We start from the raw sequence: 57,671 nt of genomic DNA on the forward strand, positions 1-57,671 counted from the left end.
ACCCACCGATGAACGACTCTCACACCGAGTGGATCAGTTCTCGGGGTCCGGCCACGACGACAGACCCTTCGAGTGCTTCGCGGCGAGATCCAGGCAACGGAGTCGGCCCTGCAATCTGGCACACGGCCCGGCCACCCGTCGCACCTGTGGCGGCGCCCATGACAACTGCAGCATCGTCCGGCGACGTCACCAGCAGCGCGCGTCCTTCGCCCGGTGGGCCGGCAAGTCGCCGAGGATCAGCGACCACACCCGAGCAGACCGTCCTCCACCTGGCGCGCCGTCGTGATCGCGCACTCGGAGCTGAGCTCAGATCGCTTGTCAGCAGATGTGCGAAGTCGAGCGGGTCTATTCGGGCAACACTCGCAGCCGTTCCAACGGCTGACCCGTGACGTTGGCGATCAGGTCGAAGTCCTTGTCGACCTGCAGGACGGTCAGATCGGCGAGTTCTGCGATGGCAGCGATGATCAGATCGGGAATGGAGGGCGCGCGGTGCTTGCCCTTTGCCGCCAGCGCCAGCTGGACCTCGAGGGCGCGGTCTTCGACGGCGGGCGTCAGGTACTCGACCGGCATCGAGCAGATAGGCGGCGTCCGGAACAGCGATCGCGCCTGAGCGGCCGTCCGGGCCGAGTAGCCGACCTCGAGCCGCGTCACCGTGCTGATCCGCACGAGCCCGCGTTCGATGCGGTTCGCCCACTCTCCAGCGTCTGGCGAGTCGGCGAGCCGGACGAGGGCGGACTTGTCGATCAGCCAGTCGGTCACCGCCACGCGGTGCCCATCACCTCGGGGTCGGCAAGATCGGCGACTTTGGTCGCGAACGCGCGCAGCTGCGCGACGGACACCGGCTTAGTCGTGGTCGCGGCGTCGGCCGCCAATCGTCGTCGGATGTACTCGACGCGGGAAAGTCCGAGCTTGCTGGCCCGGGCGTCAACACCGGCGAGCACATCATCCGGGACATCGCGAATAAGGACGTCGGCCACGCGATCCCCTGTTCGATTCCGCTCGAATGTTCCTGCCAGGCTACCACGTTCGATATCAGGCGATATCACACGGCGTGGTTGACGCGCGTCCCCACGCGTGCAAATCTACAACCACATGGTTGTACGAGACGAACTGAGCGAAGCCGAGGTCGACCGGATCTTCCGGGCCCTGGCGGATGCCACGCGCCGCGACATCGTGCGACGCACCCTGGCTGGCGAGGCGACGGTCTCGGAGTTGGCCGCCTCCTACGAGATGTCCTTCGCCGCGGTGCAAAAGCACGTCGCTGTGCTCGAGGGAGCTGGTCTGGTGGTGAAGCGCCCGCACGGCAGGGAACGGATCGTCCGCGGCAATCCCGACATGATCCGGCGCGCCCAAATGCTGCTGGATCACTACGAACAGATCTGGCGCGCGCGCATCGATCGACTCGACGCGCTGCTTGCCGAGGACACCTGAGCGCGACAACAGACACGAACCGACAAAGGAGCTGCTGATGCCCGTCACATCCGTCACCAAGAACGCCGCATCCCTCACGATGACCGTCGTCGCCGAATTCGACGCTCCGGTCCGCCGCCTCTGGGACGCCTACCTCGACCCGCGCCAGCTCGAACGGTTCTGGGGACCGCCCGCCTATCCCGCAGTGTTCACCCGGCACGACGGCTGCGTCGGCGGCCGCAGCGAGTACACGATGACCGGACCGGAAGGCGACGTCGTCCACGACGCGTGGGAATGGGTCGCCGTCGACGAACTGAAGGGCTTCGAGATACGCGACGCCCGTCATTCCCCCCGGCTACGCCAACCAGCAGCTGACCCCGAAGTCGCCGACCGAAACACCAAGTCACGGCGACGGAATCGAGCGAATGGTCTTCGCCTTCGAGGCCACACCGAATGGCTCACGGGTGACGACGACGACGCACTTCGACTCCCCCGCCGGCCTCGAGCGGATGCTCGCCATGGGCATGGAGCAAGGTATGACCGAGGCGATGGGGCAGATGGACGCCGTCCTCGCCGATCTCGCGTCGTTCGCCGCCGGCGACAGCACGACGACGCAGCTCCTCAGCGACACCCAGGTCCGCATCAGTCGGATCATCCGAGGCGGTCTCGAAGCGGTGTGGCGGGCGCACCACGAGCCGGCGCTGCTGCCGCAGTGGCTGCTCGGGCCCGACGGCTGGACCATGCCGGTCTGCGAGGTCGCCACCGAAGTCGGCCACCGCTACCGATACGAATGGGCGCAGACCGACACCGATCGGCGGTTCGGCTTCACCGGGATGCTGCTGGAATCCCTTCCTCCGCACCGGTCCGTGACCACCGAGACCATGATCGGCGCCGAGGGCCCGTCAAGCACCAACGAACTCACCCTCACCGCGGTCGAGAAGGGCACCCTGCTGTCCATCCTCATCACCTTCCCGGACGCCGAGATCCGCGACAACGTTCTGGCCACCGGCATGACCGACGGCATGGAGACCTCCTACGCCCGCCTCGAATCACTGATCAGCTGGGGTCCGCCCGGCGGCGTTCGGAACAGCGACCGCGCCTGAGCGGTCGTCCGAGCCGAGTAAGCCGACCTCCAACGGATGACCGCTCGGCGTCGGTCTCGGACCCCGATCGTGGGACGATCTGGTGATGGATGGATCAGCACGAAACGAGTCTGCGGGGCGCGGTGGCGACGCGGCACGCGGCTGACTCCATGAATGGCGTCGAGAGACAGTTTGCCGCGTGACGCACCTGGCCGATTGGCTCGCGAGCCGCACCAGTCGCGCTGACGACTGGCCCCTCGAACGGGTACTTGCGGCGAAGGGCGCGCACCGGGTCACCGTCGTGATCCCCGCGCGTGACGAAGCCAGCACCGTCGCCGACATCGTCGGCACGATCCACCGTCATCTGGTTGTCGACGCGTCGCTCGTGGACGAGCTGGTCGTGATCGATTCCGACTCTACCGACGACACGGCCGTGATCGCGGCGGACGCCGGCGCGACGGTGCACACCGCTAGCAAGATACGTCCCGATCTCGGCAACCACGCAGGAAAGGGCGAAGCACTCTGGAAATCCCAATTTGTGACCAGCGGGTCCGTAGTCGTCTTCGTCGACGCTGACCTCACCAGTTGGGGCACGCACTTCGTGACCGGTCTCCTCGGGCCGCTGCTTACGGATCCCGCGGTGGTCCTGGTGAAAGGGTTTTACGATCGGACCCTCGACGACGGGTCCGGCAATCACACGCCACAGGGCGGCCGCGTGACGGAGCTGGTGGCCCGTCCGCTGATAGCCGCGTTGCGCCCGCAGCTGGCACGAGTCGTCCAGCCACTTGCCGGCGAGTGGGCAATCCGACGGGACGCTTTCGCCGGTCTGTGGATTCCGGTTGGGTACGGCGTCGAGATGTCCACGCTTCTCGACGTGCACGCCCGGCACGGCGTGGATGCCGTGGCGCAGGTCGATCTCGGCGAGCGGGCGCACAGCCACCAATCGGTGCACGACCTCGGTCTGATGGCGAGCGAGATTCTGGGGGTCACGCTGCGCCGCTCGGGTATGTGGTTGCGCGAGGAACAATTGTTGTGGCAGTTCGACCGCCAGCACACGCCTGCGTGGCGCGCTCGCGAGGTGCCCACAGCGGAGCGGCCCCCGCTCATCACGAGCGGCTATAGCTAGCCGATGCCTCGAATCGCCGCAAAGCCCTCCGCAACACCCTCCTGTTGCCCACATCGGCCCGCACCACCGCCAACTACCGCACGATGTACACCGACGCCGTGCAGGACATATTCGCCTGGGACGCCGGTCAACCCCTCCGCATGCTCACCAGGTGCGGATCGTTGAAACGGCTGACGATCACCCGCTGACCGTGCCGGCCGGTGGCCCTTCGCCAGCCTGATCACCCGATTCAAAATGCGACCTCAAGGGTCTCGACAATCGCTTTCTCAACGTCTACGTTGACGCTGACAAAAGGCGCTTGCCGGAGAACACGTGCACATGTCACCGCGGCGCCGTCGTCGGCCCAACGAGGGGCCACTTCACAGAGGGAGCAGCATGATCAAGACTTATCTGCCCGCCGTGGCAGCATTAGCGGCATTGACCGCACTAACCGGGTGCAGCTCCTCCGGTTCGCACTCTGGCTCGACCACGTCATCTAGCCCGTCGACACATGCGACATCGTCGGCAACCGCCTCCCCGGCGGTGGCACAAGCCTTGGCTGCCAAGAAACAGGCTGCGACCTTTCCGACGACGATTCCGGTAACAGCTCCTCTGCCGTCAGCGCCCCCGAAGGGCAAGACGATCGTCTACCTCCAGTGCGAGCAGCAGGAATGTCCGCTGGAAGGCAACGGCATCAAGGCCGCGACGCAGGCGATCGGCTGGAACTTCAAGGTGGTGAACTTCCAGGCGGCCAACCCGGCGACGCTCGTGGCAGCACTGAAGACAGCCCTGCAGTACCACCCGGTCGGCGTCTTTTTCGCCGGCGCGCCGCAAGCGACGTGGGCCAGTGAGCAGTCGGCCTATGCGGCCGCGGGCTCGTTCATCACCGAGAGCTTCGACAGCACCGCTCCCACGGGCAAGGGTGTGCTGCCTGGTCGCAGCTATGCGCCGGACAACACCCACATCGGCCAGTTGCTCGCTGACGAACAGATCGCCGACGCCGGTGGCGCGCCGGGAAACTCCATCCTCGTCAACGTTCCCGACTACGCCGTGTTTCAAGCGACGGGCAAGGCGTACACATCGGAGATCACCTCTGTCTGCTCCAGCTGTCACGTCATCGACGTCGACGTGACGCTGCCGCAACTGCTCGGTGGCCAACTCAACTCTGCGATCGTCTCTGCGGCCAAGCGGGCGAGCGACGTCAAGTACATCGTGTCGGTAAACGGCTCCTTCACGGCGCAGCTGCCGCAAGCGCTGTCCGCAGCCGGATTGGCCGGAAAGTACAAGATCATTAGCGGTCAAGGGACATCGGCGGACCAGCACAATGTCTTGACTGGCACGCAACTGGCCACGATCAACAGTCCGCTCACTGAAAGTGGATGGCAGGACGTCGACATGGCGATCCGCAAGGTCATGAACCTGCCGATCCCCCAGGGTGATCACGAGGTGGCAGTGGCGCTGCTCGACAAGAGCAACATCGGCACGCCGAAGGATTCCTACGACCTCCCAGCGGATTACGCGACTCAATTCAAGAAGCTCTGGCAGGTCGGCTGACGCCGAGTGGTGCCGTTCAGCGGTCGCGGCCGCTGAACGGCACCACCCGGCGACGGCGAGCCCCGATGAGGGCTGATCGTCTTTTCGGCAAACGGGCGTGAGGCGATGTCGACAAGCAGGCACCCGATCTATGTCAGACGAGATCGGGCGCCCGTGGTACCGGTGAGGGTCTGGGCGGGGCTGCTCGAGTCTCGCTGTTCACAGCACGGATCGGCGCCCGTGTGCCTGTGGTGTTCTCTCGCGACCAGCGACTCGCCGTTCGCGCCCGGACTCGTGCTACGGCGACGTGTCGTCGGGGTGAGCGTCAGGGCTGGGCTCGGTCCAGAAGGTCGCTAGCTGCACGGCCGCGCCGCCCACACCGAGCAGAGCCGAAGCCGCGGCGCGAAGCAGGGGTGTGCCCGTGTCGTCCAGCCCGAGCAACCGATCGATGCTGAACCGTCCGGGGCCGATCGCCGATAGCGCAATGCTGGACGCAGCTAGCAGGCCCACATGTTCCCAACCCTCGTTCATGGTGAAGAACCCGTTCGGCCGGTGAACGGTACGGTAAGCGACGGCCATCGTTCCCACGACAGCCGAGGACGAAAGCGGCGTAGCCGCTCCGGCGACGATCGCCGTGCCAGCAGCAACTTCGACTCCCGCGCTGAGCTGCGCCTGCAGACGTGGTTGACGGAACCCGATGGATCCGAACCACCCGGCCGTGCCGTCGAGCGTGCGCCCGTGACGCACGCCGTGCGCGATCATCGTGCCGCCCACCATTCCGCGCAGTAGCAACGCGGCAATGCTGTCCCCCGTGCCACGCCGATCCGTCCGTGTCCTAGGTCCCACGACGCTCCCTGTCCCTTTGAATGGCCTTCGCGTACCTGTCATGTGAGCGCCCGCGTGGCCGCGATCCGCCGGACTCGACCTGGTACATCGGCGACACGGTGGCGACGCTCCACGGTGCAGTGCTCGGGCGAGGTCGAGGTCGAGGTCGAGGTCGAGGTCGAGGTCGAGGTCGAGGTCGAGGCGTGTCCTGCGACATGGTTACCCGAGGTAGTTACCCGAGTCGTTGACCTTGAGGACCTTTACCTGGCTCCATTCGTAGAAGCCCTCCACCCCCATCTCGCGGCCGATTCCTGACCGCTTATAACCGCCGAACGGCTGGCCGAGCACGCCCCCGGTGGAGTTCATCGTGAAGCTGCCCACCCGCAGGCGGCGCCCGACCCGGCCGGCCAACTCGGTGTCGTGGGTAAAGATGGCGCCGGTGAGGCCGTACGCGGAGTCGTTCGCGATGCCGATCGCGTCCTCGATGTCGGTGTAGGGAATTACCGTGAACACCGGTCCGAACACCTCCTCCTGCGCAACCTTCATCTTGTTGTGCACGTTCGTGAGCAAGGTGGGCTCGAAGTACCAACCCTTGTGCAGATCCTCCGGGCGTTTGCCTCCGTAGGCGATGGTGGCGCCCTCGGCCACCGCCGACGCGACGAACTGCTCGCAGCGATCACGAGTGCGCTTCACCGCCACGGGTCCGAAGTCGCTCGTCGGGTCGAGGGCATGACCGATCTTGAGCTGGGAGAACACGTGGGTCAGCGCCCCGACGACCTCGTCGTAGCGCTTCTGGGACACGAGCAGCCTGGTCAGCGCCACGCACACCTGGCCTTGGAAGGGCAACAAGCCGGGCAGGAGCGCCGGGAGCAGCTCGGGCAGCGCAATGTCATCCGCCACGATGCCGGCCGATTTTCCACCGAGCTCCAGGGTGGTCTTGACCAGTCGCTCAGCGCTGCTGCGCATGATCTGGGCACCGACTGCCGTGCCACCGGTGAAGCTGACCATGTCGATGCCGGGATGTGAAACGAGGTGCGCGCTGGCCTGCGGTCCTGCTGCAAGGACGCTGAGGACCCCGCGCGGCAGGGCGGCCTCTTCGGCCGCAGCCGCGATGTGGTAGCCGACGATGCGGGTTTCGACCGGCAGTTTGAGCACCACCGCGTTGCCACTGAGCAGCGCGGGCAACACCTTCATGCCGAGGTAGGCCAGCGGCCCGTTGTAGGTCAGGATCGCGACCACGACGCCGAAGGGTTCGCGGATGACGGTTACCGGTCCGGCGAATCCGGTGCGCTCCTCACTGAAGGGCAATGTCTCGGCGAAGGTGAAGGAGTCCTCGAAGACGGTCGGCGCGACGATGCCGTTGATGGCGTCGCGAAAGGCAGCGGTCGGGCCGCACTCCGCCCCCCATGCCAAGCTGATCTCGGGCACCCGGCTTATCAGCGCGTTGGTGAAGCGACGCAGATGGGCGACACGCTCAGCCATCGACAGCGACGCCCAGGGCCCGTCGTCGAACGCCCGTCGCGCGGCAGCAACGGCGCTGTCCACGTCAGCCGGCGATACGTCTGGGAGATTGGCGATGACGCGCTCGTCGCTCGGATTGACGACATCGACGCGACGGTCGGTGGACGGCGCGACCCACACACCTCCGATGAAGAGCTCGTCGCTGTGCGGGATCCGCAGATCCAGGTCGATCTGGAGTTCGGTCATCATCCCTGCCCTTCGGGGTGTCAAGGCTCGTCCTGGCGGCGACGCTAACCACCGCGGCGTAGGCCGTCAACAGAGGCGTTGCAGAGCTTGGCGGCGAGGGTAACGTTCGCTTCCGACTGCCGCGGAATCCGAGTAGTGATTACTCGTGACGCCACGTTGGCGCCTTGGTGTCCTCCAGGTGGCGCATCAGTCCGCGCGGCGACAGCGGCCCTGCTCGTCGTCGACGTGGTCCCCTGCGCCGCCACACTCAGCGAGAGGCGTCTTGATGACAGCGGACTACGCGGACTACGACCACCACGCGCTCGGAGCGACCTACGAGTCGATCTACGAGACGTGGCGCGAGCTGCTCGGGAAGTGTCCGATCGGGCACAGCAAGGCCCATGACGGGATGTGGGTGGTCACGGGATACGAAGAGTCCGTCGGCATACTGCGCAAGCCCTCCGCTTTTTCTTCCTATCCCGCGAGCTTTCCCTCCTTCCCGCAGCCGAACAAGATGATGCCTGTGGAGCTGGATCCGCCGGATCACCAGCGCTACCGCTCAATGGTGGCCGAGCCGTTCTCGCCCAAGCGTGCGCTCAGCTATGAGAAACCCCTCCGCAAGATCGTCAACAGACTCATCGACGACTTCATCGAGGACGGGCACTGCGACGTGTTCGAAACGATCGGGGCGCCGCTGCCCGCGATGTTGGCGACGATCTTCCTCGGGGTGCCGCTCGATGACGCCACACGGATGGCGGGCTGGATCCACACTCTCGTGCACGAGACTGCCTCCCGCCCGGAGGCCGCTGGCGAGGCGGTCATGAGCATCTACGGCTACTTCGGCGGTCTGCTCGCCGAACGTGCCGGAGGCGACGGCGACGAACTGATCTCGATCATCGCCCGCGCCGAGGTCGACGGTCAGAAGCTCACCCAGGAAGAGTTGCTGGGGTTCTCGCTGTTCCTTCTCCTCGCGAGCATCGACACGAGTCAGAAAGTGATCGGCTCGATGTTCTGGCGAATGGCGAACGACCCGGATCTCGTCGCGCGGCTCGTGGCCGACCCGAGCGCGGTGCCTGCAGCAGTGGAGGAGTTCCTGCGTCTGTACTCGCCGGTGATCGCGACCCGCAAGGTCGTCGAGGACACCGAGGTCGCCGGCGCCGAGCTCAAGGCAGGCGACCAGGTGCTGCTGCTGCTCGGCGCCGCCGGCCGTGACGCGCGTACATTCCCCGATCCCGAGGTGTTCAGCCTAGGGCGCGAGAACAGCGCCAAACACCTCGCCTTCGGCGACTACATCCACAAGTGTCTCGGCATCCACATCGTGCGCGTCGAGCTGCGCGTGCTGCTCGAGGAATTTTTGCGGCGCATCCCGAAGTTCGAGGCACAGCCCGGCGCCGAGTCGCTGTGGTCCAACGGCCAGGTGCAAGGCGTGGTCAAGGCGCCGATCCGGTTCCCCGCGGGCGCGAGGGAGATCCCACCAGGGTGAGTGCACCGTCGGGTGGCGGTCGCGACGGGCGTCGGGCTCACTCCCCAGAGCTCGTCCCACCATTGTCAACTTTGACGTTGACGGGAGTGGTGAACTGCTGGCACACTCGTCAACGCCCGCACAGGAGGATCCGATGACAGTGACTCCGAGCGACTCGAGTGTCATAACCATTGCGCCCGAGAGCTACCGCAGCGTGCTGGGGCAGTACCCCACCGGCGTCTGTGTCGTGACCGCGGACTCCCCCGACGACGGACCCAGCGGCATGGTGGTCGGGTCGTTCACGTCGGTCTCCCTGGACCCGCCGCTGATCGCGTTCTACCCGGCCAAGTCCTCCACCAGCTGGCCGAAGATCGAAGCGGCCGGGTCGTTCTGCGTCAACATCCTGGCCGCCGACCAGGAGGAGATCTGTCGCATCTTCTCCGCCAAGACCGCGGACAAATTCGTCGGCGTCCGCCACCATCCGACACCGGAGACAGGGTCGCCGATCATCGACGACGTCGTCGCCTGGATCGACTGCGACATCGAGCTCGTTCAGGACGCCGGCGATCACGTGTTGGTTCTGGGACGCGTTCGACAGCTCGACATCGAGGCGCCTCGCCTGCCACTGCTGTTCTTCCAGGGCGGCTACGGCCGCTTCTCTCCGCATTCGCTCGCGACCGCGGATCCGACTGGCTCGATGACCACTCCGCTGTGGCAGGTCGACCTCATCCGCCCGCTGCTCGAGCGGCTGGCCGAGGGAGAATCCTGCCGTTGCCTCGTCGGCGCCCTCGTCGGCGACGACGTCTTCATCGTCGCGAGCGCCGGCCAGGCCCAGGACGACGAGGTCAACACGGCATCTCTCGTCGGACAGCGCCTGCCCTACCTTCCACCGAGCGGATCGGTATTCGCGGCCTGGGCTTCAGAAGCCGAGCAGGAGCACTGGCTGCAGCAGTCGGACGCAGCGTCGCGAGACCACCACAGAGCCGCTCTCGGCGTGGTTCGCCAGCGTGGGTACTCCCTCGGTTTGATCTCCTCCGCTCAGCGTGAGTTCGCGAGCACCCTGCAGGCGATGGCGCAGCGACCGGGCAACTCGTTTCACACGTCGCTCTTCGGGCTCATCCCCCAACTGTCCTACGATCCGCTCGCGCTCGACGCAGATGTCGTCACCCAGGTCCGGCAGATCTCCGCGCCAGTCTTCGCTGCCGACGCATCAGTCGCGCTGGCGCTGACCGTGTTCGGTTATCTGGCCCCCGAAAGGGGCGCGGAGAAGCTGATCTCGGTGCTGCTCGACACGGCGGCCGAAGCAACGCGCCGCATCGGTGGAGTGGCGCCCGGCGACCTCCAGCCCGCCTGAGCCAACCGTGCTCCACGCGCACCGGCATCCGCCTGGACGGCGATCAATCACGAACGAAGGAGTTCCCGATGACCGACCGCACCTACCGTGTCACCGAGATTGTCGGCACGTCCACCGACGGACTCGACCAGGCGATCAAGAACGGAGTTGCGCGAGCGGTCAAGACGCTGCGCAACGTCGACTGGTTCGAGGTCACCGAGATCCGCGGGCAGGTGCTCGACAACGAGATCGAGCACGTCCAGGTCGGCATCAAGGTCGGATTCAGGCTCGAGGACACTGACTGACCAGCGCCCGGTAATGTCTCGTCGGTGGCACAGAGTGGTATTGAGGCGCGCCGCCAGGCAGCGATACGCGAGGGCAGCGCGACCTATCTCGCACGCCGCGCCGAGATCGTGCGCGTGGCAGCCGACATCTTCCGCGAACACGGGGTCGAATCGGCGACGCTGCAGGACGTCGCAAAGGTCCTCGGCACCGATCGGGCGTCGTTGTACTACTACGTGGCCAGCAAAGAAGAACTCATCCAGGAGATCGTGCGAGATGCGATCGCCAGTTCGCTCAAAGCGGCCGAGACGATCAAGCGCAGCCGCGCGAGCACCCGCGATAAGATCCAAGCCTTGATCGAATCCATGGTCAACGCATATGTCGACAACTACCCCCACATGAGCATCTACACCGAGGATCTCGGTCGCATCGCCAGGCAGGACAGCGAATGGGCCGTCGATGTGACCGCCCGCGCGCGGACCTTCGATGCCGTTGTGCGTTCGGTGCTGGCCAAAGGTAGCCGGGACGGCACGCTTCGCGCGGACATACCCGTCGACCTCGCCGCACTCGCTCTGTTCGGAATGATCAACTGGATGCATCGTTGGTACAGCCCTAACCACAACCAGGACGTGAACGCGCTCGCCGAGACTTTCACCAAAATCTTCCTCGACGGGTGCGGCGCCCAGCCCGCCGCCACTCGGGTCAACGGACGGCGGCGCACAAGCACCACGTGAGCGAGGACCACCCGAGGAGGAGCCAAGTGTTCAGCTTCGAGAGTGTCTCGCCCCGAACTACCCCGGCTGTTCTGGCCGCTGTCGCGGCTGATTCGCCCGAGCGCGAGTTCATCGTCGCTGATGACGGCGTACTCACCTACGAAGCAGCATTGCGGGCTTGCACATCGATCGCCGCGAGACTGCGGAGCGCGGGGATGGAGCGCGGCGATCGGATCGGCGTGCTGTTGCCCAACGGAGTGCGGTGGACCGCTGCGCTGCTCGGCGCCCACGCCGCGGGGCTGTGCGCCGTGCCGCTCAACACCTGGTTCCGCCCGAAGGAGCTGATCGGCGTCACCCGCCGAGCCGGCCTGCGAGCGATCATTGCCGACGCGGACATCGCCGAGGACAACCGGGCCGCTATGGACTTCATGGTTGGTGTCGGGAGATACGTCGGCACCTTCCGCTGGACCCGCGGAGATGCAGCGCCGGTCGGACTCCCTCCGGCTGGCGAGCCGGCCGGGGCCGAACCGATCTCGGTCGATGAGTCCGACCACGCCCTACTGCTATTCACCAGTGGCAGCTCGGCCGAGCCGAAAGCCGTCCCGCTCACGCACGGCGCGGTCGTGCGCAATGCGCACGCTGTCGGCGTCCGGCAGGGCGTGATTCCCGGCGACCGATTCTGGCTCGCGTCCCCGATGTTCTTCGTGTTCGGCTGCGCGAATGCGTTGCCCAACGCGCTCACGCACGCTGCGACCCTATGCGTCCAAGAGCGCTTCGACCCCCTGCTGGCATTGAACTTCATCGAGCGCAACCGATGCACGGTGTACTACGCCGTGGCGCCGATAACACGCGCGCTCGCCGCCTGTCCCGACCTGAAAAATCACGACATCTCCTCGCTGCGTACCGGCACCGCAAACGCCACGCCGGAAGACCTTCGCTTAGCCATCGAGGTCCTCGGTGTGAGCGAGGTCTGCAACGCCTACGGCCTGACGGAGGGCCTGGGCCATACGACGATCACGAGCCACCTCGACCCGCCCCAGGTCCGCATCACGACACAGGGCCGCGCGCTCCCGACACAACAACTGCGGATTGTTGGAGTGGACGGCTCTCCTGTGCGAGACGGTCAGGCGGGCGAGATCCAGATCCGCGGCGCCATTATGGAGGGCTACCTCGACGCTACCGATGCCCACGCCACTGCGTTCGATCAGGACGGATGGTTTCGCACCCGCGACATCGGGGTGATCGACGAAGACGGACGGCTGCACTACTTGGGTCGCAGCTCGGAGATGATGAAGGTAAAGGGCATCAACGTCTCTCCGGCTGAGGTCGAGCTCGCGCTCGTCGAGCATCATCTGGTTGACGAGGCGTACGTGTTCGGGTTGCCGACGCCCGATGGTGATGAGGCCGTCGGCTGTGCGCTGGTGACAACGTCGCGCGGTGCGCAGCGTGCAGGTCTGGCCGCCGATGTCGCGAGCTGGGCTCGCGACCAGATGTCGAGCTATAAGATCCCCGCCCGAATCTGGGTCATGGATTCAGCGGACCTACCGCTCACACCCACGGGCAAGGTGTCAAAGCGCCTGCTCAAAGACCAGCTGTCGAAGGACCGCCTGTAGGTCACGTGCGGCCGGCGAGGCTGGGAAGACAGCGGGTCTGTTCTTCTCGTCGGCGATCAACGCCGATGCCTACCGCGCGCGCCCCGCTCGATCGAGCGCCGGCGCAACGGTGCGGGCTACAGCTGTGCGAGGTTGGCTCTCGCGGTCTGCACCGCGGTGGGCGGAATTCGGCGGCGGTGTCAACGCTCGCTCGCGCAACGAGTCCGGCATCCCCGCTGCGGGCACCAGCTCCAGCACGAGCAGACCGAGCACCAACGCGAGCACAACCGAGACCGCGGCCATCGCATAGACCAAGCCCTGGGAACGATGGCCGGCGTGGAGCGCGCTGACCTCCGGAAACTGGGTGCCGATGAGTGCGGCGCTGGTCAGCGCAGGTCCGAGGACGATCGCCATCCACTGCCGCGCCGGTGGCAGCGACCGGCTCAGCCGCGCGGCGCCGACGCCGACGGTGACGCAGATTGCCGCGTTGCTCATCGAGATCCAGGTCGGGAACCCATGCACCGAGAACGGCTGACCGCCGTAGTACCGGTAGACGCCGAGCGAGATCAGGCTGACCTCGGTGACCATTGCAAAGATCCACACCGCCACGAGGTAACCGACCATCTGTAACCGGGTCGCGTGACGCTCGATCAGCCACCAGCCGAGCAGTCCAAGACCGCCGTAGAACGGGACGTAAGAGCACAGGGCCCATGCCGGGATGCTCCGGTCCCAGGTGCTGATCACACCGTGCTGGCCGGGCGTGTAATACCAGAGCTCGCCAGCCGTGTTGAACACCACCTCGACGCCGCTGGCGAGCAGGGTGGCGGCGAGCACGACGTAAGCCATCGGTGTGTGCCACCTGCGCCGAATGCATTCGGCCACCACGAGCAGCGCGAGGATCGCGATGGCCACGACGATCTCGAGAAGAAGCTGGCTGGTCGTGTTCACGTGGTGGCCCGCAATGTCCGGCGCCGGGAGGTTATTTGCCATGACTAGACCAGCACTCCTCGCAGCAGCTCGCGGTTATGCCCCAGGACATCCGGTGGGGGAAGGGCAGGGCGCCGTACGAGGTCGAACAGCCACCGGGCTGTGAGCTGGATCATTGCATCAACTCAGGCGTTGAAGCGCACGAGTAGTCACTACTCGGATTCCTCAACGGGCTAGATGTTCAGATCTGCGGCTTTCGCACAAACGCAAGGGCGCAGCCGTAAGCCGTCGAGGCGCGATTTCTCCCGCGCGCCGTAGAGTCGGTTTGGAGCGCGTCGCGGACGAAGCCTGCGGGTGGCCGCTCGACTGCCGCAGCACGGAGGGCGACTCGTGACGGTGATCAGCGCACGTTCCTCGCTTCGGGGCGAATGGCCGTTCGTCGGCCGCGACATCGAGTTGGCCCATGTGCGCGATCTGCTGAACGATCCTGACTGCGCGGGCGTGGTGATCGCTGCTCCGTCGGGTGTCGGCAAGACCCGGATGGCTCAGGAGTGTCTCGAGCTCGCTCGGATCGCAGGGCACGCGGTGGCGCGAGCCACTGCAACATCGGCCGCTGCGGCCATCCCGCTGGCGGCCCTAGGCCATCTGTTGTCCGACGTTGGGAACGGCACTCGCGCACATGATCGCGCCGAGCTGTTGCGTCGAGCCCGGATGTCGCTGCTGGCCCGGACGGACGGCGCGCGGCTCGCGCTTCTCGTCGACGACGCCCACCTGCTCGACGACCTGACGGCAACGTTGCTGCACCAGTTGATCGAGGCTCGCGAAGCATTCGTGATCATGACGCTGAGGGAGCGCGAGCCCGCGCCGGAGGCGCTCGTGACGGCGTGGAAGGACGGCCTGATCGAGCGGATGGAGCTCGGCGAGCTCGGTGACGACGCCGTCGAGCGGCTGCTCACTGCTGTGCTCGGTCAGGTGGACCCGGACGCCGTGGCAGTGCTCACCGCAAAGGCTCAACAGAACGTCTTGTTCCTCCGCGAACTCGTTCTCGGAGCACTGACCGACTCCGCGCTAGTGCTCACCGACGGTGTATGGCGGCTTCGACGCCCTCTCACCCCGTCCGCCCGGCTCGTCGAGCTGATCGAGACGACACTGCGCGGCCTGAGCGACGACGCGCGCAGCGTGGTGGAGATCGTTGCGATGGGCGAGCCGATGAACGCGGACGAACTCTCCGACGTCGTCGACCTCGCACTGGCTGAGGCCTTGGAGAAACAGGGCATCGTGTCCTGCAGATCCAACGGAGTCCACATCGAAGTCCAACTGGCGCACCCGCTCTACGGCCAGACGATTCTGTCCCGGTTGCCGGTGCTGCGGATGCGGTCGATCGCGCGCATGCTCGCCGAGCGCATCGAGCGGAGCACGCCACACAGCACCGCCGACCTGCTGCGGATCGGTCGGCTGCGCCTGCTCAGCGGTGATGGTGACCCGCAGATCCTGCTGGACGCCGCAATCGCAGCTCGATGGAACTACGCGTTCTCCTTCGCCGAGCTGCTCGTCCAGGCGGCGGCGCAGGCCTGCGCCGGTTTTGACGCCGATTTGCTCGCGGCCGAACTCGCCGGGCTGCAGGGCCGATCGAGCGAGGCGGAGGAGATGCTGCTGGCGTTGCCCCATACCGGCACGGATCGAGAACTCGCCCGGGTGGCCATCGCGCGGATGGACAACTTCCTCATCGCCGGTCGTGCCGAGGAACATCTTCAGGCCGCGATGGAGGCCGGGGCCGCCATCGCGGATCCGTTCTGGCGGTCCCAGATGCAGGCGCGGTCCTCGCCGGCGCTCGTCATGAGCCGCGGGCCACGAGCAACGTGGCAGGCAGTGCGCGAACTCGTCGACCAGCGTCCCGGGCCGGCGCTGGTGTGGACCGCGCTCACCGGCGCCCACGCGCTATGTCGAATGGGGCAGGTCAACGCCGCGATGCAGCTCACCGAACGTGGGCTCGCAGCTCAACTCGAACTCGACGAACCGATCCAGTGGTATCCGTGGTTCCACCTGTTCAACCGTTGCGAGATCCTCGTCGTTGCGGGCCGACTCAAAGAGTCCGAGCAGCTCGCCCGAGAGCAGCACGAGATCGCGGTTGACGAGCACTCGGCCGAGGCCCAGGCGTCGTTCGCCTCACAACTCGCCGCAGTGCTGACGCTCCGCGGGCGGGTGGAAGCCGCCGCACGCTACGCCCGCGAGTCGTTCGTCGTCTTCGAGGACCTCGGCCGACCGATGTTCATGCGGCAGAGCCTGCATCGCCTGGCCGCCGCTCTGGCGTTCGGCGGGCACGTTGGACATGCGCGGGAGGCCCTCGCGAACATCGCACACATCAGCGAGCCGGCACCGATGTATGACGCGGTCGAACTCGCCCACACACAGGCGTGGGTGCTCGGCTCGGACGGCCACATTCGGGCCGCCCGCGAACGCCTCGTCGAGGTCGTCCAGCTGGCAGAGGACATCGGTGACGTCGTCGGCGCGGCCACTGCGCTGCACAGCGTTGCGCGGCTCGGCGGTGCGGCGCAGGCGCTCGATCAGCTGTGCGAGCTCGCGACCGCGATCGAAGGCGCGTTCAACGTGGCGCGGCTGCAGCACGTGCGCGGACTCGTCGGCGGCGATCCCGTCCTCCTCGGCGAGGCCGCCGCAGCCTTTGCGGCCATCGGCGCCGATCTGCTCGCCGTGGAGGCGTACACCGACGCGGCGGTCCGATGGGACGACATGGGCGAGCAGCGTCATGCTGCCGCCGCCGGACAGCACGCACGGCGGCTCTTGGCGCTGTGCGAAGGCGCCAGGACGCCGCGATTGCGGTCGATGGAAAGCCGCTTGCGACTGACCGCCGCCGAGTTCGAGGCTGCAGAACTCGCAGCGCGCGGACATTCGAACAAGGCGATCGCCGACGAGCTCGTGCTGTCGGTGCGCAGCGTGGAAAACCGCCTGCAGCGCGCATACGAGAAGCTCGGGATCACCAGCCGTGAACATCTGGCCAACGCGCTGGAGTTCTGACGCCGAGCCCGCTCCGAGCCGACCCGGCGATGGCCCCGTCGTGCGAAGGGTGTCTCCGCGCGAGCAGCCATGTGACTAGTGCCGCGTCGCCTTGATCGCGGCCAGTGAGGGCGCTACATTCGAATCAACGCTTGAGTTGACTGGCTCCGTCGGAGCTGTGTACCCGAGAAGAGGATCATGGCTCTCACCGAGACCTCCACCGCCGGCAGCGTCGGTGCATCCGAGGCCGCTGCAGTTGACACCGCTCCGGCATCCACACACGAGCTCGCCGGCGTGGCTGCCGTGAATCGGGCGGTCGCCGCTCTGGCCGAGGGTCGCATGGTCGTGGTCGCCGACGACGAACAGCGGGAGAACGAGTGCGACCTCGTCGTCTCGGCCGAGCACATGACCGTGGAACAGATGGCGTTCATGGTCCGGCACGGCACCGGCATCGTGTGTGTTCCGATGGAGGGCGAGCGACTGGACCGGCTCGGGCTGGGACCGATGTGCCCGACCAACACCGAGGCACACCACACAGCGTTCACCGTGTCGGTCGATCACGTCAGCACCACGACCGGGGTCTCAGCCGCCGATCGGCTCGCCACTGTGCACGCGCTGGCCGATACATCCACTCTTGCCGGCGACCTGCGGCGGCCGGGGCACATTTTCCCGCTGCGCTACTGCGAGGGCGGGACCGCTCGTCGTGCCGGACACACCGAGGCATCGATCGACCTGTTGAAGATGGCCGGGATGGCTCCGGTCTCGGTCATCTGTGAACTCGTGGCCGATGACGGCACTATGGTGCGCCCGGAGGATCTCGCCGCATTCGCCGCCGAGCACAACCTGCCGATTGTGACCGTCGCGGACATCGTGCGCTACCGCCGCCCGACCGAGCACCTCGTGGTCGAGACCGGAACCGCCATGCTTCCGACCGAGTTCGGGACGTTCCGCACCACGGCGTTCCGCTCGCTGCTGGACGGCCAGGAGCACGTGGCTGCCGTCTACGGAGACGTGTCGGCGACCGCGGCCGACGATCCGGGGGTCCTCGTCCGTGTCCACAGCGAGTGCCTGACCGGCGACGCGCTCAGCTCGCTCAAGTGCGACTGCGGCACGCAGCTCAAGCAGGCGATGAAGCTCATCGCCGCCGAGGGCCGCGGCATCGTCGTATATCTGCGCGGGCACGAGGGTCGCGGCATCGGTCTCGGCCACAAGCTGCGCGCCTACGCGCTGCAGGAGACCGGCCGTGACACGGTGGATGCGAACACCGATCTGGGCCTACCGGTGGACAGCCGTCAGTACGGTGTGGGGGCGTCGATTATCGCTGCCCTCGGCGCCCGCCGCATCCGGCTGATCACGAACAACCCGGCCAAGTACGGCGGCCTACAGGGCTTCGACCTCGACATCGTCGACCGCGTGCGGATCCCCCCGGTCGTCACGCCGGAGAACCTCCACTACCTGCGAACCAAGCGGGACCGCATGGGTCACGACATCCGTCTGACTGGTTCCTGAGTCGCCCTGTCGTGCACAGCTGCCCCATGCGCTGAGATCGAGGCATCTGCCGGGCAGATCACCAGGCCGACAGCAACGGCTTGTGGACGTCACCCCGGGGGAACCACTCTTTGGTCGGCTCCTGCAGCAGGGTCGAAAGGGGCGTGCCGATGTCGTCGGCGGTCCTTCGTAGTGCCGCACCGTCGAGGTGGAACGTCTCGATCGCGTTCGCGCCGAGCATCTGGCGAGCGTGCTCCGGCGGCACGTGTGCAGCGCCCAGGGTGGCCTGCATGTACTCGGTCGTGCCGGGGCCGGCGCCCCAGGTGCCCTCGTGATGGGGATAGTCCGAGCCGATGAGCATCTTGTGCACGCCGATCTCCTCGCGTGCGGCGGCCTCGGCGCGGGACAGCAGCGAGGAGCCCATGTGGATCTGCCGCTCGAAGTAGAAGGAAGGCCGCTCCTTCACGATCTCGCGCACATCTCGCCGAAGGTAACTCTGACCCCATGAGTAGTCCCAGCCGCGCACCGCACCGATCACCCAGCCCGAGCCCTGCTCGGTGAGCACGAGGTGAAGGTTCGGGTGCCGCTCGAGCACGCCGCCCCAGAGGGCGTGGCCGAGGATCTGCTGGGTGAAGAAGAAGACCTGCGCGGTGAGGATCGGCGCCGCGCACGCCGGGTGCGGGACCGCCTGCAGCGTAGCCGCCGAGATGCGGTCGGTGATCGAGGAGATCGCGGTGTGCGTGCACGCCGGCAGCGCCGTCTCCTCCAGCGCGCTCCACACCGGGTCGTAGTCCTTGTGGAACAGCGGCTTGTCCTCGCTGAAGGACGGCAGGACCACGCCGACGAGCCCGTTCTCCTTGGCCCAGTAGATCTCCTTGATGGTGTCGTCGATGTCGGCGAAGCTCATCACGGCGAGGCCGCCAAGGCGCCCGGACGAGGTGCTGCAGAAGTCGACCAGCCAGCGGTTGTAGGCCTTATTGGCGGCCTCGATCTGTTCTGGCGTGCGGCGATAGCCGAGGATCGCGGCCACCAGCGGCGGGTGCAGCTCCCATGGCAACCCGAAGTCCGGAAAGATGATCTCGCCGGAGATACCCTCGTGATCGAGTTCTTTCAGCCGGCGCTCGGGGTCGTACTGACCAGCCAGACGTCCCGGTTCGACGACCATCTCAATCCAATCTGCGATCAGATCCGGGTCGATGCGCTGCGCGAGACTGCGGGGATCGATAGTCGTCATCCCTTTTTCGTCGAACACCGTGCAGAACTCCTCGAACTCCGGTCGGAGCTTCGGGTCGATGTACGGGGCGTAGTCGCGCATGAGAGCGGTGGCGTGGCCGTCCGACGAGACCAGCAGCGCCCGCTCGGCCGAGGCGTCATTCACCTGGGTCATGTTGATTCCTCGCAGTCGTGGACGGGACAGACGTGTGAACTCACGCTAGCTCTGCCACTCATCGCAGTCAACGCACGAGTTGATGTTGAACCCCGACGAGACGAATAAGACCGCTGATGGGCTAGATTGCCACCTCGCCAACACCATTGCTGAAGGTCAGCCGCGTGCCATAAGGCGCGCTCAGTTGCGCCAGACGCTCGAATACGTCGTCGCTCCTGTCGCCCGAGAGGCGGATCGGGAACCCGCCGGAACCGCGAGTGGTGGCGCTCCAGGACATCGGGTGCAGACGCAGGCGCGTCACGCGGTGGCTGGCAGAGTCGACCTCGCAGTCGGGAAGAACGAAGCCCGGCTCATGGGCGTTGCCCTCCAACGGGCTCAACACGCGTTTGCCGCTCCGCTCGCCACCGAGCGCCGTGTCCCGTGCGCCGTAGGCATCGAGCAGGTTTGCGTCGAAGGACCGGAGGTGCTCGGGGTTGCCCCATCGGTCGTAGAAGTCCTGCGGTTGCGTCTCGCGCCGGCCGAGCCGGAACAACGGTCCCGGGTCGTAGAGGATCGGCACGCCGTCGCGAACCTCAATCCCGCGCATCGGCGCGTGCGAGCCTTGGACCAGCACAATGGCCGCCCCGGCATCGGCGGCCTTGCGCGCGAACTCGTGCGCGAATGCGGGCGTGCTGGACATCCGACCGTCGTGTCCGTCCCACTCCTGCACGTGCAGATGGGCGATGACAAGGTCAGCGACGGCGGCCGCGTAGCGAATCGCGTTGAGGTTCCCTGCGAGATCGACGGCATCGCACGCCGTGTCCGGGTGTGTCATCCCCTCGACCGTGCGGAACCGACGGATCGAGTTGTGCAGGCCGGGAGGGTGCACGACGAACTCGTCGCCCTCGCCGACGACCCAAAGGCCCAACTTGCCGGCAACGTTGGTGATCGAGTCCGCGGTGGCCCGATCGACGAGGTGCACATAACGCTGGGGGTTCACGCCTGGACGGCCAGCCGCATCGGTGCGCGTCGCCCCTGCGCGCGCAAATGGTGGGAAGGACGCGGTCGCTGACACCAGCGCGACCCGTCCGACCTCGGTGTCGGCGAAGGCCGGCGCTCGCGCCGCCGCGAGGTCGTGCCCGCTGCCGGCGTGCGCCAGGCCGGCAGCGTCAAGCGCTGCGAGCGTGCTGCGCAGTCCGCCGTAGGAGTAGTCCAGCGAGTGGTTGGACGCTGTGGAGACGAGGTCGACACCCAGGGTTCGCAGCTCCTGCGCGACGTAGGTCGGGCCGCGCATCCAGCTCAACGCGCCTTCGGCGGCGCCGAACACGTCGGCGCCGCCGAAGTCGTGCAGCGGGATTTCCAGATGTGCGTGGGCGACATCGGCGCCGCGCACGATGTCCAACGCGGCTACCACCTCCGGCTCGCGGCACACGGAGACGCGCGAGTTCATGATCACGTCGCCGGTGACGACGAGCCGGTAGGCGGAGGGCACCTACTTGGTGAAGTTGCCGCAGTCGACCAGGAGAGTGGTGCCGGTGGTGTATCGCGACTCGTCCGAGGCCAGGAACAGCACGGCGTTGGCTACGTCTTCCGGCAGCGCATCTGGCGTCGGCAGCAGGTGCAGCCCCTCAAAACGCGGCGCCACCTGCTCCCACGTGGGGTTCTCCAGATCCGGCGCGAACAGGTCGTAGGTGGTCTGGTTGTGGATCAGGTCGGTTCGGATGTTGCTCGGATTCACCGTGTTCACCCGGATTGACAGCGGGCCGAGCTCGATCGCGGCAGTGCGCATCAGCCCGACGACGCCGTGCTTTGCAGCGACGTAGGGACTGCACATGCCGTAGGCCTTCAGCCCCGCCACCGAACTGGTCAGAATGATCGAACCGCCGCGACCTTGCCGCTTCAGGATCGGCACCGTCGCCCGGATCGTGTTCCACACACCGATCAGGTTGATGTCGACGATCTCCTTGAACGCTGCCGGGTCGAACTCCTCGATCAGCCCGTAGGACCACATCCCGGCGTTCGCGACGACGATGTCGAGGCCGCCCAGCTGGGCGACGCCGGCCTTGAGCCCGGCGTTGAGCGCGTCGTGATCACGGACGTCGGCGATGAAGCTGTGCACCTTGCGACCGGTCTTCTCGATAAGACGCACGGTCTCCTCGAGGTCGTCTGGCGTTGCTGGTTTCGCGACCGAAGTCGCGATCGGAGCACAGAGGTCCATCACGATCACGTCTGCGCCCTCCTCCGCGAGCCGCACGGCCTCTGCACGACCCTGCCCTCGGGCCGCCCCTGTCACGAATGCGATCTTGTTATCAACACGTCCCACTGCCGGTCATCTCCTATGTCGTTGAGCTGTGTGGTGCGGGCTCCGTACCGAGCGCTGCTACGCCGGCGAGGAGATCGCTTTGGCCTGAAGGAACTCGCGGAAACCCTCGACTCCGCGTTCGCGACCGAGGCCGCTTGCGCCGTAGCCGCCGAACGGGGTGTCCGGGGCGACCCAGAACGACGGCCCGATCGCCACACCACCGGAGCGGATCGCGTTCGCGATGCGTCGGCCGCGGTCGGGATCGGTGGTCTGAACGAATCCGCCGAGCCCGTACCGGGTGGAGTTCGCAATCCGGATCGCCTCGTCGTCGTCGCCGTCGTAGCGCAGGATGGTCAGCACAGGACCGAACACCTCGGTCTGCGCGATCTCGCTGTCCACGGCGGCGCCGGCCACGACCGTGGGCTGATACCAGTAGCCCTTCGCAAAGTCCGGGTGCGCCGCATTCCCGCCCGTCACCACCGTGGCGCCAGCCGAACGCGCACGGTCGACCAGTCCGGCAATCCGCTCGACCTGGCCGCGACGGATGATCGGACCGACGACGGTCGACGGGTCATTCGGATCACCCCAGGGCAGCGCCTCGCAGATTGCGGTGGCCCGCTCGACCACTTCGTCGTAGCGGGCCGCGTGCACCACCATGCGGGTGGGAAGCAGGCAACCCTGGCCGCTGTTGTACATGCACATTCCGACGCTGTAGGGGAGTGCGGTGTCCAGGTCGGCGTCGTCGAGGATGAGGTTGGCCGACTTGCCCCCGAGTTCGAGCACGACTTTGCGGAAACCGACCGCTGCGCGCGACGCGATCCGCTGGCCGACCGCTGTCGAACCGGTGAAGTGGAACATGCTGACCCGGGGGTCACCGGTGAGCCCGTCGCCGCCGACCTCGTTGTCGTTGGTCGTGATCAAGTTGAACACGCCAGGGGGAATGTCGGTGTACTTCGCTACTGCCTCAGCGACGATCACCGCCTCCAGAGGCGTGTCCGGGGCCGGCTTGAGCACCACCGTGTTGCCGGCCGCCAGCGCCGGCACGGTCTTGCCGACATTCATCGAGGTGGGGGCGTTCCACGGGGTGATCGCCCCGACAACTCCGCGCGCCTCCTGCCGCACGAGCCGTCGGCTGCTCATGCCCAGCATCGTGTGCACGGGGAGCTCGACCTCCCAGTCGAAGCTGTCCATCAACTCGACGTGATAGGCCACCTCTTCCAAGGTCGACTCGATGAGATCGGCCTGGCTCGACGGGATGCCGGCCTCGAGCGTCGCAAACGCCGCCAGCTCGGACGAGACCTTGCGCAGACCCTCCTCGAGCTGCTCGATGCAGTGCTTGCGGAACTGGACGTCGGTGGACCAGCCGGACTCGTCGAATGCGGTGCGCGCCGCACCCACCGCCGCGGACACATCGTCGGCCGCAGCGTTCGCGGCCGTGCCGATCACCGACTCGTCGAACGGGCTGAGGACGTCGAAGCGCGCACCACCGGTCGCGTCGCGCCACTGTCCATTGATATAGAGCTGTCCGGCGCGCGGGGCGCTCATCAGCCGACCTGCCACAGCTTCTTGAACTGGGCGGCATAGTCCGACGGGATGTCGTAGGAGTCCTGCGGCGTACCGATGTTGGACTTGGTGAGCACCGCGATCGGGACGACGTGGTCGCCGGCGGGGATCGGCAGGTTCATCACCTTGCGGATCGCCATATCCATGTCCTGCCAGCCACCCATCGTCAACGGGCTGTTGACCGTCGCCAGCGCCGTGCCGCTGAGGACGTTCTTCTGGTCGCCGGACTCACCCTGTCCGCTAATGATCTTGTACTTGCCGGTGAGTCCCGCGGCAGCGAGCGCCTGCGGCAGCTGAGCCACGAACGCGCCATTGACCGACACGATGTACTTGACGTTGGCTGCCCGCTTCGCCGCGGATACGACGGCGGAGTTCAGTTGACCGCCGAGCAGCTGCGGCAACGTGAGGTTGACGTCGGTGATCTTGCAGGACGGGCACGCCGCGGAAATCGTGCTGTGATAAGCCTTGCCGGTGGCGACGAACACCGCGTAGTCGGGGACGTTGACCAGCAGCGAGTTGGCCGGGACGCCGTTCGCGTCCTGGAGCTGGATGCCTGCAAGCAGCGTGCCGATGTGCGTCGAGTCGGCGGTGTACCCGCGGCCGGGCTCCTGGCCCTCTCCGGTGGGCGCCGTCGCGTCGAAGTTCTCGGTGATGAAGGCTTTCGCCTTCGCGTAGTCGGACTGCTCGCTCTTCCACACCGCCTGCGGCGCACCGGAGAAGAAGACACCGACCGGCTTGTACTGCAGCGCGGTCTTCAGTGCGGCGACCAGCGTGGCCGGATCCGCGGCCTTGAAGTTGAGCGTCTTCACCGTCCAGCCGATCGCCTTTGCAGCGGCGTTCAGACCGTCGCCCTCGTGGCCACACTCCTCCTGTTCGCATTGCAGGAAGACGACGGTTTTGCCCTTAGGTGGCGCCGACGGCAGCGGGTCGGTGACCGGTATGCTCGTGCTGAACGTCTCCGCAGCCTTGGCCGCGGCGATCGCCTTGGCTGCGGCGGCATTGCCAGACACGGACACGGTGCTCGAACTGGTCGGGCCGGACGTCTGCGGCGATCCCCCCGACTGCGGCGATCCCCCCGACGAACTGCAGGCAGAGACCGTCATGAGGGCAGCCGCGACGGCAGCACTTGTAGCGGTCAGGACTCTTGCGTTCACGTGCACTCCTTGGAAGAGGTCGGGTCCTTGGCAGAGTTCGGACTGTTCGGGACTTCGTCGCCGTCAATCCGGCAGGATGAGCTGGGCATTGCTACGGAAGAACTTGTCGACGATCTCCTCGCCGAGCGGGCTGATCTGGTCGAACAGCTTCTGCTTGGACTCCTTGCCGCCCTCGACATGCGGGTAATCGGTGGCATAGCAATACGAGTCGGCAATCTGTGGATAGCGCGCGAAGTCTTGAGCGACGGGCTCGAAGTCGTTGAAGGGGGTCACCCGCACGTTCCGGTTGATGTACTGCGACGGCGCCATCGAGATGTGGTGCTTGAGCCGGTTGTGGTAGACGTCGCGGGCCCACATGTCGAGGTTGTCCGCAGCAGGCCCGAGCCAGGAGGAACCCTGCTCGATCATCCCCAGACGTAGATTGGGGAACCGTTCGAACACGCCGCCGAGAACGAGCACCGTGAGAAAGTGCCCGGCGGTGATGTGCAGTGTCGCGAAGGAGTAGGGCTCCAGCCCGAGCTCGATGCTCTGGGTCTTGCCGAGCGCGAATGCCGGCACGTTCCGCTTCCACTGCCCGCTTGCGAACAGGCCCTGCTCGTTGCCGACGTGCGTCACCAGCGGCACATCATGGCTTTCCAACAGTTCCCAGAACTGATCCATGGACGGGTCAGCGGGGCTCACGCCGGCCGGCGGGACGCCATGCGGGATGTTCACCGCACGAATGCCCTTGCCGATCAGCGTCTCGGTCTGCTCGAGGAGGTCATCGACCGTGCCGTTGTCCATGACATAGGCGACGCACCGGGTGCGGTCGGAATTCTTCGTCGTGGCAGCGGCCCAGTTGTTGTACTCGGTCAGGCCCGCGTCGCCGAGATCCTGGATCTCGCCGATGCTGCCCTTCATGCCGAGGAAGTTCTTGACCTGGAACTCGTTGCCGATCTTCGCCATGCTGGCGAAGATCGCGAACGACGGGAACACCAATTGACGGGCCACACCCATCTCGTCCATCACGTCGAGCCGTCGAGCGAAGTCGAAGGCACCCGGGGCCGACGTGCCCTTGAGATTCCACACCGAGTCGTGATCGATCGTCGTCAGATCGCCGGCGAGATCAGGTGCGTAGAAGTCGTTGCCGATCTGCAACTTCATCGCGTCTGTGATCTGGTCGGCGATCTCTCCTGCGGCGGGCCCGAAGGTCGAACCCCAGAAGTGCAGCGGGGCCATCTCGTGGCTGTCCACGTCGAAGACGCGGTTCATCACTGTCGAGTTCGGCAATCTCATGCGGGTTCCTCTCGGGAATGATTCGAGCTCTCGGCTTGTGTGCGACGGATAGCGCCGGCTCAACCGGCGACGTTCGACCTGACGTCGGGCAGCGGTAGTGGGAACCGGGACGTGAGCGAACCGTCCGCGGTGAGGTTCTGACCACTGACGTAGGACGCGTACGGCGAGGCGAGGAACACCACTGCGTTGGCAATCTCCTCCGGACGCCCCGGGCGACCGGCGGGGATCCGTTCCGCAAGCCCGCCGCCATCGGGATAGTTCGCCTGCTGGGCCTCAGTGGCGATCACCCCGCACGACAGCACGTTCATCCGGATGCCCTTGTCGCCGTACTCGACCGACACCGATTTGGCGAGATTCGTCAGCGCAGCCTTCGCAGCGCCATAGGCGGCGCCGTAGGGGCTCGCGACGTTTCCGGAGATCGAACCGATGCTCACGATCGATCCGCCGGAGCCCTGGTCGAGGAAGACGCGGATGGCTTCGCGGGCAAAGCGCACGACGTAGGTGAGGTTCAGATCCATGATGAGGTTCCACTGGTCGTCGGTGACCTCGGCCAGCGGCGCCCACTTCGCGAACAGCGAGTACCCGCCGACGACGGTGACCAGCGTGTCCAGTCCGCCAAGCCACTCGACCGCTTCGGCGACGATCCGCTCGACGACGGCCTGGTCGCGCACGTCGCCGACCAGTCCCAACGCTGCCCCGCCCTGCGCCTCGACGTCGACTACCGCTTCGGCGACGCGCGCCGGGTCGATGTCGACCAGAGCAACCCGGGCTCCCGCCGCGGCGATCCCTCGTCCGATCGCGCGGCCATTGCCCATGCCACCGCCGCCGACGACGATCGCGCGGCCACCGTTCAACAACTGGCCCACCTGCATCGTTGCGAGCTCCGTCCAGTTCGTGTGCGGTTGAAGGTTGGCCGTCAATTCGGCACGAGCTGCTGGTCGGGGCTGCCTCGCTGGTCGCCGTCCTTGAGGCGCTCCTGCACCGCCGCCGCCTGAATCCGCTTGGCCTTAATCCGTGGTGAGAGAGTCGCGAAGCTCACCGCGATCACCAGCGCCGTGCCGTTGAACATGTCGCCGAGCCACTGCACGCCTGTCACGTACTGCAAGCCCTGGATTCCGGTGGCCAGGACGTAGACGGCGATCAGCGTGCCGAGGATGTTGAATCGGCCGGGCTTGATCTGCGTGGACCCGAGGAATGCCGCCGCGTAAGCCGGGAGCAGCAGTGCCGCGCCGAAGGTGAGCGATGGGCCCGAGAGCGAGCAGTAGAGGACGCCCGCTACTCCGCTGAGAGTCGAGGAGATGATCAGTGAGATCCACGTCCACTTGTCAACGTTGACGCCGGACAGGCGCGCCGCCTCCGGGTTGGCGCCGGACGCGTAGATCTGGCGGCCCATCGGGGTGTGGTCGAGCAGCCACCAGAAGAACAATGCGATGACCAGCAGGTAGACGATGATGACCTGGAATCCGCCCAGGAATTGGGTCTGGGTTAGCTTGACCCACAGACTCGAGTCCGGCGGGAGCGGCTGGGTCTGGTTAGAGACGATCGTCTGGAACGCGCCGATGATGGTGGCCGTGCCCAGGGTCGCGATGAACGCGCCGACGTGCAGCTTCACGACGACGAATCCGTTGATGACGCCGATGACGAACGACACTCCGACAGCGACCGCGATGGAGGCCCAGACACCGAAGCCGTGCCGCTCCTGCATCACCGCGGCGATGACCGCCGACAGGTTGACCACCGCCCCGACCGAGAGATCGAAGACCCCGGCGGCCAATGGCACGATCACCGCGATGCCCACGATCGCGGCGATCGCCTGGGACGAGGCGATGGTGTGCACGGTCGATGCGGTGAGGAACAGTTTCGGAGTCCAGATGCCGAAGACGAAGATGAAGATCGCCCCGAGGTAGAGCGCGCTGAATCGGTCCAGACCAAGACGGCCGATCATGCGCCGACATCCGTGCCGTTGGTTCCGAACGTCGTGTGCGACAGATTGAGCACTGTTTTCTCCTTACCGCTGAGCAGTCCGGCGATCCGGCCCTCACGCATCACCATGATTCGATGGCAAATCCCGATGAGCTCCTCGGTGTCCGACGAGCTGACGACCACGCACGCGCCGGCTTCGGCAGCCGTGAGGATCTGCTCGTGCAGCTCGGCCTTGGTGGCGATGTCGACACCCTGTGTCGGCTCGTCGAGCAGCAGCACCTTCGGCTCGGTGCGCATCCATTTGCCGAACAGGATCTTCTGCTGATTGCCCCCGCTGAATGCGGACAACAGGCGCTCGACATCGTCAGCGGGACGGACATGCAGACGCTCGAACCACGCCCTGGACTCCGCTCGTTCCTTCCGGCCCGACAGCGCGGGCCAGCGCCAGTGCTTGCGGAGGTTCGCGAGCATCAGGTTCTCGCGAGCACTGAGTCCGACCAGTCCGCCGGACACCTTGCGGTCCGGCGGCAGGTAGGCCACGCCCGCCGCGATCGACTGGTCGGGCCGACCGGGGCTGAGAGCCTTCCCGTCGACGGCGACCGTGCCGACCGGTCGCGGAAGGCCGCCGAAGATCGTCGAAAGGATGACCTCTCGACCGGATCCGGTGATGCCGGCGATGCCGACTACCTCGCCACGCCGGACTTCCAGGTCAATCGAGCTGAGGTTCGGTGTGGTCAGGTTCTCGACGGTGAGGACGGCTGGGGCGTCGGCCGCAGGCTGCGCACGACTGGCGACATCCACCTCGTCCAGAGCGCTGCCGACGAGCAGCTCGACGAGGCTGCGGCGATCGAGTTCGGACACCTTGCAAGTTGCGACGTTGTGGCCGTCACGCAAAACGGTGGCCGTGTGCGCAACTTCCAGGACCTCCTCGATCCGGTGGCTCACGTAGATCACGGCGACGCCAGCGCGGGCGACCAGGCGAACCAGGTCGAGCAGCTGCGCCACCTCTTTCTGGGGCAGCCGGGCGGTCGGCTCATCGAGCACCAGCAGGCGCGGCTCGCTCCCGTTCTGGCGTCGTAACGCCCGGGCAACCGCGACCGACGTCTGCTCGGCAGGGGTCAGCGTCGACACCAAGCGCCGCGGGTCGACGTCCAGCTCGACCCGCGCGAGGTCCGCCTGCGCCGATCGGCGAGCTGCGCGGCCATTGATGGTGCCGAGGACGGTGGTGTACGCGCCGCCGATGTGCAGGTTGTCCACGATCGTCTGCGCGTCAATGAGTCCGAGGTCCTGATGGACGAACCGGCAACCCAGAGCATGCGAGGACGCCGACGAGCCGAGGGTGAGCCGCTGCCCGGCGACGAATACCTCGCCGGTCTCCGGCCGGTGGTAGCCGGACAGGCACTTGATCACCGTGGACTTGCCGGAGCCGTTCTCGCCCAGCAGCGCGTGGATCTCGCCGGGCGCGATGTCGAGGTCAAGGGGCCACAGCGCCTGGGTGGGTCCGAAGGCCTTGCTCACGCCCCGGATGGACAGGGCCGGTGCGACGGTCGGCGCGACCACCGGGTCGCCGACGACGGCGGACTCGCTCACCGCCAGATCGGCGGCGACCTCGGCCGTCTTGCCTTGTGCCACGTTCGACCGTCCTCGGTAGTGGTGCTTCATCGGTTGCTCGGTGCAGGTATTTGGTGGGCTGCCCTGTGACGGTGGCGCTGTCAGAAACGTGCCGCGTGCGGGCCGTCCGGCATCACCTGCGGCACCCGCACGGCGGAGTGTTGCACTTCACTTCGACGCCAGTCAACCTCAACGTTGATACAGATTTGGTAACGACAAGGTCACGGTCGACCCCGCAGGCTGGTCGGCGACGCTATGCCGCCCGACGCTAATCAACTCCTATGTTGACGCAAGCCCGGGTCTCGGTTGTATGTTCCAACCGCTACGACTGGAAGGGGGGCACCGCATGGCGATCCTCGCGGGAAAGGTCGCGATCGTCACCGGCGCCGGTATCGGCATCGGACGTTGCGAGGCCGTGTCGCTCGGTGCGGCGGGCGCTGCCGTGGTCGTCAACGACATCGATTCGGCAGCTGCCCGGGAGGTGACCGCGGAGATAGTCGAAGCCGGCGGCCGTGCGATCGCCGACGCCGCCGACATGTCGCTGTGGACGTCCGGCGGGATCCTTGTGCAGCGCGCGGTCGCCGAGTTCGGCCAGCTCGACATCGTCGTGGCCAACGCCGGCGTCGTGTCCAGATCACCGATCGCCGACGTCACCGAGCGCGACCTCGACGCGCAGATCGGCGTGCTGTTCAAGGGCACCTACGCGCTTGTCCGGCACTGTGCTGCGCACTGGCGCGCCGAGCACGAGGCCGGTCGGGTCATCCACCGCACGATCATCGCGACGTCCTCCAGCGCAGGCGTGCCAGGCGGCGTCGAGGAATTCTCGGTCTACGGCTCACTCAAGGCCGGCGTTGCGACCCTGGCACTCGGGGCGGCGCTGGAATTGCGCAGGTATGGGGTCACCGTCAATGCGATCCTTCCCCACGCGGCGACTCGGATGGACGCCCAAGCGAAGGGAACCGAGCCACCACCTCGGTTCGACGCGTCGAACCCCGACCCCATGAACCCGCAACACGTCGCGAACGTGGTCACGTATCTCGCGTCCGAACGCGCTGCCTGGCTGAGCGGTCAAGTCTTCGAGATCACCGGCACCAACGTGCGACGCTGGGTGCCGTGGAGCTCGGCTGCCGAGATCGACAGCGACGATCAGTGGAGCGTTGAAGCGCTGGACACCGCCTTGGCTGCATCCGTGTACCGCACCCTGCCCGGCGGCCGGGTTATCCCGAGCAACTGACTGAGAGAAACGACGTGCCAGATTCACACCGTCGCCCTGGATCGCCGAATGCCGAGCCGAGCGCGAATACCGAGACCGGGCAAATGCCCGGTCTGCGGGAGCTAGCCGACCGGATCGAGATCGTCGATCTCTGCCAACGACCGCATTGGGCCTACGACCACGACAGCTGGGACGACTTGGACGAGGTGTTCACCGATCCGCTGTCGATGCCGACCCTCGCACAGGCGTCCGAGCCGGGATTCGATCCGAGCGACTATCTCGGGCGTTTCCTGGTGACGCGAGACGAGGTCAAGGCAGGCATGAAAATGTTCAAGACCGGTCTGCTCACCCAACACCTGGTGGCCGGGCACCATGTCGACCTGCGCGGCGACGCCGCCGTGTGCCGGGCACACTCGGTCAACATCCACTTCCCGGCGGACCGCGTGACGGACGAGACGCTGTTGGCGCACGGAAACGAGTATCGCTTCGATTGCATCCGCACCCCGGTTGGATGGCGCATCCGTGGTTGGGTGCCGATGCTGCGGTGGAGCTACGGCAACGAGACCTCCCACGACGTCGCTGCAAAGCAGCAGGGTTGGCTCGATACCCGCAGCTAACCGCTCACCGGCCGGGCGCTCAGTTCGTCAGCGCGATGATGTCGGCGACCGAGTGGTCCTCCAGCTCGAGTACGACGTCCACCAGTTGATCGGCCGTGTCGTCGCCTAGCGACCGGACGGTGTTCTTGAACATCGCGACGCGCTCGTCGAGCGTGTACGTGGTGTCTTCCAGGGTGGACACCACCTCGGTGATCCGACGCCCGTCGCGCAGTGTGACGATGACGGTCTGGTCGGCGAAGCCCCGCACGCTCTCGCCCTCCAGCACGGTCAAGGTGACCCGTTGGCGCGCCGCGACATAGCGTGGGTCGCGGGCGGCCTCGTCGTCGAAGGCGTGGGTGTAAGGCAGATCGGGGATCCCGCCCACGAGCAGCCCGGCGACGCCGTGGCGGATGCTGAACTTCGCCTGCTCGCCGCTGATCGGTTCGCGGAACGGCGCGATGCGATCGGCCCACGGCGGTACCCGCAGTTCGATGTGCGCGATGTCATCCGGACCGATGTCGTTCTCGCGCATGATCTTGATGGTGCCGTAGATGGTCTGATGGGTGAGCCCGCACGAGCCGTACCGCTTGGGTGCGATTCCGGCGGTGAGCGTGAACAGCTCACCCCCGATTCCTTCGGTCAGCTTGGCCTCGTCGTAGGGACGCTTGCCGTCGAGGCCGGCGTACTGCATACCCCAGGAGTGGGCGCCGTCGAGGAAGTCGACGCAGCTGGTGAATCCCCGCTCGGCCATCTGCGCGGCGAGCACACCGCTTCGCGTGGGAACGCCCGCCTCGTGCACGTGCGCCATCGAGCCGCAGCCACGGGTGCTGCCGTTGCCGAGCGGCAGGGCGGTGCCGAGCCCGTTCTGGAGCTGATCCACCGACAGGCCGAGCAACTTGCCCCCGGTGACGGCCGCGGCGGCCGGCCCGACCAGTGAGATGCCCATGAAACCTCGGTCGCACGCGCCGATGCCGGCCATGCCGAGGTGGCCCTGCATCTCGATGCCGGCGACGACGGCGGCGATGTAGTCGCGCCCGGAGGAGTGCTTGAAGTCGCCGACGCTGATGCCCGCCGCGAGTGGCGGCACCAGACCCGAACCAGGGATGGTGCCATAGGACTCGAGCTCGTCGGCGTGGGCCAGGGAGCCGTTGACATAGGCGGCCTCGGCGACCGAGGTCTTGAAACCTCCGCCAACGATCTGCGCCTGCCCGATCGCGCCGAGTTCGCGGGCGTACTCGACCAGCATGCGACTCACCGGCTGAGCGTGCGCGAGCACCATGTGCCCGACCGCCTCCAGGGTGAAGATCTTCACCAGCTCGGTGGCCTCCCGCGGGAGGTCGTCATAGGTGATCCCGACCAGGTACTCACAGAGTGTGCGGGTGATTCTGCCCGTTTCGACGTCCGCCACAGCAGTCATGCCAGTCCTTTGCAAATGTCGTCCGGAGCCCGCCTGGGGCCGCGGAAGCAGTCCTCACGACGGTAGTCGTGGGCTCGACTCGCGTCAACGCCGGCGTTGGCTGTGGTTCCGGCGAGTTCCAACACCCGCGTTGACGGTGGGGCGAGCGCACTCATACTGTGGCGGGCATGTCAGACAAGTCGGGGGCGTCCGGGGTGCTCGAGGGCCTGCGCGTCGTCGAGATCGCTGACGAACAGGCCGCCCACGTGGGGCTTGAGCTTGCCGGCCTCGGTGCCCAGGTCGTGAAGGTGGAGCCTCCTGGCGGCAGCGTCACCCGTCGCATCGGACCGTTCCTTGACGGCAAGCCCGACCGGGAGAAATCGCTGTTCTTTTGGCAGCACAACCGTGGCAAGCGATCTGTCACCGTCGACCCGACGTCGGCCGCGGACGGGGAACTGTTGATCTCGCTGGTCGAGCGGACGGACGTGCTCCTGCTCTCCGGCGCCGACGCGACTCTGCTCGAGGCGATTCCCGGCATGACGACGCACGAGCTGCTGCGGGCTTATCCGCGACTGGTGATCGCCCGGATGACGCCCTTCGGCGACGACGGGCCGTGGGCCGGCTACCGCAGCAACGATCTCGTGCACCTCGCGCTCGGCGGACCGACGATGAACTGCGGTTACGATCCGCAACCCGATGGCTTCTACGACCTGCCGCCGATCGCCCCGGCTCAGTGGCAGTCCTACGTCATCGCCGGCGAACAGCTGCTCATCGGGATTCTGGCGGCCGTCCACCACCGCAACCGCACCGGCGATGGACAGTACCTGTCGTGCGCCGTGCATGAAGCCGTCGCGAAGAGCACTGAACTCGACCTGATGAACTGGGTGATGCGCCGCAGCCCATTGCACCGGCAGACCTGCCGGCACGCCGCGGAGAGGGTCTCGGCGGTCGTCACCGTCGCGCAGACCAAGGACGGCCGGTACCTGATCACCACACCGTTGGGCGCGAAGAACGAGGCGCAGATCATCGAATACCTTGCCAGTCAGGGGGTCGTCGGTGATCTCGGCGCCGGCGACGACGACGCAGGCAAGCGGGCCATCCCAGGCAGCTCCGCCCAGAGCGAACGCGGGGCACGAGTGCTCGAGCTCGTCGAGCGCTTCGTGCGCAAGCACAGCTACGACAACCTGCCGTGGCTGGACATGCAGGCCGCCGGGATCGTCTGCTCGCCGATCCGCAAGCCGCACGAGAACGTGCTCGACCCGCACTGGCAGGCACGCGGCACGTTCGCCGAGGTCGAGCATCCCGAAACCGGCGGCGTCTACACCTACGCAGTCAGCAAGTGGATCTCGACCGGTCCGGACTTCGTGGTCGGACGGCGCGCACCGCTGCTCGGCGAGGACAACGACACCGTCCGCGCCGAGCTGGCCGCGCCCGCACCGACGCCCCGGGCGGCGGCCGCTCCACGTGCTCCGACCGCGCCGCCGGACGTGCGGTCCGCGCACGGCAAGCCGATGCCGCTGGCTGGCGTCCGCATCTTCGACTTCAGCTGGTTCCTCGCCTCCGCCGGCGGCACGCGCTTCCTCGCCGCGCTCGGCGCCGAGGTGATCAAGGTCGAGTGGAAAGCCAATCCCGACACCCGGATGGCTGCGATGGCGCCCGTCGGCGGCCGGGAAGCCCGGGAGGCGGCCAGCGCACCGTTGCCCGGTGTCACCGACCCGGACATGGGCGGTCAGTTCAACAACAAGAATCCTGGCAAGCGCGGGCTCTCGCTCAACGTCCGGCATCCGGAGGGTCTTGCGATCGCCCGCGAGCTGATCGCCAGGTCCGACATCGTGGCCGAGGGCTTTTCCCCCGGCGTGCTGGATCGCTGGGGTCTGGGCTGGGACGAACTGCGACGGATCAAGCCGGACATCATCTACGCGCAGCAGTCCGGGATGGGAACGGCTGGCACGTACGGGCGGCTGCGGGCGGTCGGTCCGATCGCAGGCGCTCTTGCCGGCGTGACCGAGATGTCCGGCCTACCCGATCCCGCGATCCCAGCAGGCTGGGGCTACTCCTACCTCGACTGGATCGGCGCCTATAGCTTCTCTGCCGCGATGCTCGCCGCCCTGCACCACCGCGAGCGAACCGGCCAGGGTCAGTGGATCGACGCGTCGCAGACGGAGTCCGGCATATACGTGGCCGGCGGCGCGATCCTGGAATGGTCGGCCACCGGGAAAACGTGGCAACGCACCGGCAACCACTCCCCGCAGCAGGCTGCCGCACCGCACGCGATCTACCGGACAACCGGTGACGACCGCTGGATCGCCATCGCGTGTACGACCGAGGACGAGTGGCACTCGCTCGCGCGGCTGATCGATCAGCCCTGGACGTCTGATTTCTCGACCCTGGCCAGCCGCCTCGAACGCCAGGAGACGCTGGACGGGCTGGTAAGCGAGTGGACCAGCGCGCAGGAGGGCTACCAACTCATGCACCGGCTGCAGGCGCACGGCATTCCTGCGGGGGTCTGCCAGACCGCGGCCGACCGTGTCGAACGGGACCCGCAGCTCGCTCACCTCGCCTGGCTGACCGAGATCGAGGGCAGCAAAATCGGTCGATGGCCGGTGGCGGAGTTCCCGGTGAAACTCGAGCGAACGCCTGCGCACATCGGCGGCCGGATCGATCGGGGCGCGCCGTGTTACGGCGAGGACAACGAGTGGGTGCTCGGCGAACTGCTCGGCAGGAGCAAGGCCGAGATAGCCCGGCTCGCCGAGCAGGACGTGATCTAGGCCTACCTGGCCGACGGCCGGTGCGAGTCCGCCACCGCGACCACACGCGCCGCGAGCAGGTCGTCGATCTCGTCGGCGTGGCCCAGCTCGGTGAGGATCTCCCTGGTGTGCCAGCCCGGCGCGCAAGCAGGCGGCACCGTCCACGCGCGACGCGAGGCGAATCGCGGGAGGAAGCCCACCTCGCGACCGCGTCCGAGGCCCGGATGGTCGCGAGTGACGCTGAGTCCCCGCGATGTCGCCACGTCGTCGTCCATCACGTCGGCGATGGTCCGGAACGGGTGCGAGGCGATTCGGTGCTCTTCGAGCAGGCTCTGCCATTGCAGCGTCGGCCGCTTGACGAACGCACGTTCGAGTTCCACCTCGATGGCGCGTCCGTGTGCATCGACGGCTTCGGCGAACAGGCCGGTCCGCAGCAGGTCGGCCAAGCCATGATCGCCTGGGGCGGCAACCCATAGCCACCCGTCGGCCGCGCGATAGAGCCGGTCGGACGGACCCCAGCCCATGGCCTCGCGCCCACTCGGCTCGGCCCATGTCGCGCCGAGATACTTGATCATGTACGGGATCTGGAAGTAGGTCGCGGTCTGTGACAGTGAAGTCTCGACGGCCTCGCCGGCGCCGGTGCGTTCCCGGGCCAGCAACGCGAGCAGCACGCCGAACGCCGCAAAATGCCCCGTCGCGTGGTCGTTCACGATGATCCCGTGCATACCGTCCGGGAGCCCACCGCCGTAGCGGATGCTCATTCCCGTGACGTGCTCAGCGAGGTCCTCGTGTCCGCGGAAGTGGCCCCGCCACCCTCCTGCCGCGTGCAACCGCGAGCTGGAGTAGACGATTCGCGGATTCAAGACACGTAGGCGCGCCTCGTCGATGCCCAGCCGCGCGGCCGTGTCGGGCGGCATATTCGTGTGCACGACATCGGCCGTGCGGACAAGCTCGTCGAGCAAACGCCGTCCCCTCGCCGACTTCAGGTCCAGGAACATCGTGCGCTTGCCGGCCCCCGTGGTCCGGTGCCCGATGAAGGTGATGGGGTCGTCGGCCATCGGATCGGCGTCGCCAAAGCCGATCGCCGCTTTGTTGATCTTGATGACGTCGGCGCCGTACTCGGCCAGGATGCGACCGCCGATCGGTCCTGCGAGCAGGTTCGTGAGGTCGAGCACTCGAACCCCCGCCAGCGGCAGTGAGTCGGTCGATCGTTGCGGCGGCGCGAACTGCCGATCGGGGAGCGCGGCCAGCTCCTCGATAACGGCAGTCGTGTCCGCGCCGACCAAATGCCTGGGGAAACGCACTCCGGGCGCCCCTCGCGAATAGCGCAGCACCGAACCCGCCTGCCGGGTCTCCCCCAGCACCGGGTCGCTGACATCGAAGACACTGCCGCTCGAGCGGGCGTGCTCGTCATCGAGCCATTCGCTCGTGGTCAGGGTCGCGGCGACCGCGGCGCCGAAGTCCTCCTGCAGGATCCGCTCCCAGTCCTGCGCGTCGCGTTGGGCGAATACCGCCGTCAGCTGCTCGCGAGCCTCGGCTTCGCCGGCCGGGTCGGTACGTGCCTTCAGCTCGACGTCGACGTGCGCGTCCCAGAATCTGTGCAAACCGCGCGGCGGAGAACCGCAGTTGGCGATGTAGCGGCCGTCCCGGCACACATAAGGGCTCTCGGTGCCGAACGCGGGATTGGCGATGCGCGCCTGCTCGTGCCCGAACCCGGCTTGCGCGAGTGTGCCGGGCGCCTCGCCGTAGATGGCGATCGCGTCGAAGGCGGCGTCGAACAGCGGCACTTCGATCCGCTCGCCGCGGCCGGTGTGCGCGCGGGTGAGCAGGGCGGCGGCAATGCTGTGGGCTGCGATGGCGGCTGCGAAGGTGGACGCCATCGGGACCGCGGAGAACCGCGGGGGATCGCGTATCGCGAACAACCCCGGGGGGTAGAGACCGGCCGCCGAGGAGACGATGCCCTCCCATCCGGCGACAGCGGCGCGTGGATCGTCCGCGGCGAAGCCGGGCAGCGAACACCAGATCAGGCGGGGGTCGGCGGAAGTCGCCTCCTCGGCCGCCAACCCCAACCGGGCCATGACACCGGGACGGAAGCCCTCGATCACCACGTCGGCGGACGAGATCAGGTCCCGGGCTACCGCGAGATGTGCCGTCGTCTTCAGATCGAGCACGATAGACCGCTTGCTGCGCTGCAGCACAGCGTTAGCGGGGTGGTCCCACACGGGGCCGCCGGGCGGATCGACACGAATCACGTCGGCGCCGTTCTCGGCGAGCAGCAATGCGACCAGCGGCCCCGCCAGATACTGACCAAAGTCGAGCACCCGAACACCGTTCAGTGCGCCGACGTCGTCCATGCCCATGTCGCCTCGTCTTCCGGATCCGACCTCGATGTCGACGGGGTGCAGGACTACTTGTCGAAGATCGCCGTGTACTGCGTGTAACGCGGAATGTCTTCGACGAGGAACTTGCTCATGTCCTTCTTCAGGCCTACCGGCGGGGTGTTCGGGTCCGGGCGAACTCCGGCCGCCATCAGCTTGCGCAGCAGCTCGACGTGCGCGCCGCCCTTACCGTCGTTGCCCACGACGACCCGCAGGCCGTAGCACTGGTGCGAGCCGAGGCCGAAGCCGACCCCGTACCGCGGCGTCCCGTCAGCAGGCGTCGCCCGACTCGGATTGAACCTGTTGGCGTCTTCGCCGAAGATCTCGGTGTCGCGGTTGGCCCGGACGTACTCGATGTGCAGCTCCTGGCCGGGCAGCACCGTGGTGCCGTCGGACAGGATGTTCTCCTCCAGCGCGAGCCGCGTCTGAAAAGGCGCGAACGGCGCCCGCATCCGAATGATCTCCTGCAGGCTCTGCAACAGGAACACCGGATCGGTCTTGCGCTCCAGATCCTCTGGATGCTCGGCGAACCAGCCCTGGAGCAGGTCGATGGTGTGGATGATCGACTGCGTGCTGGTGCCCACCGAGGCCGCGAACAACAAGGTCGACTCGACGATCAGTTTCTGCTCGTCCTGCCATTCCGGCGCCAGACCGGCGGCCGCGAACTTCAGCAGACTGTCCGGGACGTCGCCCTCATCGATTTCGCCGGCATCGATGCGGCGCCGCTGTTCGCGGTGCCACTCCAGCGAGGGCTTGAAGAACTGCTCGCGGTACTGCTCCTTAACCGCGAGCGCCCGGCGATTCACCTCGTCCCGATCCTGGAGGTAGCCCGAGCTCGTGCCCGCGGCAAGGGGGCCGGAGAAGGAGGCCATCAGCGCGATGCGCTCGTCGGTCTCCATGTCGATCAGTCCGATGAGCTTGGCGGTGAAATGGATGAAGACCCGCTCGAGGAACTCGACCAGGTCCATCCGGTATTCGCCGTCGGCGTCGGGCTCGGCGAGGCGCTGGGCGATCAATCGGTCGGCCTCGGGAAGGACGACGTCCTCGCGGATGCCCTGCAGCGCGTCGGCCCGAACCAACGGGTTGAGCAGCTTGCGCCGGCGCCGGTGCGACTCGCCTTCCACGTACATCATGGAGGCGCCGAGGAACTCCTGCACGTTGATCTCGCCGTTGACCGGATCGTTCTTGAAACCGGCGAACAGATACGGATCGTGCGTGACGGCAGTCTTGGAGCGCAGCAAGTTGCCGATGTCGCGGATCGTGCTGACCGGCGCGAACGGGCACTTCGAGCCGTCCACGGCCTCGGGCGTCACCTCGGCGGCGCCCGTGCGATCGGTGGTCTCGGTCATGTCGCTGTTCCCTTCCATCGTTGGCAGAGTTTCACTCCCCGATGCCGCCTGTCAACTGTTACGTTGACGCCGTGAGTCCAGCATCGAACGGTCCGGTTGTCGTCGTCGGCGCCGGCCTGTCGGGCAGCCGAACCTGCACCGAATTGCGCAAGTCCGGGCACGTCGGCCCGATCGTGCTCATCGGCGACGAACCGTCGCTGCCCTACGACCGCCCGCCGCTCTCCAAGGCGGTCCTGCGCGGCAAGCGCGAGCCGAAGCCACTCAAGGCCGACTACGAGGGGCTGCGGATCGATGTCCGACTGGCCACCAGAGTGGTGGGCGTCGACCTCACCGCGCGAACGCTCACGACTGAAGCGGAGACGTTGGAGTTCGAGTCCCTGGTGGTGGCGACGGGCGCCAAGCCGCTGCGCGTTCCGGGCGCAGGCGAACAGCTGGTCCTGCGCACCGACCTCGATGCGATCACGCTGCGGGACCGGCTCGAACCCGGCGCCAGGATCGTCGTCATCGGCGCGAGCTGGATCGGTGCGGAGGTCGCGCATGCCGCGGTCGAGAAGGGCTGCTCGGTGACGGGCCTGGAGTACCAGGACGCGCCGCTCGCGATGGCCTTCGGCGCGCAGATCGGAGCGCGGTTCGCGGCATGGTGGGAGGGCGCGACCCTGCGGACCGGCGTCCGCGTCGAGTCGGTGGAGCCCGACGGCGTACACCTCTCCTCAGGGGAGGTGGTGGCGGCCGACGCCGTGGTCACCGGCATCGGCGTGCGCGCCTGCACGGACTGGCTCATCGGCTCGGGCCTGGCGCTCCTCCCCGAGGTCGCGGTGGACGACCACCTGCGCGCGTCGGTTCCCGGGGTGTACGCGGTCGGCGACGTCGCGGCATGGTGGTCGCGCCGTTACGGGCGGCGGCTGCGCATCCAGCACTGGCACGACGCCTCCAGCGGGCCGGCGATCGTCGCGGACGGCATCGTCAACGGCGCCGGGGCCGAGCTGGTCCACGACCCGGTTCCGTACTTTTGGAGCGACCAGTTCGGGCACCGCGTCGAATATGTCGGTCACCACGGCGCGGAGGACGACGTCACCGTCGAGGACCTCGAGTCCGGCTGGTCGGCACGCTGGCGCGATCGGTCGGGGCGTCTCACCGCGGCTCTGGCGACCGACCAGCCGGAGCTGATCGCTGGGTTGCGCAAGCAGGTGCTGACCGAGGCATCGGCGGACGGCCCGAGCGATCTGATCGACATCGCCGGTTGACCCGCGCGGCCGGTTCGTCAACCGCGGCGGGCGCCGATGTCAGACGTCGACGAGGACCTCGCCGTTCTCGACGGTCACCGGATAGGTCGCGACCGGCTCCTCGGCAGGCAGGCCGCTGACTTCACCGGTGCGGACGTTGAATCGCGAGCCGTGTGCCGGGCATTCGACGTCGTCCCCGTCCAGGTCACCGTCGCTGAGTTCGATCTCCTCGTGGCTGCAGATGTCGCTGATGGCGAACACCTCGCCGCCGGCCAGACGCGCGAGGCAAATCGGCACGCCGTCGACCTCGACCCGCGTGAGCGTGCGTTCGTCGAGTTCGGCGAGCTTGGCAACCGGACACCGGGCCATCGACTACCTCGTCCTCTCACGATCGGTGGCGGGCTCGTAGCCTGCCGGCAGGGCCACGGACTTGAATTGCAGGAAACTCCCGAGGCCCTCGACCGCTCGCTCGACGCCGAGCCCGGAGTGCTTGCGGCCGGCGAACGGTCCGCCTCCGCCCGCGGCCGGGCCGCCGTTGACCTGGACCGTGCCGGTCACGAGGCGGGCGGCGACCGCGATCGCCTGCTCGGTGTCGTCGGCGAACACCGCTCCGCCCAGGCCGTACTTGCTGTCGTTCGCGATGGCCACCGCCTCGTCCAGATCGGAGTAGGAGATCACCGACAGCACCGGACCGAAGATCTCCTCCTGCGCGATCGTCATCTGGCTGTCGACATCGACGAAGATCGTAGGCTCGACATACCAGCCTCTCGGCTGATCGGAGGGCCTTGCGCCGCCGTAAGCGATTCGTGCTCCCTCAGCGACGCCGGCGGCGATGAACCGCTCGACGATCTCGCGTTGGCGTTGCGCCGCGAGCGGGCCGAAGTCGGTGTCCGGATCGTGCGGATCGCCGACCTTCATGGACGACACGCGGTCGATGAGTAGGTCGACGACACGATCACGATCATCCTGGTGGACGAGGACCCGGTTCGTCGAGACGCAGATCTGCCCGCAATTGCGGATCGAACCGCCGACGAGCGAGGACACGTAGGGCGTCATGTCCGTGCCGGGCAGCACCACGGCCGCTGATTTGCCGCCGAGTTCGAGAGTGACCCCGCGTAGGTTGTCGGCACACGCCGACCCGATGGCACGTCCCCCGCCGGGGCTGCCGGTGAAGGTCACGTAGTCGATGTCCGGGTGGCCGACGAGGTACGCGCCCACGTTCACCCTGCCGTTGACGATGCTCAACGTGCCCTCGGGCAGACCGGCCTCGAGCGCGGCGTCGGCGATGACGCACGCGCTCAGCGGCGCCTCGGGCGCCGGCTTGACGATGATCGGACACCCCATGAGCAGCGAGGGGAGAACCTTTGACAGGACGACTGCAATCGGGGAGTTCCACGGAGTCACGCCGGCGACGACACCGACCGGCTCGCGCAGGACCACCACTTTGCCGATGACGCCGTCGCGCACGTCGCGGTAGGAGATCTTGGCCGCGTCCTCGATCATGGTCGTAAGCGCGGGACGCAGACTGTTGTAGTTCTCGACCGCGAACTTGCGGGTCGCGCCCATCTCCTCGATCTGCAGCTGCAGACCCTCCTCGCGGCGGGCCTCGAGGGCGTCGATGAGCCGATGCAGGTGTTCGGCTCGCTCCGCCAGGCTTAGGCGCGGCCACGGCCCGCTGTCGAACGCGCTCCGTGCGGCCGCGACGGCCGCGTCCACTTCCCCGCTGGTCGCGATGGGCACCCGGCCGACGACCTCCTCGGTGGTCGGGGAGATCACCTCGAGAGTCTCAGTGCCGGTGGCCGGCAACCACTTGCCGCCGATGAAGTGCTCCGACCGCTCGTACATCACTGCAGCCTGGCACCGCCCTTTCCGGGTGTCAACTACAGCGTTGACACTAGGCTTAGCTGGCCGACTCAGACTCCGCGAACGGCGATCAGGAGTCGGCCCAGGGCGTCGAGGTCGATCCCGTAGTAGCTCAACGGCACATTGAAATGCGTCACGCCCACGCCGATCAGCCGTCGTACTCGGTCCATGGCGCGCTCGATCAGGTCGTCGACCGACGTAGCGGCGTTCCAATCCGAAGTGGCCGTGAGGGACGCGCGCACGCCGATGCCGGCCGGGTCGCGTCCGTACGTCTCGCACGCGGTGTGGATCGCCTCCACCGATTGGGCGATCTCGTCGTAGTCCGCGGCCTCGCGCGACAACCAGCCTTGGGCGAGGTCGACCACGCGGCGCGCGGTGGGCCTGCTGCGGGCGTTGCCGCCCCACCAGACCGGGACGCCGTCCGGACGCAGCGGCGCCGGCTCGCAAATGACGTCCTTGAACCGTATCCACCGGCCCTCGAACGAGGACAGCCCCGGCGACCACAGCTCACGGCAGGCCCGGATGGTCTCCTCGGTCCGGGCGGCGCGCTCGCCCGGCGGTATGCCCATCTGCTCGAACTCTGCGGCGTTCCAGCCGCCGCCGACGCCGAGCGCGAATCGTCCTTCGGACAAGATGTCCAGCGTCGAGGCCTGTCGGGCGAGCACCGCAAACGGGTGCGCTGCGGCAAGCAGAATGCCCGAGACCATCTTGATGCGCGTGGTGCGGGCCGCGATGGCGGCGAACATGATCAGCGTGTCCGAGCGGTCGGAGTGCTGCCGCACCCGGCTGTGCTCGAAATTGCCGGCGCCTCCCGGATGGGACATGTCCGCGGCGTAGAGGATGTGTTCGCCGTCCATGACGTCATCGAAGCCGAGCTTCTCGAGCTCTACGACGAAGTCGGGGATGTCTTTGAGCGACGGCACGCAGGACGGCACGAGGCCGGGCAGCTTGACCCCGAAGGACACCGCCATGGTCAGCCGCCTCCGGAACTCGACGACGGTACGGCGGTGGCCTCCGCGAGCCGCTGCGCGACGCGGGGCACGGCAGCCTTGGCGAGCAGTCCACCGTCGACGTTGAGGGTCGTGCCAGTGATGAAACCGGCGTCGGGCGAGGCGAGGAACGCGACGGCGGCCGCGGTGTCGTCGGGCGTGCCGGCACGGTGCACGAGTCGGCCGGCGCGCATTGCCTCCGCCATGTCCGGGTCGTCGTGCAACGCCGCGTTACGCGGGACCCCTATCGACCCGAGTACGAGCGTGTTAGCGCGGATGCCGTACTCGGCGTAGTCGACGGCCACCTGCCTGGTAAGCGCCTCCAGCGCACCCTTCGAGGCCGTGTACGCCGGTTTGCCGGCAACCCCGCGGTGCGCGGCATAGGAGGAGATGTTGACGAACAGCCCACCCCGCTGGCCCGCGATCATCACCGGAGCGCCGTACTTCACGAACCAGAACGGGCCGTAGAGATTCACCCGCAGGATCGAGTCGAAGACGTCCGTGGGTTCGAGGTGCACGGGCGCCTCGGGGGGCCATGCGTCCAGGGACGCGGCATTGTTCACCACGATGTCCAGGCCGCCGAATCGCTCGACGACGGCTTCGACGGCGCGAGCGACTTCGTCCTCCTTCCCGACGTCGGTGGCCACGAAGTCGGCCTCGAACCCGTCGGCGACGATCCGGGCGGCGACGGCGCGGCCACGGCTGTCATCGCGGCCGACACCGAGCACCGCGACGCCATTGCGCGCGAGCCTTCGGGCAATCGCCTCGCCCATCGCCTGGGTCGCCCCGGTGACGATCGCGACGGCACGGTCGCGTGCGCTGCCGTCACCCACGTCAGTAGATGCTGCGGGCAGGCCCGAGCAGCCCGATCTCGGCCACCTGCCCGCTGATGAGACCGCGATCGAGCACCAGATAGAGCATCGTGCGCGACACGTCCTCGGCATTGAGGTAACGGACACCGTTCAATCCGTAGTTGAGGTCGTCGAGTCGCTTCTCGAACTGCTCGCGGGTGACCGGCTTCGGCAGGTCGGGGCAGAAGATGTCGTACGTCGGCTGGTTGAAGAACAGGTCGGTGCCTACTGCGCCGGGGCAAATAGCGTTGACCGTGACGCCGAAGTCGGCGACTTCGAGTGCGGTGGTCTTGACCAGCCCGATCACACCCCATTTGGCCGCGATGTAGTGCGCGAGGTTGGGGGCGGTCGCGCGCGCGCCCATCGACGAGGTCGCGATGATGCGCCCGAATTCCTGCTTGCGCATCTGCGGGATCACTGCCCGGATGGCCTTGAAGATGCCAGTCAGATTGGTGTCGATGATCGTCGCCCACGATTCGTCGGTGGTGGTCTCGACTGTGGAGAAGTCGACGATGCCCTGGTTGGCCAGCAGGATGTCCAGACGGCCGAACTCGGCGATCGTCTGCGCCACGGCGCCGTTCACCTGCTCGGTGTCGCGGGCATCGACTCGCAGGCCGAGCGCGCGGACGCCGTGCTCCTCGATGAGCTTCACCGTCTCCTCGAGTTGGTCCTCGCTCGCCATCGGGTAGTTGATGGCCGCGACATCAGCGCAGATGTCGGCGACGACGACGTCCGCCCCCTCGGCCGCGAGTGCGAGTGCATGTGCGCGGCCCTGGCCCCGCGCTCCCCCGGTGATGAACGCAACGCGCCCGTCGAGCTGTCCCATGTCGACCCTCTCTGCTTCTTCAGTGGTTCGTGGTCTTCTGGTCGTTCGTGCCTCGCCTCAGACGGCGCGCCAGCGGACGGCCGGCAGCCCATCGACGTCGAGGAACTCGGCCTCGACGCGGTCGCCCACCGCCAGCGGATCGTCCGTCGGCGTCACCCGGCCGATCAGGTAGGGGCCGTCGTCTAGCTGCACCATCGCGACGGTGTAGGGGACCTGATCCTTCAGCGCGGCCTGAAAAGCCCGGTGGTAGACCACGAAGCTCCAGACCGTGCCGCGGGGGGCGACATCGACCCAGGTGGTCGAGCGACTGCGGCACTCGGGGCAGCCCGACAGCGGCGGCCACCGCAGCGCGTGGCAGGAGTCGCACCGCTGCACCGTAAGCCGCTTCTCGGCGGCTGCGTGGAAGAACGGCGCCGTCAGTGGGTCGTCGATCGGGGAGAGCGTCATGCGCCGACCCCTCGGTTCGTCGAGAGCACCGACGCGGCGGCCTTCACGAATCCGTGGCTGGACAGGTACATGGCCGTTTCGGGCGAATCGAGCTGGCGCTCGCCGGCCTGACCACGTAGTTGCCGGGTCGCCTCGACGAGATGCATCCAGCCCCACGTGTAGCTCTCCGACAGCTGTCCGCCGTGCGTGTTCAACGGACGGTCGCCGCCGGGCAGGGTCTGCCCCTCGGCGAGGAACGGACCGCCCTCGCCGATGCCGCAGAAGCCGTAGTACTCCAGCATCTGCAGCGTCCACAGCGCGGTCGGGTCCTGGATGTAGAGAGCGTCGATGTCGGCCGGGCCCAGGCCGGTGTTCACCCAGATGGCCTGGGCCGCGTCACGCAGCCAGGGCCGCATCAGGTTCTCGGGATTGTGCTCGCCACGCACGCCCCCGTGCTCGGCCATGCCTGACACATAGACCGGGGTGTGTGGCAGATCGGCGGCACGCTCGGCGGTGGTGACGACGAACGAGACGCCGCCGTCGGAGATCATCGTGACGTCCGATCGCCGCAGCGGCTCGACCAGGTATGGCTCGGCGAGATACTCCTGCATCGACAAGGGCTTCTGGAAGATCGCATTGGGGTTCATCTGGGCCCACAACCGCTGCCCGACCGCCAGCATCCCGAACTGTTCGTCGGTCGTGCCGTAGACCGCCTTGTGCCGTTGCAGTGCGAGCCCCGCCCTGCCGGCGATGTGCACCAGGCCGGCCGAGGTGGCCATGTCCGCGCCGTACATCGGCTTGCCGAAGTCGAACTTTCCGCTGCGCGCGTTCGCGCCGTAGGTCAGCAGCACCGTCTCGGCCAGGCCCGTCGTGATCGCCATCACGGCCAGGTGCAGCGAGAAGTTGCAGGTGCCGTAGTCCAGCGACTGCACATAGGGCAGGTTCAACCCGAGCAGCTGACCGACGGCGACGTCGTTGCCCTGACCCTGCACCGACTTGCAGGCGATCAGCCCGTCGAGGTCTTCGAAACGTAGACCGGCATCGGCGACGGCGTCGATGGCGGCGTCGACCGCGATCTCCTCGACGGACCTGCCCGGCAGCTCGCCCTGCTCGGTGTGCCCGAGACCGACGATCGCCACTTCGCCGGCCACCGACGCGCGCGATGCCATCGAGAGGTCAGACCTCGATCTTGTAGAGCTTCGCGGCGTTGTCCTGCACGATCTTGCGAACCACCGCCGGGTCGAGTCCCTTCAGCTTCTCCTCCGAACGCTCGACCGGCGACGGGTAGAGGCTGGTCGGGTGCGGGAAGTCGGTCTCCCACAGCACGTTGTCCGCGCCGATGCGGTCCAGCAGCGCGAGGGGGCCCGCGTCCTCGAACCAGAACGTCCCGAACACGCCCTTGGCGAACATCTCCTTGGCGGGCGGGAGCTCGGGCGCCTCGCCCCCGGGAAACTCCTCGCGGTACTCGTAGTCGATTCGCTCGAGCACGTAGGGAATCCAGCCGATACCCGACTCGACTGACACCCAGTTGAGCTTCGGGTACCGGATCAGCACGTCGCTGGCGCACAGGTTGGAGATGAAGCGCGAGTTCGAGAGCTCGGTCTGGATTGACCGGACCGGCTTCCCCGCTCGCTCCGGCAGCGACGGCCAGGCTGCCTGGTTTTGGCTGCCCTTCCAGTTACGGGCGCCGATATGGATGTTGATCGGGAGTTCGAGATCCGAAAGGGCCTCATAAAGGGGGTTCCAGTGCTCGGTTCCGTAATCAGGAAGCCCGCCCAAGTGCGGCTCGCCGGCCATCAGGACGCCGGTGAGCCCGATGTCCTTGGCACGTCTGGCCTCGGCGATCGACTGTTCGATGTCCCAGAAGGGCAGCATCGCCTGCGGGAGCAGTCTCTCGGAACCCTCGGCCTGCCACTCGCGCATTGCGTCGTTGTAGATCTGGCAGATGACGTACGACAGGTCACGATCCAGACCCTGGACCATTGCTGGCGCAGCGAAGCCCATGATGTTCGGGTAGACGATCTGGGCGTAGATGCCCATCTCGTCGAGCAGGTCCACCCGCGGCTTGGCCTCGGTGGCGGCGAGGTGGATGTCCTCCTTTGCGCCGCCGATACGATCGCCGGCCAGTTCCATGTCGGCGCCGTAGTACGGGATCTTCTCACCGGCCTTATTGACGAACGCGATGCTGTTGTTCTTGCTCAGCTTCTGGTGACCGTTGACGAACCAGTAGCTGACGCCATCCTCGTCGAGATGGCACTGCGGCACCCGGTCCTTGTATTTGGCAGGCGCGCGCGAGGTCCACAGATCCTCCGCCTCGGTGATGTGTGAGTCGGCGTCGATCAGTTTGAGCCCGGCGAACGGACCGCTCTCGCGGGGTGTGTACGTCATCGGTTTTCCACCTTCCTGGAGCTTCTGAGAACCCGGAGCGCGGTCGACAAGGGACGCACGCTGGAGCCGGGACGGAGGCAACTGAACAGTCCCACCGATCGACCAGCGATGTCAACATTGACGTTTACCACGGGGCGCCGCCGAGATTGTCAACGTCATCGTTGACATCGGGTCGGGCCAGTGGTTAGCGTGATCGCGTGATGACACGGCGGGTGTGCCACCGACCAGGCGTCGGTGTCCGGTGCGGATAGTGATAGACGGCGTCGGGTCCGAGGTTGCCATGCATGACGCCCAGGACACGAACGCTCTCAGCGTGGTCATCCAGCAGGCGAGCGCCGGTCGCGCCACCGAGATCATGGGTGAGCTGGGTCGGATCGAAGGCGAGCACGCCTGGCTGGACATCGCGCAGCTCAAGTCCCTCGGGCCCGTGCCACGTAGTTGCAGCTGGGACGAGCGGTTCGCTCAGGCCATGGGCTACGCGAAGGACCATGGCTGGACCGATCCCAGCGGCAAGTTCGTGCGGGCGCACGTCGAACCGGCGGCGAGCTGAGCGCGTGTCCGATTCCGTCACCGGCCGGATGGCCGCGTTCGTCCGGTCGGCGCCCGACGCAAGTACATCACCGAGGGTCCGAGAGGTCGCCTCGCAGGCGGCGCTAGACCTGTTCGGAGTGACGGTCGCCGGCGCCGGCGAACCGGCGGGCCGGCTCGCTCTCGACTACGCAAGGACACAGTCCGGTGACGGACCGGCCGCCGTGCTCGGGGGCGGCCGTCGGCTCCCGGCGTCGCTCGCCGCGCTCGTCAACGGCACCGCAGGACATGCGTTGGACTACGACGACATCGGACTGGGGGCCGGCCACGTGAGCGTGGCGATCCTGCCGTCGCTTTGGGCCCTGGCCGAGCAGGAGCAGGCAGATGGTGCGGCCTTCGTCGACGCGCTCGCCGTCGCATATGAGGTGGCGCACCGCCTCACCACGATGTATCCCGACACCAGGCTGGGCCCTTATGCCGCCGGATACCACAAGCCGTCGGTCTATTCGAGTCTCGGGGCGGCCGCGGGCGGTGCCCGGCTGCTCGGACTGACCGAAGAGCAGACGGCCCACGCGCTCGGCATCGCGGCATCCGAAGCCGGTGGTCTGCGGGCGAACTTTGGCACCATGACCAAACCGCTGCACGCGGGCCTGGCCAACCGCACCGCCGTCGAGTCCGTCCTGCTCGCCCGCTCGGGTTTCACCGCCAGCGCGCAGGTGCTCGAGCAGCGCTTCGGCTGGCACGACGTCATCTGCCGAGGTGAGGGCGACCTCGACGTCGTCGTGCAGGACCTAGAATCGGTCGGCACGCGGGCGCCGTTCGCGATCGAGGAGGGCCTCGTTTTCAAGGCCTACCCTTGCTGCGGCGCCAACCACTACGCGATTGACGGCGTGCTGAACCTGCTTCGCGACGAGCGGCTGACCGGTTCCGACGTCGCCGAACTGGATGTGTGGATCGAGCGACGCAACCTCGAGGACGTCCTCGTTTATCCGTGGCCGCGCAGCGGTCTTGAGGCCAAGTTCAGCCTCGCCTTCAACGTGATCGCGGCGCTGGTCGACGGCGCCGTGACGGTGCACACGTTCACCGCATCGGCGATCGAGCGCCTCGCTGCGGCCCGCGACCGGGTGCGCGTGCACGCCACCGACGACCTGCCGCAGAACGGCGCCCGGATCCGGGTGCGGACGACGGACGGACGTTCGCTCGAGCGCGATCAGCTCATCCTGCGTGGCAGCCTGGAGGACCCGCTCACCTGGGAGCAGCTGGCGGGCAAGTTTCGGGCGAACGTCGCCGGCCGGGTCGAGTCCTCGGTCGCCGCCGAGGTCATTGCCGAACTCGCCGACCTGCATGAGAAAAAGGACCTCGCTGCGGTCACCGACCCGCTGCTGTGAGCATTCCCCGGCCGCTCTCCGCCACCAGTCAGCGGGACACGGCCGACAGCGCGCGGGTCTGCTCGACGTCCTGCTTCATTTGTGTCACGAGTGACTCGATGTCGTCGTAGCGCACCATGCCGCGCAGCCGTCGGGTGAACTCGATCCCGACGCGCCGCCCGTAGAGGTCCTGGTCCCAATCGAGGATGTGCGCCTCCACCCGGCGCTGCCGTCCGTCGAAGGTCGGGTTCGTGCCCACGGATACCGCTGCGACACCCGCCGCCGCGCTGTCGGTCTGACCCCATTGGTCGAGGAACACCACGCGTCCGCCGTACACGCCGTCCGCCGGCACAGCCGCGAAACGGTCGAAGCCCAGGTTCGCCGTCGGGAAGCCCAGCCTGCGACCGCGGTGATCTCCGTGCTCGATGACACCGTCGATGCGGTGCGGCCGGCCCAGACCCGCGCCGGCGAGGGCCACCTCACCACTCGCGACGCACGAGCGCAGGTAGATCGAGCTGACGACCGGTGACGCGGCATCGCCCCCGCCCCGGACGAGCTCGACAAAAGTGGCGGTGAAGCCGAACCGTTCGGCCAGATCGGCCAGACTCGCCGTGGGCGCTGACCCATCGCGTTCGAAGCCGAAGCTGGCGCCAACCACGACCTCGGCGGCGTGAAGCCGCTCGACGAGCAATTGGCGGACGAAGTCCGGCGGGGCCAGCCGGGCCACGTGCAGATCGAAGGGCACGACGCGGAAGACATCGATACCGAACTCGACGGCCAGCTCGGCACGGCGGGCCACCGTGGTGAGGACGGCCGGATGCGACCCGGGCCGGGTCAGCTCGTCCGGATGTGGGTCGAAGGCCAACATGACGCTCGGCAGCCCTAATCGGCGCGACGCGGCGACGGTGCGCCCGAGCACCTCCGCGTGGCCACGGTGCATCCCGTCGAACGTGCCCACCGTCACGACGCAACGGCCCAGCTGCGGCAGGTCGGCGCGCAGGTCCGGGAGGCCCTCGGAGGTCGGCAAGGCGCGGCGGGGCCGGGCGGGGACGTCTCGCCAGTCGACGTCGCGTACCCCGTCCGGCGCGAGCGCTCGGGTGGCGTAACCCTCGAAGCGGGTCCGGGCTGTCTCGACGACGGAGCGGGCAAGCTCGAGACTGTCGGCCATCGAGGGCACGGACAGCTGCCGGACGAGACGCCGGGTCGTGGCAAGAGCGTCGTAGTCGCCCAGCAGGAGGTCGGCCACACGCTCCTCGACGGCAGCGTCGAACTCGCGAGGCTCCACGACCGCGGTGACCAGGTGGACCCGCGCTGCCTCCTCGGCGCCGAAGCGGCGACCGGTGAGCAGCAGATCGAGTCCCGCCGTCTGCCCGACGCGAGCGATGCAGGCTGCTGCGGCCGGACCGGCGACGAGCCCGAAGCGGACCTCAGGCAGACCGAATACCGCGTCGGCCCGTGCCAGGCTGATGTCGGCGGCGGCAGCGATGGCCAACCCTGCGCCGAAGGCCGCCCCGTTAACCCGCGCCAGCACCGGAACCGGCGAGTTCTCGATCCTGGTCAGGATCGAGGACAGCAACGTGGTGGTCCGCTCGACCGTCGCTGGATCGCCGAGTTCGGCCCGGTCGGCCCCGCTGGAGAACGTGCTGCCCGCTCCGGTGAAGACGACGAGCCGCGCCGACGCGTCGTCGGCGAGCTGGGTGAGGGTCTCGTCGATGTGTTGCAGGACGGCCGTGCTCAACGCGTTGCGCGTCTTGGCGTCGTCGAATGTGTAGGTGACGACTCCCCGACCGTCACGCGTGAGCTCAGCCGCCCCCCCTGCGCTCACTTGCGCGTTCTTCGGAACCGGCGCCGGATCAGACGTAGGTTCCGTCGGGCGCCCTGTCCGAGAACCGCGGGAAGATCTTGTCCGCGAACAGCTGCAGCATCTCGGAGTTCTCCTCCGGACCGAGATGACCCTGGCCGAACTGCAGCCACATCTCGGTGAAACCGAGTCGCTTCTGCGCGTCCTCGATCTGCTTGGACACCTCGTCCACGTCCCCGATGAGGCAATTGGCATACCCCTGGCCGAACGGCAGGAAGAAGGTGTGCCAGTACCAGTCGTGATCGTCCTTGATCTCCTGCAGGCGATTCGGATCATTGCCGAGCATCAGCACCCCGCCCCATGCAGCTGCGTCCTCGCGTGCCACATCACGACCGGCGTCAGCTGCGGTCTTGATGTAGCGGTCCCACAGCGCATCGCAGAAGTCCATCTGGTTCGCCATGACGATGGGCTTGCCACCCTCGCGGGCCCACATGTCGATCGTGCGCATGCTGTGCGCGAACGCGCCGTAAAGCGGCGGGTGTGGATCCTGATAACAGCGCGGCGCGATGCCGATCTCGTGCACCATTCCGTCGTCACCCATGCCGGCGCCGTACTGCTGGTAGGCGGGATGGCCAGACAGGCCGGAGTCCGGGGGGAACTTCCAGTACTTGCCCTCGTAGCTGAAGGTCGAGTTCAGCCAGGCGGTCTTCACTATCTTGAGGGACTCCTCGAAGATCTCCCGGTTCATGTTGTCGACCTCGTCGCGGTTCTTGGCCAGATCCGGCGTGGTCGCATTCACGCCCGGAACCGCCGCGTACGAACCGACCCACCGGCTTTGATAACCGCGGGTGAAGCCCACCTGAAGTCGGCCCTTGAGCATGTGGTCGAGCGTCGCGATCTCCTCCGCGGCACGCACTGGGTTGTGCGTGGGAAGCACGTATCCCAGCGTCGAGACCTTGAGCCGCTTGGAGTGCAGACCGACGAAGAGGCTGAACATCCCGGGGTGGTTCGTGATCTCGAACCCCTCGATCTGCAGGTGGTGTTCGTTGTGCCCGTAGCTCGCGTAACCGAGCTCATCGGCCAGCTGGATGTAGCCACGAATCTCTTCCAAGTATCGCTGGTAGAGCTCCTTGTTCTGGCCGGCCATACCCTTCTCGATCTCGGCCTTGCGGCCGATCATGCCCGGCTGAATCAAGTGGAACTTCATCGACTGCCTCCGCGATGCTGATCTGTGCGAGCTACGTCCGAGGTCGAAGCATTCACCGTCTCCCATCGCCTGTCAACTATAACGTTGACAACTCCAGCTCCAGCCGATCGCTCAGTCCACGGAGTCGTTGACACGCGTGTCGGGCGGCTCCTAGGCTCCAGCTGTGTTCGACCTGCCGCAGGGCGTAGTGGACTGCTGGGTCAATCCGAACATCTACCCACCGCAGGACGACATCGACGTGTCGTACCTCTTCGCTGGCCTGCACGAGCGCCTTGTGCGCGGCACCAGCCTCGAGCAGTTGGTGGACGAAATGGACGCTGCCGGGGTCGCGAAGGGCATCCTGTGCTCGGGCTACTCCGGTGATGGCGATCGCGAGTGGTGCACCGCGGCCCGCGACAAGTTCCCAGACCGCTTCGCGCTCTCGCACGTTGTCGACCCGCGCGAGGGGATGCGCGCGGTGCGGCTCGTCGAGGAACTGGCCGGTGAAGGTCACGTGCTCATCCGCATGCTGGGTCTGCAAACCAGGCTTTACTACAACGACGCCGCCTTGTACCCGGTGTATGCCAAGTGCATCGAGTCGGGCCTTCCTGTCGGCCTCAACGTGGGCTTTCCGGGCCCTCGCGTGCCGAGCAAGTACCAGGACCCGATGCCGATCGACGACGTGGCGGAGTTCTTCCCTGAGCTCAAGATCGTGCTGCAGCACGGCGGTGAGCCGTGGGCCGACGTCTGCGTGAAGCTGATGGTCAAGTGGGCCAACATCAGCTACATGTCGTCGGCCATCGCGCCTAAGCACATCCCGCAAGAAGTCGTCTACTACGCCAACACCCGTGGAGCGGACCGCGTGATGTTCGCCAGCGACTACCCCTTGCTGACTCACAAACGGTGCATGAACGAGGCCCGCGAATTGCCATTTCGCGACCAGGACCGGTTCACCCGGTTCGTGTCCACCAACGCCCAGGCGCTGTTCTTCGGCGGCTGAACGTCGCCTCTCGCTGACGTGATTTCCGGTGCGTGTGCCCAGTGGTACGGTCCGCTGGAGCGGCCGGCCCTCCGGCCGATCCTGGTCCAGGACGTGCCGTGTGGGGAGTTCTGACATATGTCCACGAGCGGTATCGAGGCCCGCAGGAAGGCAGCCCTCGAGGACGGCAACGTCAACTACGTCTCGCGCCGCACGGAGATCATCCGGGCGGCGGCCCACGTGTTCCGCGAACGCGGCTTCGAGTCCGCCACGCTGCGCGACGTCGCCGTCGCGCTGGGCACCGATCGCGCCTCGCTGTACTACTACGTCGGCAGCAAGGAAGAGCTCCAGCACGAAATCGTGCGCGACGCGCTCGAGCGGGACGTCGCCGCGGCGGAGACGGTGCACAGCAGCCAGGCGCGCGGAACCGACAAGGTTCGCGCGCTCATCGCATCCATGGTCCTGTCCTACGCCCAGAACTATCCGCTGATGAACGTCTATGTCGAGGACATGGGCCGCATCGCTCGACAGGACGACGAGTGGTCGACCGATATCATCTCGCGCACCCGCCACTACGAGATGCTCGTTCACTCCATCCTCAACGAGGGCCGGCAGGACGGCTCGCTACGCACCGACCTCCCCCTCGAGCTGTGCGCGCTCGCGCTGTTCGGGATGATCAACTGGATGCATCGGTGGTACCGCCCGGGCATGAAGTGGTCGCCGCAGGACATCTCCGACGCCTACACCCAGATCTTCCTCGACGGCTACGGAGCACGCTGACCGACACGATGTCCGACGACGAGCTCAGCCCGATACTGCGCAGCGCACTCGCGGCGTTCTACGAGGTCGGCTACCACGGTACGAGCGTGCGCGACATCGCCAGGCGCACAGGTCTCACCGTCCCTGCTTTGTATTACCACCATGAGAACAAGGAGGCGATCCTTTACACACTGCTCGACGGCTCGATCGATCTCGTGATCGACCGCTGCCGGCAGGCAGTGGCAGACGCGCCGGACGAACCCGGCGCTGTGTTCCGCAACCTGGTGGGCTGTCTGGCGCGCTACATGGTCGAACACGGACAGCGAGCTGCGATGGACGCCGAGATCCGCGCGCTTGGGCCGGCGAACCGGGCGCGCTATGCGCACAAGCGCAGCGTCGTCGAAGCGATGGTCGAGGACGCGATCGTCATCGGGGTCCGCGACCACGTCTTCACTGTGGCGTCGCCGCACCAGACCATGCGCGCGCTGCTCGGGATGATCTGGGCGATCACCGTCTGGTATCGCCCGGACGGCACGATGTCCGCGGCCGAGGTCGCGGCCAGCTACGTCGACATCGCGCTGCACACGGTCGGGTTCGCCGGCGCCCCCTGAACGCGTTCAGGCCTGGTAGACCGTGCCGTCGTCGAGCAGGTCGGCTATCTCGTCAGCCGTGCAGCCGAAAGCCGCAAGTACCTCGGCGGTGTGCTCCCCGACCGACGCCCGCCCTGGTCGCAACCGCGTCGGCGTGGCCGTGAAGCGGGGCGCGGGCTGCGGATGGATGAGGCCGTCGACCCGCGCATAGACGCCACGCGCCGCCGGTTGCGGAGCATCCGGCGCCTCGTGGGGCGCCAACACCGCGGCGACGCAAGCATCGAGATCGGCGAATACCGACACCCACTCGTCCCTCGTCCTGCTCGCGACGGTGTCGGCGATCAGTCGTCGTTGGCGGGGCCACTCCGAGGTCGCGTACTGCTGCTCGGCAGGTAGGCGGTCGGATAACCCGAGACCGTCCGCAAGGTCTGCATAGAATTTGGGTTCGATCGCGCCGACCGACAGCCATCGGTCGTCGGCGCAGCGGTAGACAGCGTAGAACGGCGCGCCACCATCGAACAGGTTCTCTCCGCGCGGGGCGTCCCACCGGCCGATATGCGAGAGAGAACGGTGCATCGCCGTCAGTAGGGCGGCGCCGTCGAGGATCGACGCGTCGACGACCTGCCCCTCCCCCGTCCGCTGAGCGTGCACCAGGGCGCTGACCACGCCGACCGCCAGCAACATGCCGCCACCGCCGAAGTCGCCGAGCATGTTCAGCGGAGCGACGGGCGGACCGCCGTCGGGCGCGGCGATCGGCTCCAGCGCGCCGGACACCGCGACGTAGTTGATGTCGTGACCGGCCTTGTGAGCGTCCGGGCCGTCCTGTCCCCATCCCGTCATGCGGCCGTAGACGAGCCGGGGGTTGCGGGCGAGCAGGACGTCCGGTCCCAGGCCGAGACGCTCCACCACGCCGGGGCGCATTCCCTCGATCAGCACATCGGACTGCTCGGCGAGCTTGCACACGACGGCTGGTCCACGTCGGTGCTTCAAGTCGACCGAGAGCGAACGGCGGCCGCGGTCGAGCACGAGATGGCTGTCGCCGTCCGGGCGCAGCAATCCGAGGCGCTCCGGGCGATCGACCCTGACCACATCGGCCCCGAGGTCGGCCAGCAGCATTCCGGCGAACGGCGCCGGCCCGATAGCGGCGAGCTCGATGACACGAATCCCGGCGAGCGGACCAGTCACAGCTCACTCCGTTCGGCCGACAAAGCCTATGCCGATCGTTCGCTCGGCGGGCGTTCCCTCACAGGCGCTCGATGATGGTTGCGTTCGCGAGGCCCCCTCCCTCACACATCGTCTGCAGTCCGTAACGCCCGCCGCTTGCCTCGAGATGGTTGAGCAGGGTGCCCATGAGCCGCGTGCCGGACGAACCGAGCGCGTGCCCCAAGGCAATCGCGCCCCCGCACGGATTGAGCCTGTCCGGGTCGGCGCCGAGTTCCCGGAGCCAGGCGAGCGGAACCGGCGCGAAGGCTTCGTTGACCTCGTAGGCGTCGACGTCGTCGATGGTCAGCCCGGCCTTGGCCAGTGCCTTGCGGGTGGCCGGGATCGGTGCGGTGAGCATCAGGATCGGGTCGTCGCCGACCACCGTGAAGGTGTGGAATCTCGCCCGGGCACGGAGCCCGAGACGGCTCGCCAGTTCCTCCTCGACTATCAACATCGCGGACGCGCCATCGGTCAATGGCGACGAGCTACCCGGCGTGATCTTCCAGTCGATCTGCGGGAAGCGCGTCGAGTACTCGTCGCTGCGGAAGGACGGGCTCAGCTTGGACAGTCCTTCGGGTGTCGTGCTGGCACGGATGGTCTCGTCGGTGGCGTGGTGGGCCGCGTTGCCCGCGGGGTCGGTGACCGCGACGGGCACGATCTCATTGGCGAACAGGCCGGCGTCCGTGGCAGCGGCGGCGAGACGGTGCGAACGGGCGGAGAACTCGTCGAGCTCGTCTCGGGTGAGGCTCCACTTCGCAGCGATCAGTTCGGCCGAGACGCCCTGACCGATCAGCCCGGGGGCGAACCGGGACCGGACGCTGGGGCCGAAGGGGTCCTGGCCGATACCGGCTGTGCCCATGGGTATGCGGCTCATGGACTCCACGCCCGACGCGACGACTACGTCGTAGGCGCCGGCGATGACCCCCTGCGCACCGAAGTGGGCCGCCTGCTGGCTGGAACCGCACTGCCGATCGATCGTGGTCGCCGGAACCGATACCGGCCAGCCGGCCGCGAGCACACCCTGGCGACCGATACTCAGCGACTGCTCGCCGGCCTGCGCGACACATCCGGTGATGACGTCGTCGACGAGCGCGGGGTCGATGCCGGTGCGTTCCTGTAACGCGGAGAGCACGGTGGCGAGAAGCTCGACGGGATGGGTGCCCGACAGCGATCCGCCGGGTTTGCCCTTGCCGGACCCGGTTCGGACAGCGTCGACGATGACGGCACTGCGCACAGCGGCCTCCTCGGATCTTGACTTAGCGATCGATCGATAAAATAGTGGTCTTCAACCGTTGGCCGGTCAAGCCGCGGCGGGCCGTCGACGGATCGGTCACACCGAAAGACAGAGTCGGAGCGCCGATGGATCCGC

Annotated in this window: 51 protein-coding genes and 2 pseudogenes (1 of these 53 running past the window's edge); 23 read left to right on the forward strand and 30 right to left on the reverse strand. The window is 67.1% G+C overall.

What is annotated here, in order from left to right; translation table 11 throughout:
- Positions 1-345: 345 nt before the first annotated feature.
- Positions 346-759, reverse strand: a complete 414-nt coding sequence (locus tag ACFFBG_RS05000) for a PIN domain nuclease (protein WP_375477204.1) — start codon at positions 757-759, stop codon at positions 346-348.
- The gene (locus tag ACFFBG_RS05005) at positions 756-977 is read right to left on the reverse strand and encodes an antitoxin (protein WP_375476284.1); all 222 of its coding nucleotides are present in this window, start codon (positions 975-977) and stop codon (positions 756-758) included. Before ACFFBG_RS05005 ends, ACFFBG_RS05000 begins: the two co-directional genes overlap by 4 nt.
- Positions 978-1,092: 115 nt before the next feature.
- On the opposite strand from ACFFBG_RS05005, the gene ACFFBG_RS05010 reads away from it, so the two are divergent.
- From ACFFBG_RS05010 to ACFFBG_RS05035, 6 genes and pseudogenes are all read left to right on the forward strand, one after another.
- Positions 1,093-1,431 (forward strand): ArsR/SmtB family transcription factor, encoded by a 339-nt coding sequence (locus tag ACFFBG_RS05010; RefSeq protein ID WP_375477206.1) that lies wholly within the window; start codon positions 1,093-1,095, stop codon positions 1,429-1,431.
- Between the two features lie 79 nt (positions 1,432-1,510).
- A pseudogene (locus ACFFBG_RS05015) lies at positions 1,511-1,675 on the forward strand (SRPBCC domain-containing protein); the annotation flags it as partial.
- Positions 1,676-1,874: 199 nt separating this feature from the next.
- Positions 1,875-2,513, forward strand: a complete 639-nt coding sequence (locus ACFFBG_RS05020) for an SRPBCC domain-containing protein (RefSeq protein ID WP_375476286.1) — start codon at positions 1,875-1,877, stop codon at positions 2,511-2,513.
- 178 nt (positions 2,514-2,691) lie between these two features.
- Positions 2,692-3,618 (forward strand): glucosyl-3-phosphoglycerate synthase, encoded by a 927-nt coding sequence (locus tag ACFFBG_RS05025; protein ID WP_375476288.1) that lies wholly within the window; start codon positions 2,692-2,694, stop codon positions 3,616-3,618.
- Between the two features lie 44 nt (positions 3,619-3,662).
- A complete protein-coding gene (locus ACFFBG_RS05030; protein ID WP_375476290.1) occupies positions 3,663-3,806 on the forward strand; it encodes a hypothetical protein in 144 nt (47 codons plus the stop codon).
- A 187-nt stretch (positions 3,807-3,993) separates the two neighbouring features.
- Positions 3,994-5,151 (forward strand): sugar ABC transporter substrate-binding protein, encoded by a 1,158-nt coding sequence (locus ACFFBG_RS05035; RefSeq protein WP_375476291.1) that lies wholly within the window; start codon positions 3,994-3,996, stop codon positions 5,149-5,151.
- A 276-nt stretch (positions 5,152-5,427) separates the two neighbouring features.
- On the opposite strand, the gene ACFFBG_RS05040 is transcribed toward ACFFBG_RS05035, so the two are convergent.
- Together ACFFBG_RS05040 and ACFFBG_RS05045 are read right to left on the reverse strand one after the other, a co-directional pair.
- Positions 5,428-5,922 (reverse strand): DoxX family protein, encoded by a 495-nt coding sequence (locus ACFFBG_RS05040; protein WP_375476293.1) that lies wholly within the window; start codon positions 5,920-5,922, stop codon positions 5,428-5,430.
- Between the two features lie 252 nt (positions 5,923-6,174).
- Complete coding sequence (locus ACFFBG_RS05045) at positions 6,175-7,662, reverse strand: aldehyde dehydrogenase family protein (protein WP_375476295.1); 1,488 nt, start codon at positions 7,660-7,662, stop codon at positions 6,175-6,177.
- A gap of 265 nt (positions 7,663-7,927) precedes the next feature.
- Here ACFFBG_RS05045 and ACFFBG_RS05050 point away from each other — a divergent pair, with 265 nt between their 5' ends.
- The 5 genes from ACFFBG_RS05050 to ACFFBG_RS05070 all read left to right on the forward strand — a co-directional run bounded on the left by ACFFBG_RS05050 (position 7,928) and on the right by ACFFBG_RS05070 (position 13,044).
- Positions 7,928-9,124: a cytochrome P450 gene (locus ACFFBG_RS05050; RefSeq protein WP_375476297.1), complete on the forward strand. Its 1,197-nt coding sequence runs from the start codon at positions 7,928-7,930 to the stop codon at positions 9,122-9,124.
- A 133-nt stretch (positions 9,125-9,257) separates the two neighbouring features.
- Complete coding sequence (locus ACFFBG_RS05055) at positions 9,258-10,457, forward strand: flavin reductase (protein ID WP_375476299.1); 1,200 nt, start codon at positions 9,258-9,260, stop codon at positions 10,455-10,457.
- 68 nt (positions 10,458-10,525) lie between these two features.
- On the forward strand, positions 10,526-10,741 hold the full coding sequence (locus ACFFBG_RS05060; RefSeq protein WP_375476301.1) for a dodecin: 216 nt from the start codon (positions 10,526-10,528) through the stop codon (positions 10,739-10,741).
- Positions 10,742-10,765: 24 nt separating this feature from the next.
- Entirely contained in the window at positions 10,766-11,452 is a 687-nt protein-coding gene (locus tag ACFFBG_RS05065) for a TetR/AcrR family transcriptional regulator (protein WP_375476303.1), read from the forward strand.
- Between the two features lie 26 nt (positions 11,453-11,478).
- Entirely contained in the window at positions 11,479-13,044 is a 1,566-nt protein-coding gene (locus tag ACFFBG_RS05070) for a class I adenylate-forming enzyme family protein (RefSeq protein WP_375476305.1), read from the forward strand.
- Between the two features lie 69 nt (positions 13,045-13,113).
- Here ACFFBG_RS05070 and ACFFBG_RS05075 read toward each other — a convergent pair whose 3' ends face one another.
- On the reverse strand, positions 13,114-14,013 hold the full coding sequence (locus ACFFBG_RS05075; protein WP_375476306.1) for a hypothetical protein: 900 nt from the start codon (positions 14,011-14,013) through the stop codon (positions 13,114-13,116).
- A 327-nt stretch (positions 14,014-14,340) separates the two neighbouring features.
- On the opposite strand from ACFFBG_RS05075, the gene ACFFBG_RS05080 reads away from it, so the two are divergent.
- Positions 14,341-16,983 (forward strand): AAA family ATPase, encoded by a 2,643-nt coding sequence (locus tag ACFFBG_RS05080; RefSeq protein WP_375476308.1) that lies wholly within the window; start codon positions 14,341-14,343, stop codon positions 16,981-16,983.
- A gap of 177 nt (positions 16,984-17,160) precedes the next feature.
- A complete protein-coding gene (locus ACFFBG_RS05085) occupies positions 17,161-18,471 on the forward strand; it encodes a bifunctional 3,4-dihydroxy-2-butanone-4-phosphate synthase/GTP cyclohydrolase II (RefSeq protein WP_375476310.1) in 1,311 nt (436 codons plus the stop codon).
- 58 nt (positions 18,472-18,529) lie between these two features.
- Here ACFFBG_RS05085 and ACFFBG_RS05090 read toward each other — a convergent pair whose 3' ends face one another.
- From ACFFBG_RS05090 to ACFFBG_RS05130, 9 genes are all read right to left on the reverse strand, one after another.
- A complete protein-coding gene (locus tag ACFFBG_RS05090; protein WP_375476312.1) occupies positions 18,530-19,837 on the reverse strand; it encodes an amidohydrolase family protein in 1,308 nt (435 codons plus the stop codon).
- Positions 19,838-19,958: 121 nt separating this feature from the next.
- Positions 19,959-21,308, reverse strand: a complete 1,350-nt coding sequence (locus ACFFBG_RS05095; protein ID WP_375476314.1) for a CapA family protein — start codon at positions 21,306-21,308, stop codon at positions 19,959-19,961.
- Positions 21,309-22,139 (reverse strand): mycofactocin-coupled SDR family oxidoreductase, encoded by an 831-nt coding sequence (locus ACFFBG_RS05100; protein ID WP_375476316.1) that lies wholly within the window; start codon positions 22,137-22,139, stop codon positions 21,309-21,311. It lies immediately after the preceding gene.
- A gap of 57 nt (positions 22,140-22,196) precedes the next feature.
- Entirely contained in the window at positions 22,197-23,663 is a 1,467-nt protein-coding gene (locus ACFFBG_RS05105) for an aldehyde dehydrogenase family protein (protein WP_375476318.1), read from the reverse strand.
- Entirely contained in the window at positions 23,663-24,691 is a 1,029-nt protein-coding gene (locus ACFFBG_RS05110; protein WP_375476320.1) for a hypothetical protein, read from the reverse strand. The genes ACFFBG_RS05105 and ACFFBG_RS05110 overlap by 1 nt, the downstream gene beginning before the upstream one ends.
- 207 nt (positions 24,692-24,898) lie before the next feature.
- Entirely contained in the window at positions 24,899-26,110 is a 1,212-nt protein-coding gene (locus ACFFBG_RS05115; RefSeq protein WP_375476322.1) for an amidohydrolase family protein, read from the reverse strand.
- A 59-nt stretch (positions 26,111-26,169) separates the two neighbouring features.
- Complete coding sequence (locus tag ACFFBG_RS05120) at positions 26,170-26,982, reverse strand: SDR family NAD(P)-dependent oxidoreductase (RefSeq protein WP_375476324.1); 813 nt, start codon at positions 26,980-26,982, stop codon at positions 26,170-26,172.
- 44 nt (positions 26,983-27,026) lie between these two features.
- Entirely contained in the window at positions 27,027-27,908 is an 882-nt protein-coding gene (locus ACFFBG_RS05125) for an ABC transporter permease (RefSeq protein ID WP_375476326.1), read from the reverse strand.
- Between the two features lie 143 nt (positions 27,909-28,051).
- Positions 28,052-29,665 carry a sugar ABC transporter ATP-binding protein gene (locus tag ACFFBG_RS05130; protein ID WP_375476328.1) on the reverse strand — a complete coding sequence of 538 codons (1,614 nt, stop codon included), beginning with the start codon at positions 29,663-29,665 and terminating at the stop codon, positions 28,052-28,054.
- A gap of 325 nt (positions 29,666-29,990) precedes the next feature.
- On the opposite strand from ACFFBG_RS05130, the gene ACFFBG_RS05135 reads away from it, so the two are divergent.
- Complete coding sequence (locus ACFFBG_RS05135) at positions 29,991-30,878, forward strand: SDR family NAD(P)-dependent oxidoreductase (RefSeq protein WP_375476330.1); 888 nt, start codon at positions 29,991-29,993, stop codon at positions 30,876-30,878.
- Between the two features lie 83 nt (positions 30,879-30,961).
- Positions 30,962-31,474 (forward strand): nuclear transport factor 2 family protein, encoded by a 513-nt coding sequence (locus ACFFBG_RS05140; protein ID WP_375476332.1) that lies wholly within the window; start codon positions 30,962-30,964, stop codon positions 31,472-31,474.
- 19 nt (positions 31,475-31,493) lie between these two features.
- On the opposite strand, the gene ACFFBG_RS05145 is transcribed toward ACFFBG_RS05140, so the two are convergent.
- Entirely contained in the window at positions 31,494-32,870 is a 1,377-nt protein-coding gene (locus ACFFBG_RS05145; RefSeq protein WP_375476334.1) for an MmgE/PrpD family protein, read from the reverse strand.
- A 167-nt stretch (positions 32,871-33,037) separates the two neighbouring features.
- On the opposite strand from ACFFBG_RS05145, the gene ACFFBG_RS05150 reads away from it, so the two are divergent.
- On the forward strand, positions 33,038-35,617 hold the full coding sequence (locus tag ACFFBG_RS05150) for a CoA transferase (protein ID WP_375476336.1): 2,580 nt from the start codon (positions 33,038-33,040) through the stop codon (positions 35,615-35,617).
- Between the two features lie 2 nt (positions 35,618-35,619).
- On the opposite strand, the gene ACFFBG_RS05155 is transcribed toward ACFFBG_RS05150, so the two are convergent.
- Positions 35,620-37,956, reverse strand: a complete 2,337-nt coding sequence (locus ACFFBG_RS05155) for a CoA transferase (protein ID WP_375476338.1) — start codon at positions 37,954-37,956, stop codon at positions 35,620-35,622.
- 47 nt (positions 37,957-38,003) lie between these two features.
- Positions 38,004-39,323, reverse strand: coding sequence for a cytochrome P450 (locus ACFFBG_RS05160; protein WP_375476340.1), 1,320 nt, complete (start codon positions 39,321-39,323; stop codon positions 38,004-38,006).
- A 71-nt stretch (positions 39,324-39,394) separates the two neighbouring features.
- Here ACFFBG_RS05160 and ACFFBG_RS05165 point away from each other — a divergent pair, with 71 nt between their 5' ends.
- Entirely contained in the window at positions 39,395-40,567 is a 1,173-nt protein-coding gene (locus ACFFBG_RS05165) for an NAD(P)/FAD-dependent oxidoreductase (protein WP_375476342.1), read from the forward strand.
- Positions 40,568-40,606: 39 nt separating this feature from the next.
- Here the strand turns inward: ACFFBG_RS05165 and ACFFBG_RS05170 are convergent, their stop codons facing one another.
- From ACFFBG_RS05170 to ACFFBG_RS05205, 8 genes are all read right to left on the reverse strand, one after another.
- The gene (locus ACFFBG_RS05170) at positions 40,607-40,915 is read right to left on the reverse strand and encodes a Rieske (2Fe-2S) protein (RefSeq protein ID WP_375476344.1); all 309 of its coding nucleotides are present in this window, start codon (positions 40,913-40,915) and stop codon (positions 40,607-40,609) included.
- A 3-nt stretch (positions 40,916-40,918) separates the two neighbouring features.
- Entirely contained in the window at positions 40,919-42,391 is a 1,473-nt protein-coding gene (locus tag ACFFBG_RS05175; RefSeq protein ID WP_375476346.1) for an aldehyde dehydrogenase family protein, read from the reverse strand.
- 68 nt (positions 42,392-42,459) lie between these two features.
- A complete protein-coding gene (locus tag ACFFBG_RS05180; protein ID WP_375476348.1) occupies positions 42,460-43,380 on the reverse strand; it encodes a TIGR03619 family F420-dependent LLM class oxidoreductase in 921 nt (306 codons plus the stop codon).
- Between the two features lie 2 nt (positions 43,381-43,382).
- Positions 43,383-44,231 carry an SDR family NAD(P)-dependent oxidoreductase gene (locus ACFFBG_RS05185; protein ID WP_375476350.1) on the reverse strand — a complete coding sequence of 283 codons (849 nt, stop codon included), beginning with the start codon at positions 44,229-44,231 and terminating at the stop codon, positions 43,383-43,385.
- A 1-nt stretch (position 44,232) separates the two neighbouring features.
- Positions 44,233-45,075: a mycofactocin-coupled SDR family oxidoreductase gene (locus ACFFBG_RS05190; RefSeq protein WP_375476352.1), complete on the reverse strand. Its 843-nt coding sequence runs from the start codon at positions 45,073-45,075 to the stop codon at positions 44,233-44,235.
- A gap of 57 nt (positions 45,076-45,132) precedes the next feature.
- Positions 45,133-45,522: a Zn-ribbon domain-containing OB-fold protein gene (locus tag ACFFBG_RS05195; protein ID WP_375476354.1), complete on the reverse strand. Its 390-nt coding sequence runs from the start codon at positions 45,520-45,522 to the stop codon at positions 45,133-45,135.
- Positions 45,519-46,670, reverse strand: coding sequence for a hypothetical protein (locus tag ACFFBG_RS05200; RefSeq protein WP_375476356.1), 1,152 nt, complete (start codon positions 46,668-46,670; stop codon positions 45,519-45,521). The genes ACFFBG_RS05195 and ACFFBG_RS05200 overlap by 4 nt, the downstream gene beginning before the upstream one ends.
- Positions 46,671-46,677: 7 nt before the next feature.
- Positions 46,678-47,970: an amidohydrolase family protein gene (locus tag ACFFBG_RS05205; protein ID WP_375476358.1), complete on the reverse strand. Its 1,293-nt coding sequence runs from the start codon at positions 47,968-47,970 to the stop codon at positions 46,678-46,680.
- A gap of 199 nt (positions 47,971-48,169) precedes the next feature.
- Between ACFFBG_RS05205 and ACFFBG_RS05210 the strand changes: the two genes are divergently transcribed.
- Both ACFFBG_RS05210 and ACFFBG_RS05215 read left to right on the forward strand, forming a co-directional pair.
- Positions 48,170-48,439, forward strand: a complete 270-nt coding sequence (locus ACFFBG_RS05210; protein WP_375476360.1) for a hypothetical protein — start codon at positions 48,170-48,172, stop codon at positions 48,437-48,439.
- A gap of 4 nt (positions 48,440-48,443) precedes the next feature.
- On the forward strand, positions 48,444-49,805 hold the full coding sequence (locus ACFFBG_RS05215; protein ID WP_375476362.1) for an MmgE/PrpD family protein: 1,362 nt from the start codon (positions 48,444-48,446) through the stop codon (positions 49,803-49,805).
- 28 nt (positions 49,806-49,833) lie between these two features.
- Here ACFFBG_RS05215 and ACFFBG_RS05220 read toward each other — a convergent pair whose 3' ends face one another.
- From ACFFBG_RS05220 to ACFFBG_RS05230, 3 genes and pseudogenes are all read right to left on the reverse strand, one after another.
- Positions 49,834-50,811 carry a bifunctional riboflavin kinase/FAD synthetase gene (locus tag ACFFBG_RS05220; protein WP_375477208.1) on the reverse strand — a complete coding sequence of 326 codons (978 nt, stop codon included), beginning with the start codon at positions 50,809-50,811 and terminating at the stop codon, positions 49,834-49,836.
- Between the two features lie 177 nt (positions 50,812-50,988).
- Positions 50,989-51,609, reverse strand: a pseudogene (locus ACFFBG_RS05225) (enoyl-CoA hydratase/isomerase family protein); the annotation flags it as partial.
- Between the two features lie 28 nt (positions 51,610-51,637).
- Positions 51,638-52,792: an LLM class flavin-dependent oxidoreductase gene (locus tag ACFFBG_RS05230; RefSeq protein WP_375476364.1), complete on the reverse strand. Its 1,155-nt coding sequence runs from the start codon at positions 52,790-52,792 to the stop codon at positions 51,638-51,640.
- A gap of 163 nt (positions 52,793-52,955) precedes the next feature.
- Between ACFFBG_RS05230 and ACFFBG_RS05235 the strand changes: the two genes are divergently transcribed.
- The 3 genes from ACFFBG_RS05235 to ACFFBG_RS05245 all read left to right on the forward strand — a co-directional run bounded on the left by ACFFBG_RS05235 (position 52,956) and on the right by ACFFBG_RS05245 (position 55,120).
- Entirely contained in the window at positions 52,956-53,771 is an 816-nt protein-coding gene (locus ACFFBG_RS05235) for an amidohydrolase family protein (RefSeq protein WP_375476366.1), read from the forward strand.
- Between the two features lie 117 nt (positions 53,772-53,888).
- On the forward strand, positions 53,889-54,530 hold the full coding sequence (locus ACFFBG_RS05240; protein ID WP_375476368.1) for a TetR/AcrR family transcriptional regulator: 642 nt from the start codon (positions 53,889-53,891) through the stop codon (positions 54,528-54,530).
- Positions 54,531-54,538: 8 nt separating this feature from the next.
- Positions 54,539-55,120 (forward strand): TetR/AcrR family transcriptional regulator, encoded by a 582-nt coding sequence (locus ACFFBG_RS05245; RefSeq protein WP_375476370.1) that lies wholly within the window; start codon positions 54,539-54,541, stop codon positions 55,118-55,120.
- 6 nt (positions 55,121-55,126) lie between these two features.
- On the opposite strand, the gene ACFFBG_RS05250 is transcribed toward ACFFBG_RS05245, so the two are convergent.
- Together ACFFBG_RS05250 and ACFFBG_RS05255 are read right to left on the reverse strand one after the other, a co-directional pair.
- Positions 55,127-56,284 (reverse strand): CaiB/BaiF CoA transferase family protein, encoded by a 1,158-nt coding sequence (locus tag ACFFBG_RS05250; protein WP_375476372.1) that lies wholly within the window; start codon positions 56,282-56,284, stop codon positions 55,127-55,129.
- 58 nt (positions 56,285-56,342) lie between these two features.
- Positions 56,343-57,536 (reverse strand): thiolase family protein, encoded by a 1,194-nt coding sequence (locus ACFFBG_RS05255; protein ID WP_375476374.1) that lies wholly within the window; start codon positions 57,534-57,536, stop codon positions 56,343-56,345.
- A 125-nt stretch (positions 57,537-57,661) separates the two neighbouring features.
- Between ACFFBG_RS05255 and ACFFBG_RS05260 the strand changes: the two genes are divergently transcribed.
- Positions 57,662-57,671: the 5' end (the start) of an SDR family NAD(P)-dependent oxidoreductase gene (locus ACFFBG_RS05260; RefSeq protein ID WP_375476376.1), read on the forward strand. Its footprint extends 752 nt past the window's final position; 10 of the gene's 762 nt are visible here — the first part of the coding sequence; the start codon lies at positions 57,662-57,664; its stop codon lies beyond the right edge, outside the window.

It is taken from the genome of uncultured Jatrophihabitans sp. (assembly GCF_964251945.1).
Classification (GTDB): domain Bacteria; phylum Actinomycetota; class Actinomycetes; order Mycobacteriales; family Jatrophihabitantaceae; genus Jatrophihabitans.

What these genes read in the sequence shown, in the direction of transcription:
- ACFFBG_RS05155 (WP_375476338.1), bottom strand. Translation starts at nt 37,956, where the DNA reads ATGGGCATGGACGACGTCGGCGCACTGAACGGTGTTCGGGTGCTCGAC.
- ACFFBG_RS05200 (WP_375476356.1), bottom strand. Translation starts at nt 46,670, where the DNA reads ATGGCATCGCGCGCGTCGGTGGCCGGCGAAGTGGCGATCGTCGGTCTC.
- ACFFBG_RS05055 (WP_375476299.1), top strand. Translation starts at nt 9,258, where the DNA reads ATGACAGTGACTCCGAGCGACTCGAGTGTCATAACCATTGCGCCCGAG.
- ACFFBG_RS05240 (WP_375476368.1), top strand. Translation starts at nt 53,889, where the DNA reads ATGTCCACGAGCGGTATCGAGGCCCGCAGGAAGGCAGCCCTCGAGGAC.
- ACFFBG_RS05245 (WP_375476370.1), top strand. Translation starts at nt 54,539, where the DNA reads ATGTCCGACGACGAGCTCAGCCCGATACTGCGCAGCGCACTCGCGGCG.
- ACFFBG_RS05060 (WP_375476301.1), top strand. Translation starts at nt 10,526, where the DNA reads ATGACCGACCGCACCTACCGTGTCACCGAGATTGTCGGCACGTCCACC.
- ACFFBG_RS05075 (WP_375476306.1), bottom strand. Translation starts at nt 14,013, where the DNA reads ATGGCAAATAACCTCCCGGCGCCGGACATTGCGGGCCACCACGTGAAC.
- ACFFBG_RS05085 (WP_375476310.1), top strand. Translation starts at nt 17,161, where the DNA reads ATGGCTCTCACCGAGACCTCCACCGCCGGCAGCGTCGGTGCATCCGAG.
- ACFFBG_RS05120 (WP_375476324.1), bottom strand. Translation starts at nt 26,982, where the DNA reads ATGCAGGTGGGCCAGTTGTTGAACGGTGGCCGCGCGATCGTCGTCGGC.
- ACFFBG_RS05190 (WP_375476352.1), bottom strand. Translation starts at nt 45,075, where the DNA reads ATGGGACAGCTCGACGGGCGCGTTGCGTTCATCACCGGGGGAGCGCGG.
- ACFFBG_RS05230 (WP_375476364.1), bottom strand. Translation starts at nt 52,792, where the DNA reads ATGAAGTTCCACTTGATTCAGCCGGGCATGATCGGCCGCAAGGCCGAG.
- ACFFBG_RS05140 (WP_375476332.1), top strand. Translation starts at nt 30,962, where the DNA reads ATGCCCGGTCTGCGGGAGCTAGCCGACCGGATCGAGATCGTCGATCTC.
- ACFFBG_RS05050 (WP_375476297.1), top strand. Translation starts at nt 7,928, where the DNA reads ATGACAGCGGACTACGCGGACTACGACCACCACGCGCTCGGAGCGACC.
- ACFFBG_RS05105 (WP_375476318.1), bottom strand. Translation starts at nt 23,663, where the DNA reads ATGAGCGCCCCGCGCGCCGGACAGCTCTATATCAATGGACAGTGGCGC.
- ACFFBG_RS05180 (WP_375476348.1), bottom strand. Translation starts at nt 43,380, where the DNA reads ATGGCGGTGTCCTTCGGGGTCAAGCTGCCCGGCCTCGTGCCGTCCTGC.
- ACFFBG_RS05135 (WP_375476330.1), top strand. Translation starts at nt 29,991, where the DNA reads ATGGCGATCCTCGCGGGAAAGGTCGCGATCGTCACCGGCGCCGGTATC.
- ACFFBG_RS05090 (WP_375476312.1), bottom strand. Translation starts at nt 19,837, where the DNA reads ATGACCCAGGTGAATGACGCCTCGGCCGAGCGGGCGCTGCTGGTCTCG.
- ACFFBG_RS05010 (WP_375477206.1), top strand. Translation starts at nt 1,093, where the DNA reads ATGGTTGTACGAGACGAACTGAGCGAAGCCGAGGTCGACCGGATCTTC.
- ACFFBG_RS05160 (WP_375476340.1), bottom strand. Translation starts at nt 39,323, where the DNA reads ATGACCGAGACCACCGATCGCACGGGCGCCGCCGAGGTGACGCCCGAG.
- ACFFBG_RS05195 (WP_375476354.1), bottom strand. Translation starts at nt 45,522, where the DNA reads ATGACGCTCTCCCCGATCGACGACCCACTGACGGCGCCGTTCTTCCAC.
- ACFFBG_RS05035 (WP_375476291.1), top strand. Translation starts at nt 3,994, where the DNA reads ATGATCAAGACTTATCTGCCCGCCGTGGCAGCATTAGCGGCATTGACC.
- ACFFBG_RS05115 (WP_375476322.1), bottom strand. Translation starts at nt 26,110, where the DNA reads ATGAGATTGCCGAACTCGACAGTGATGAACCGCGTCTTCGACGTGGAC.
- ACFFBG_RS05145 (WP_375476334.1), bottom strand. Translation starts at nt 32,870, where the DNA reads ATGACTGCTGTGGCGGACGTCGAAACGGGCAGAATCACCCGCACACTC.
- ACFFBG_RS05210 (WP_375476360.1), top strand. Translation starts at nt 48,170, where the DNA reads ATGCATGACGCCCAGGACACGAACGCTCTCAGCGTGGTCATCCAGCAG.
- ACFFBG_RS05175 (WP_375476346.1), bottom strand. Translation starts at nt 42,391, where the DNA reads ATGTACGAGCGGTCGGAGCACTTCATCGGCGGCAAGTGGTTGCCGGCC.
- ACFFBG_RS05045 (WP_375476295.1), bottom strand. Translation starts at nt 7,662, where the DNA reads ATGACCGAACTCCAGATCGACCTGGATCTGCGGATCCCGCACAGCGAC.
- ACFFBG_RS05170 (WP_375476344.1), bottom strand. Translation starts at nt 40,915, where the DNA reads ATGGCCCGGTGTCCGGTTGCCAAGCTCGCCGAACTCGACGAACGCACG.
- ACFFBG_RS05150 (WP_375476336.1), top strand. Translation starts at nt 33,038, where the DNA reads ATGTCAGACAAGTCGGGGGCGTCCGGGGTGCTCGAGGGCCTGCGCGTC.